Here is a 47,273-nt window from a genome sequence, read left to right on the forward strand (position 1 = left end):
AGCAAGAGTTTGGATCTCATCCAGTACATCATTATAAGTTCGGTAACCGTCAATACGGGTATCTCGCAATTGGAGATTATTCTTCAGACGATCTTCAGTCTGAGTTATGATTGGTTCATACCCCAAGTTCTGAAAATATTGTAACTGGTCTCCACTAACTACCAAATCAAGATACTCACCAGGTCGATATGAAGAAATATCATATTCTTCTTTTAAACAATAGTTGACTAACTCCTGGTCGGGTTCCAGAAAACGAATTACCATTCTTTCCGTGCTACTTATTTGGTTAATACTGAATAGAGATAACACAAACAATGTTATCAAAAAAATGTTCCAAAATTTCATTACATCCTCTCTATTTTTTTATCTAATCATTTACATAATTCAAGTCAAAATTCACCTCTATTTCTTAGAAAGAACGAGCAAATAAAGTTGAAGTTTCTTTTCAAACAAAAAGATTATCAATGTATAAGTCGAGTATTAGGGCTTAGTTGTACTTTTTATGCAAAAACAACAGAAATAATTAATCTTGTCTGTTATCCCTGAGTTAGAATCAATGTATAGCTCCGAGTTCTTTAACACCTTCCCAGCGCGGATCACCGGGTGCTTTTTGCAGCAATTCTTGTCTAATCGTCTCATACTCTTCTATTCTCTGGTTCTTTTCATAAAGCTCAAGCAGAAGAAATTTAACATCGAGAGAATCAAGCTCTACATCCGGATCTTCAATATCTTTACCGTAATATGAAAGTCCGATCTTTAACGTTTCCAGAGCATCGGTATATCTTTCCATCTTCTTTTGGACAAGAGCCAACCAGACATAAGCGTCATAGTGTTCTATTCGCGTTTCTATAGCATTTCTGAGGGCAATTTCCGCCTCTTTCAGATTATCAGCATAGAAATAAGCTTCACCTTTATGTCGCCATGGACAAGACCATTGAGGAGCATCATCGTTGATTATGCTATAGATCTCAATGCTCTGTTCGTATTGATTTAAACTGAGCAGGAGGTTGGCAAATTGGAATTTTGTACCTAATGCCAAAGAATCAATATTATCATGCAAAAACATAATGTATTTATTCAATTCCAGATAGTGTATGTAGGAAAGTAGCAGTGGAATTTGGTAATTCTCAGGATCTAATTCCAGCTGAGAATGATAATAGTTGATTGCATTGATCATGCTCTCTTCTGTTCTTTCCTGATTGAATTCCATAAACTTTTGCATCACATTTTCTTCGGCATTTAAACTCCATACTGCAATCATTACAACTACGATAAATAATAACTTCCGCATTTTAGTTACTCCTTTAGTATCTATATCAATTGTATAGTTCTCTAACTCGAAAAAGGTTTAGAGTAAAAAATTATGTTTTGAAATAAAAAAGACTACTTTTCTAACTCTTCAGTAATATCTTCTTCTTCCATTTGTTGGAGCATTCTTTGGTACTCCTGATTTATACGGGCATCGATTCTATCGTAAATATCGTCCCAATCTTCTCCTAACTCTTCTGCCTTTTTTAAATACGTATCAGCGTCATAACCGGATCTCTGTGCTACTTCATCAAGTAGTAAGTAAGCATAGTCCTCTTGCTCAAGATCCATTTCTGTTGTTTCTCGAGCCATCATTCTTTGAAAAAATTCTTCAGTATAATCCTCTGAGATTTTTTCATAATCTGCATCACTCATCTTGCGAGCACAACTCATCAGCGAGAAAGCAATCAAGATTGATAATGCAATAAGTAGTAAATAACTTCGTCTCTTCATATTAACCTCCCGGGTTTAATGTACAATAAATGCTGGGCGTTGTTGTTGCCCAGTAGCAGAAGGTTCAATTAATGATACTTTTTCCCCTTCTGCCAAGCCCTCTATTATTTCAACCTGTTGAAAATCGTTTATTCCTGTTTTTATCAAAGTACCAGTTGAAATGGAATCATTAACTACCTTATAAACTATATCCTGTCCCTCTTCATCACTAAAAATCGCTCTGATGGGAATAACAATTATATCTTCTTTGGTTTCTCCAAAAATTGTGACATTAGCAGTCATACCGGGCATTAGTGGGGTTTCCCTTTCAATGATTCGGATTTCTATAGGAAATACCTTAACATTATTTCGTGTAACAGCCATAGCTCCAATCTTCGATACTACCCCTGTAAAGGTTTCATACGGGAAGGCATCTACTTGTATTCTGGCCTGTTGGGTGAGATATACTTTGGCGATATCCACTTCATTGATGAAGGAGTTAACTACCATTTGATTGAGATCGGCAAGCTTAACGATAACTGTACCGTCAGAGAAAGAACTTGTACTAGATATGACCATCTCTCCCTCCTCTACCATCTTCTGGATAACGGTACCGGAAGCAGTAGAGAAAATGCGGGAGACGTTACCTTCAGTATCTATCTCTTGAATGAGTTCAAATTGCTGTAATGCACTTTGATAATTTATAGTGGCTGTTTCTAGATCATCAAGAGCATTATCAACTTCATCTTTGGCAATAAATTGTCTTTCAAAGAGAGTCTGTTTACGATCATAATCCTTTTGAGCATTATCTAATCTGATTCTGGATAGATGAAGATTGTTTCTAATATTGGCAATTTGGTTGGCCTGATTAAAATCGGGTTCAATCTCAGCTATGATGTCCCCATTATTAACAAAGTCACCTTCATCAACAAAAAACTTGATAACTTTCCCACTGATTCTCGACTTAATATCGATTTCGCGTATAGGTTGAATTTCACCTGTCTCTTCCAGAACTACACTAATAGACCCTTTTCTAACTTCTACAGAACGAACCGTTTGTTGATGTTCGCCGGTCTGTTTCCCTCTGAAAGCAAAGCTAATAATGACAATAATTATGATAATAATCCCAATAATGATCAAGAATTTTTTCATTTGAAATCCTCAAGATTTAATATATAACCATCAATAAATTCATCACCATCTGTCAAGGATTCTACGAGATAAAAAGAGATTTATCTCTTCCTGCTTGATCAATAATTGATAATAACGAGAACTCAAATCTATTTCTGCTTCCAGATAGTCACTAGTGACCTGATCAAGTTCTAAAAGACTCATTATTCCAAGATTGAACATCTCCTGCGCCATATCAAGATTATCTAAAGCGAGTTCATATCTTCGTTCAGATAAACCGTATATTTTGTTCTCATTTTCCCATTCTCTCATCAATTGTCCGAATTGGCGTTCTTTACTATTAGAGAGATAATCATACTGCATCTCCTGTATTCTGAGATTTCTTTGATTGCGATAATAGACCTGCCTATGTTGCAGTTGATTGAAGAGAGAATATGAAGCATTAAGAAAAAGGGTGTATGAATCCCGATACTTATCAAAAGCAAAAAGATCGTCTGAATATGGTAATCCTGGGTAACTATAATTATAACTGTATGAGATACTTAAAGATGGTAGAAAGTCTAATCGTGTCTGCCAGAGTGAAATAGAGCTTTTTCTTAGGTTATTCTCTGCCTGAATTAGAGCTACTGGAGACTCGTATTCATATTCCACTTCTGTTATGCTCAAGATCGGTTCACTCAGATCATAACCCAGATCTTCGATGTTAAGATAGAGAAAGAGATTTTCTCGAGCTTGTCGATACTGAATATCAGCGTTTTCTAATGATATTTGGGCATTGATTAAAGCTATTTCGCTCTGTTTCAGGTCTATCAGTGCTCGCTGTTGTTGGTTAAATAACAGCTCAACCTGCTCATAGATCTTTTCCTGAATTTCCAGATTAGTTCTCTGTATTTCTACTCGTTTGACTGCTTCCAGTACTCTGATATATCTGCTGAAGATCTCGAAAACGGTACTTTTACGATTCTCTTCAATATCTAAGCGGGCATTCTGCCAATCAATATTTGCTCGGCGCCAATTAAAATATGTTGGTTCATTAAGAGAGATGCTCTTGGAGAGATAAAAACCAGCACTTTTAGGTTGATCATCAATTAAACTTCGGCTCGCACTGACAGAAGCGTTTGGTAAAAAATCCAAATAAGTTGATAATAAGGAAGAATAGATGTTCTTATTTTGTAGCATTTCTGTTTGAAAAGGGATTGATTGCTGTAATCCTAGCTCAATCAATTCATATAGATCATATTGGATCTCTTTGGCAGATATCTGACTCGTCAGAAATATAGAGAAGAGAATAATGGAAGCAATCGATAAGTTTATCAATCTTGTTATAGTCATTGTTGTAGATCTCCTTGTGTTTATCTGATGATTAAATAGATGATCATATTAAAAATACCGGTGAAAAAGAAGAATATTAAAGAGAAGTAGAGCAAATATCTATAGATATATTTGTTATAATACGCTTTTAGTATTGAAATATCCCCCTTTCTCTCTAAAAGAACTATGTAACTTTCAATATTGTATCTTTCCATTAAATAGGGAATAAATGTTCTTATGAAGTAACGAGTGAGTTCAAAGACAATCTGAGCGACCAGGTTTTGGATATTACGCTTAACAAAATGAGGTAAAAAACGATATTCATCGAGAAATTTCATTCTGTCCCAAATTTTTGTATAGATATCATGTTCTATTTTTGATATCCTGCTATCTGTCTCGAGATTTTCACAGTCATTTAAGAAATCGTGGAGTAATTTGTAGAGCTTTTGTATGATAAGATTTTTTAGATAAAAGATAAGACCCGGAGTTAGTGGAATATGAATCCGGCCTATATAGATCTTTTTTTCCGGATAAAAAAGAAGAGATCTCATAGTAAAGACAAGGAGATAACCCATACCTAGGTTTAAAAGTACAAATAGTAAAGCTTTGAGAAATATCATGAACTAACCTTCATAAAGGTTACGGGGATGAGAAAAAAGCAAAAAGTTTCGAATGGTACTCATAAGATTAGAACCTACCAGCAGCTCCGCCTCCACCACTGGCTCCTCCTCCAAAACCGCCGAAACCACCAAAACCGCCGAAACCGCCTCCGCGCGAACTTCCTCTGAAACCTCCTCCTCCAAAACCACGACCAGACATTCCAAAGATAAACAACCAAGGAATGATCCGACCTTTAGTAACGATGATCAGGAAAATAAAGAAGGCTAGTACTACTAAACCCGATAGGGGGGAGACTTCCTCTTCACCTCTTAAATGTTCAAAAGCTGCCAACCCTGTCAATTCGACATTATACTCTCTGGCAACTAGAGAAGCAATAGCAGCAACCCCACTCAAAATCCCTTGATCATAATCATCACGAGAAAGACTAGGTACAATGTAAACATCTCTAATTTCACCAGCCATTCCGTCAGGGATAAACCCTTCAGCACCATAACCGGTTTCGATCCTTACCCACCGGTCTTCAACAGCTACTAAAATCAGAGCACCTTCATCTCTGTTAGAGCCAATACCCCATCTCTGATAAAGAATATTAGCATAATTATTGATATCTTCACCTTTTAGACTGGGAATGATCGCAACCGCTATCTCGAAGTTTGTCTTTTCTTTTACCTCTGTAATAAGATTGAGCAGTGTTCTTTGTGTTTGCGGAGTCAGTTTTCCCACATAATCATTTACCCATCCTCTTGGTTCAGGATACGTAACAGCATTTAACTCGCTGGGTAGCAAAAAACAAACCGCTATAAGAATTAATATAATTAACAAAAGAGGGTATTTGATTCTACTTAACATTGTTCAACAGGTGTCCTAATTTATTTTTCTTGGTCTTTAAATAATTTTCGTTTTCTTTATTCATATCAATTTCAATGGGTACTCTATCTTTGATCTGCAGATTGTATCCTTGTAAACCAATCAGTTTTTTAGGGTTATTTGTCAATAACCTTATGGAAGTTATACCTAACTCTTTCAATATTTGTGCTCCAATCCCATAATCCCGCAAATCTGCCTGAAAGCCAAGTTCAATATTTGCTTCAACCGTATCCTTGCCCTGATCCTGAAGATGATAGGCCTTGATCTTATTGATTAAACCAATACCACGCCCCTCTTGTTTCATATAAAGTATTACTCCTTTACCCTCTTCGGAGATCATTTTGAATGCTTTGGCTAATTGAGCCCCACAATCGCAACGTAAAGAGTAGAGGGCATCTCCGGTTAAACACTCAGAATGAACACGCACAAGGACATCATCCTGCGGTTTGATCTCACCTTTTACCAGAGCAATATGATATTCGTCAGAGATTGTACTCTTGAAAGTTAAGATTTGGAAATCACCATAGCAGGTCGGCAACTTTGCTTCAGCTACTTTTTCTACAAGAGATTCTGTCTTTCTCCGATAGCGGATAAGTTCTTCTATGGTAATTATCTTGAGATTATGTTGCTTAGCAAAAGGTATCAGGTCGTTGAGTCTAGCCATTTCTCCATCTTCTTTGATGATTTCGCAGATTGCTCCTACTGGTTGTAAACCGGCAAGTATCGCTAAATCTACTGCTGCTTCAGTATGTCCGGCACGTTTAAGGACACCACCTTTCTCAGCCATGAGAGGGAAAATATGACCAGGTTTTACGAAATCAGAAGTTTGGGAATTAGGATCTGAGAGCAAACGAATAGTATGAGCTCTTTCTGCTGCAGAGATCCCTGTAGTAGTCTTTTCTTTGGCATCAACAGATACGGTGAATTTAGTATGATGTCTGTCAGCAATTTTATCAGTCATTAAGGGAATATCAAGCTCATATAATCTCTCAGCCATCATTGGAACACAAAGAAGACCTTTCCCATAGGTGATCATAAAATTAACTTTTGCCGAGTCTATTAGCTCTGCTGCACCGATCAAGTCTCCTTCGTTTTCTCTTGCTTCATCATCCACAACGATGATCAGATTACCCTGTTTTATCTCTTTAACTGCTTCCGCTATAGTAGAGAAATGCTTATCCATTTAATATTCTCTCTTCTTAACTATCTGTTTTGTCTCATAAAAAAGCTAATAGATCTGTCATATGTCTTTTCATCTTTATCAGAAAAATAGCAAGCAGGTAGCTGGTTCATACTTCGATGATAACTCATACACTCACAGCAGATACCTTTTCTGGAACAGGGATAAGAGCAGTTGCATTTCTTGAGATTTTGTTCTTTGTTTTGACACTCCATAAAAAACTCCTTAAAGTTTGTTGTTCATGAATGTCCGGTTGCTAACTTAATACCATAATTATTTGTTAGTTAACAACTTATGGGATCATTCGTTCATTATTCTAATCATAAACTTTCTTCTAAACAACCTGTATTTGTCAAATGTTTATTGGTGAAGCAAATGAGTCGGAGGATACTTGATTATCTTGTATTATTACAGAGTATTATCCAAATTTGGAATATAGGTCTCAAATTGTGATGCCAGCCAATCTATCATGTTTTTCATGTCAGTAGGTAAATCAATTTCTAGATCTATAACTTGTTTGGTGATTGGGTGGATAAATGTTAATCTATAGGCATGTAGAGCTTGCCTAAGCAAATGTTTATCAAAATAGGATGATACTCTTTTTCGAAGATGAATTGGTAAATGGGACATCTTCTTATTCTTACCATAAACTTCATCACCGGCAATGGGACAATTAATGTAATCAAAATGTACTCTTATCTGATGTGTTCTGCCCGTAACAGGCATAATATCAGCCAAAGAGAAAAACTCAAATGTCTTAAGAATTCGGTAGTTGGTTATGGCTTCTCTTCCTTTTTGAGCAACCGACATTTTTATCCGTTCTTTTTTATTTCTATTTATGAGGGTTTTAATAGATCCTTCGAATGATTTAGGAATGCCAATCAATATTGCTTGGTAATGCTTCTTGATCTTTCTCTCCGAGAAAGCTCTACTGAGTTTCGAGAGGGTTTTATCATCTTTGGCAACAATCAACAGCCCGGAAGTATTTTTATCTAAGCGATGAACTATCCCGGGGCGAGCAGGATTATCCAGATAGGGCATATTTTGTCCGAAGTGGTTTATAATAGCATTGACAATAGTGCCAGAGGATTGATTTGGAGCAGGATGTACTGATATTCCCGGCGGTTTGTTGATTATAGCTAAAAAATCATCTTCCATGACAATATCTAATGGAATTGGCTCTGCTTTTATCTGCTTTTCTATCGGAGGAGGGATTTTGATATCAATAACATCGTTTTCATTCAGCAAATAGCTTTTCTTGATTTTTTGAGAATTGACAGTTATTTGGCCGCTATCAATGAGTTTGTTAATAAATGAACGGGAGTAGAGCTCTTCAATACCTAATTCAGCAAGGTATTTATCAATTCTTAGAACAGTCTTAGAATCATAAATATATTTCATATTTTATTTCTGTTTCTCTGTCTCTTCTCTCAACTTCTCCACCCCTTTTTTCTCAAGATTAAAAATACCTATGACGGCACCGATAAAATTACCATTAGCATCACGAACTAATTCGTCACGAACTGTGATATGTCTTTTCATTGAATCCATATAGAATTGCTTCTGTCTTGCCTTAGACTGTGTTTTAACAATGCTGGTAACGTAGTTCTTGATATTGTTGTCTATTTCTAAGCCGAAGTTTAATTCGATAATATTACTATCCTCGGTCATAGTTGGGAAGTGTTCTTTTATCAGATGGTTTGTATAGATAATATCACCTTTTTGATTCACTATCATAAAACCATTTTCAGTGAGATTTAGCAAGGCAACTATTCTGCTTCTCTGTTCTTGAATTTTCTCCTTCTTCATACCATCAAATTTAAGTATAATAATCAGCATCTTTTTTATCGAATCAACGACTTCAACTAACTCCTTATCGTATGATTTACGGTATTCTTCCAGATCTATACTCTGGTTATAGCTACCTCGAGAGATTTCATTGATAATACTTTCAACAGCATTGAGCATTTTCTTCAAGTAACTGGGGAGAAAAGAGATCAGGATGATCACTAGAAAAGTTTGTGCTAAAAGAAAGATCAACATTATTGTAGAAATTTCTCTGACTGTTAAACTAATCTCTCTCGATTGATTAATAGTGATGCTGACAAGAACATATTGTATTAGTGCTAAAAGTAGTATTATAAACAAGAAAACAGATATTCTTTTTTTTATTGATATCTTCATATTGATAACCCCATATCCGGTGTAACCTCTTTGATAAGCTCACTAACATTAGTTGTTGGTCCAAGTAGAATAAGAACATCCCCTTCTTTGATTACATCATTGGCACCTGGTAAATCATTTACTTTAGTTTCAATTATATTCTCGCCATCTTCTGCAACTCGCATATCTGTATATTTAATCGCTACAACATGGATATTTTTCTCATTCGGAAGATTGAGTTGTTGCAGTGTTTTACCGATATAGAAATCGGGAACTGCTAATTCGGTAATACAGTGTCCGGAACTGAGATTAACATAGTTCAACACATTAGGTGAGAGCAGGGTATGAGCTAATTGTTCTCCCACAAGTTTTTCCGGGAAATGAATATTTTTGACCCCGATTATTTCTAAAATTCTGGCATGTAATTGACTATCAACCTTAGCATGAATATTAACAACACCCAATTTCTTGAGAATAGCACTTGTTAAAACACTGGTCTCAACTTCTCCTACAGCCAATATGACTACGTCAACATCAGTAATACCGATATTTTTAAGTGCCTGCTCATCAGTACAGTCCATCTTCACAGTAGCAGAAACTCGTCCACGTAATTCTTCCAGTTTCTTCTCATCATTGTCGATGGCTATTGTCTCAGAACCGTTTTCAAATAAGGTTGTAGCTACTGTATATCCGAACTTACCTAAACCAATCACGGCAAATTTTCTCATCTTTAATATCTCCTGTTTATCGAAAATAGATTACTAAGTAATAACAGAGTTTTTGTCAATATATCAATTCATTAACCAACAGATACCTTTTCTTCCGAATACATGTAATCTGTTTGAACTTTAGCTCTGGAGAGGGCGAAGATGAAAGTTAACGGTCCTATTCGACCAAAATACATCAGGATAGTTATCAATATCCGTCCTGTCTGTGAAAGATAGGGAGTAATACCCATAGACAAACCAACGGTACCAAAAGCAGAAAAAGCTTCAAACATAATATGTTCAAAGGCAAAGGGCTCAATAAGCATTAAGAAAAAGATGATTATGAATAATAACAGGATAGAAATAGCAATCAACGCCATAACTCGTTTGATAAGATTGTCGGAGATCTTTCTTTTAAAGACGATAACATCTCTGTTACTGGAGAGAATTGCCATGACAGAGAGAATTATTACAGCAAAACTTGTTGTTTTAATACCGCCTCCGGTAGAACCGGGAGATGCACCAATAAACATCAGCACCACAGAGATAAAAACAGAAGACTTACTAAATTGAGTCACATCGACAGTGTTAAATCCTGCAGTACGAGTTGTAACAGATTGGAAAAGGGAACCAAAAAATCTCTCTTTCAAAGAAAAAGATTCCATAGAGTGATTATATTCCGAAACAAAGTACAAGAAAAAGCCCAATAAGATAAGAGCTATAGTAGTTATTAAAACTAATTTAGTGTGGAGAGAGAAACGAACTGGACGAACCTTATCGAGCAAATTTCTCTTTATATCAACTAATACACTAAATCCTAATCCTCCAAAAATAATGAGTAACATCATTGTGATGTTGATTCCAATATGGCTTTTATACAAGGCAAAACTATCGGGATTAAGACTAAAACCGGCATTACAAAAAGCAGAGATAGAATGAAAGATGGCTGAATATACAGCATTAGATGTTGAGTCGTATCTGCCTGAAAATGCCGAATATAAGAAAATAGCACCGATAAACTCAAAGATAATCGTTACTAGCACAATATTTCTAATTAATCTCAACATATCAAAACGACTTCTTTCTTCAAAGACGCTTTGCATGATCTTTTCACCGCGGAAAGTTAATCTCTGACCAGTTAGAATAGCAAAAGAAGTCGATATTGTCATGATACCCAGCCCACCAATCTGGATCAGTAACAGGATAATGACCTGACCAAAGAGAGTAAAATGAGTTCCGGTGTCATAGACAATCAGTCCGGTAACACAGGTAGCCGAAGTTGAAGTGAAAAGAGCTCCGACAAAATTAGTGCTATTACCTTCTGCAGTTGATATGGGCAGTAATAAAAGCAGGGTTCCGATCATGATGGCGATAAAAAAACTAATCAAAACGAAAATTGCTGCATTATCAGTGATATTCTTGAATCTCTTCCATTGATAGATATTCTTAGTGTATCTATGCCCTAAAATAACAATTTGTCTTCCAATAATAAGTAATTGAAAAATATAAGGTTGCTGGCTTAAACTCAATCCCAGTAATATTAAGATTATATCAGGGATACGAGTTCTCAAACTTAAGATCGAGAATCTATTAATCATTATATGGCTGATAAAATTAACTATCAGCAGATAAATGGTCAATTCTGTATAAACACTGTTAATATAAGGATAAGAAGGTAGTTGATTGAGGTAGTTATAGAGAATAAGCAGAACGACATTTATTATCGCATATATATTGAGCAAATTATCGGATAAGTAACCTATCCCTTTTAGGAAACGCCAATAACTATTCTTCATCTATCTTAGGGTAAAAAGACTTATCATTTTTCTAGATTGATACTTTCGGTCAAATTCCGGAATATTGTTTCGGGAGGATCCGAAGCATCTATATGAACGAGCTTACTTCTCTTTTTGAAGAAATCTATCAATGGTTTTGTCCTTTCATGAAATATATTTATTCGTCTAACTATTGCCTCTTCGTGATCATCATTTCTTTGGATCAGTTTTCCACCACAAACATCACATTTGTTTTCATTTTTAGGGGGTTTTATGAGCAAATTATAGTCTTTTCCACAGTTCGTACAAACACGTCGGGCAGTGAGTCGTTTGATTGCCGTATCATCGTCTAAATCAAAGAATATAGCATAATTGACCGGAATCCTCTCTTCCATGTATTCTGCCTGTCTTAATGTTCGCGGGAAACCATCAAATATTATTCCCTGAGCTTCAGGGTGTAAAATATCTTCAATAAGGGTAAAAATATACTCATCAGGCACCAATTCTCCCGCCAACATATATTTTGTGATTTTGTTGCCCAATTCTGTTTTTTGAGCCATATTCTCACGGAGTAAAGCTCCGATACTAATATGATCGAAATCATATCTCTTTTTTAGTAATCCCGCTTGCGTTCCTTTTCCACTTCCCTGAACACCAAAAAAAACTAAGTTCAGCACTATAGCTTCCTCCTTCTCCAGATACCTTATCCTAAAAAAAGATATGAAATAGAAATCATAGTAAAAAGTCAAGATATTTTACGGACACTTTACTGGTAGTTTTGCCCGATAATATTTAAAGTAACCTAACATTAGTCTCATTTTTTTTACTGGATACCAGTCATTCTAGTTAAAAACTTAAACTTAAGCGTTATGATTATTTTCTTTGACAAAAGGATTGAAATATATTACAGGATTTAACTATATCTTAGTTACAAAGAGAGGACGGAATGGATACTATAAAGCGGAAAGATATCTCTAAAAAGAATAAGAAAAAGGTTAAGAAGTATTCTTACTGGGTAATTGTCGTTTCTATCCTGATCTATACACTCTTTTTTACGAGATATAATCTCTTGAGTTATTGGCAGACAAGACGTGAGCACAAACTATATCAACAAGCAATAACTGAAGTCAGATTAGATAATGAAGAATTGAGAGAAAAGATCGAAAGACTCGAGAATGATCCGGAAGCGATAGAAGAAGAAGCACGGGAACTTGGAATGAAACGGATAGGCGAAACGGTAATAATCATTCGTGATAAAGAAGATTGATTGTATTTCTTCTCGAGATCATAGAAACTCTCAATGCAAAAAATACTCTTTGTTGCTATTAATGCTAGGTATGTACATACTAATCTTGCCTTGCTTTACTTAAATCAACTAACCACCACAAAAGCTGAATCCTCGATTGCTGAATTTAATATCTCTCAAAGCTCTTATGATATTTTAACAGCTATTGATGATTATCTACCTGATATAGTTGGCTTCTCTGTTTACATCTGGAATTCTAAACTCGTTAAAGAAATCCTAAACGACATAAAAAAAGTGCTTCCCCGGATCAAGGTCATCTTAGGAGGTCCGGAAGTCAGTTATAATCCTCAAGAGTGGTTGGATTCTTATAGTTCAATTGATTACATTATAACCGGTGGGGGAGAGCAGAGTTGGCAACATCTATTAGATCAACAATTTGACTTACCTGATAAAATTGTTCATCAAAACAATTATTCTATAAATGATATACCTTTTCCATATTCTGAGAAAAACATTGCTTCATTTAAAGATAGAATAATCTATTACGAAAGCAGCCGAGGTTGTCCTTATAGCTGCACGTATTGTCTCTCTTCAAGACAAGAGACCTCTTTAGAATTAAGGGATCTGCATCTCGTAAAGAAGGAACTGGCTTTCTTTATTAATCAAAAAGTATCTCTCGTTAAATTTGTTGACCGGACTTTTAATGCAAATGCCGAACATGCCCGTAGTATTTGGTCTTTTCTGATGGATAAGAAACCGTTTACCCGTTTTCATTTTGAGATTAACCCCTCTCTTATCACAGAGCAGGATATCGAAATACTCCAAAAAGTTCCGAGCAATCTTTTCCAATTTGAAATAGGTGTGCAATCAACCCATACCGAGACCTTAAAAGAGATTTGCAGAAGTGGTGAGTGGTATCTTATAAAAGAAAATATAGCTCGTTTAATCCGAGAAACTTCTATACCGATCCATCTCGATTTGATATTTGGTTTACCCTATGAGACTTATGATATAGCTCAGAAATCATTTAATGAGATCTATTCACTGCAACCCGATCACTTTCAACCGGGAATGTTAAAAGTACTCCCCGGCACGGTTATGGAAGAAAAAGCCCCAACCTATGATCTAGTTTATCAGCAAGATGCACCATATAGGATATTAGCTAACAGGTGGATTTCTTTTACTGAGTTAAACACTCTCCAGAAAATCGAACATCTGGTGAACAATCTTTATAATTCTCAACGTTTTACCAGGACCTTACAGAACTTGATCAAACTGGTAGATAGCCCTTTTGATCTCTATTTAAAGCTTGTGAAATTCTGGGCAGAGAAAAATGTTCCCCCTTGGCAGAAAGATTGGGTAAAGACTGCCACTCTAATAGGAGGATTCACTTCTTCATACTACAACTCCAATTACGAGTTCATCTTAGATTGCTTGAGATGGGATTTATGCTCAAGTTCAGGGTTGCAATATTACCCTGACTTCTTATTAACACCTGAATTAAGCAGAATTCAAGGTCTCTGGAAAAGATATTTAAAGCAATATTTAGATGATCTTTGTCTGGAATATGAAGTTGAAAAAAAACAAATTCACAGAGGTAATCTTTTTGTACCACAAACCGAAAAATTTCAGAAACAATATCTGATTCATAAAAATGATGTTATCTTATTCATTAAATACCCACACAATGTGGTTAGTGAAATCATTATTAACTTTTCAAAAATATCAGACATGTAAAAAGGAGGTCTATATGAAGAAGATGATTTTATGGGCGATATTAATATTGATCATTATCATTGCTATCGGAATATTGTTCTATCTGGGCAGGCAAACTCAATCACCTGACGTTGAACCTATAGAAGAACAAGAGTATTATTATGACCATCATAATGCACGTAACTCTCTCGATTATGCCGGAAGATACAGCGGAGTGTTACCTTGTGCTGACTGTGACGGTATTTTGATGAATCTTGAAATTACTTATGATAGTACTTTCGTGAAGAACTATATCTATCTGGGAAAAGGAGAAGGTGAAGTTTATGAAGCACGCGGTTCATTTGTTTGGAATGAAACAGGAAACACGATCACTCTACAAGGGGTAGAGGGAGCTAATCAATATTTTGTCTCCGAAAACTATCTGATCCAACTCGATCTGGAAGGTAAAAGAATTACCGGCGAATTAGCCGATATGTATATATTAAATAAACAAATCGACTTAGAGTAAGAAGAAATTCGAACTTAAACCCTGATTGGTTGTATAGTTCCCTGATTTAATTTGAGTGCTGGTTCTCCGCGAACCATCATTATAATGCCGAGCTCTTTCTGACATTGCGGGCAGAGGGGCTTACTCTGTGTTTCATAACCTTTAATCCCGACAAAATCCTCTTCTAATCTATTAACAAAACACTTGATGATCTTGCCTTTTCCAGCTTTATAATAGCGAAACAGCCTGAAACCACATTTACAGTATATAGTGAGTATCTTTCCGGTGTGCATCAGTAATAAACTTCCCCTTTATATATTACTCTATCCATAGATCATATATCGGATTCAAGGAAAGATTGTCAAGCTTTGAACAAGCAGAGATATACCATTAGGGAGTCCTATAGTCGGCTCCCGACCGACTATAGGATTCCCTAAGGGTAAAAAAAGAGATATACTCAGAATTAAAATATCGATGCGTAAAGATAAATCACCTGTGCAACAGATAAGATTAGTAGATACAAGTTCGCAGGAAGATTTCAATCATAAACAACTAAGAACTGATCATCTAACCTAAGTCAAGTGATCACATCTTAGATAAGCTTCGTTTTATAAACCCTAAGTTCTTTTTCAAAAAATCATCTACCGCTTCTCTACCCAAGTTATCAAGTGATATGTGTTTTGCTTGGGCAATTTTCTTGAAATCAGACACCGTATTCTCGTTAAGTCTGAATGTGATCCGACAATTTCTTTTTTTCTTAGCCAAATTCTGCGGCGTAGATTTTCGTCCATGCAACATAATAAACCTCCTGACAAATTGAAAAATAAAAAGGACTCTTTATAAAACTAATATAGTTTTTTTTAGATTTTTAGTCAACTAATATTTCAACTTGCCTTTTATTTTTAATTCACATGATCTTTTAGCTTATGGGATAGTTATAAGTGGATTGTAGTAGTTAGAGATGATATTAATAGATTTCGTTACCAATAATAAACCTTTACATTTAAACCTCAGAGAAAAGATTGTCTCAAATTCAAATTTAAAGGAACCCCATGTGATTAAATTCTCACAAATCGTTATGCCTGAGCCGATACAACGTGCTGCAGCAGATTTAAATTTTACCAATCCTACAATGATCCAGGAGCAGGTGATCCCTTGGTTACTGGAATCAGAACAGGATTTGATAGCTCTTGCCCAAACCGGCACCGGAAAAACCGCTGCCTTTGGATTTCCAACCCTTGCTTTGACCAATATCGAGGTCGATGCTGTTCAAACACTTATCTTATGCCCAACCAGAGAGTTGTGTCTTCAGATATACAATGATTTTATTGATTATGCTAAATATCTTCCCCGCATCAAATGTGCTGCCATCTACGGTGGCTCTTCAATCAATAGACAAAAAGATGTTCTTAAAGCTGGTGCTCATATCGTTATTGGAACTCCCGGCAGAGTTTATGACATGATCAGACAACAGGTTCTCAAGATAGATCAGATCAGTCTTTTAATACTTGATGAAGCTGACGAGATGCTGAATATTGGTTTTAAGGAGGATATTTTTAGTATCATGAGTCACAGTCCTGAAGAGAAGCAGATCCTGCTTTTTTCAGCCACTATGTCCCGCGAGGTCGAGAAGTTGGCAAAGACTTTCATGAAGAATCCTCATCGTATCAGTGCCGGCAGTGAAAACAAGGGAGCAGATAATATCCTGCACTATTATTATAAAGTTCAGGCTCGTGATAAATATCTCGCTCTCAAGCGGATAGCCGATATGAATCCCAAAATCTACGGTATTGTTTTTTGCCGAACCAGAAAAGAGACCCAAGAGATTGCTAACAAGCTACAACATGATGGATACAATGCTGATGCCCTGCATGGAGACCTGTCACAGGGGCAGCGGGAAATGGTTATGGACCGTTTTCGCAGAAAATATGTCCAATTGCTAATAGCAACCGATGTAGCAGCTCGTGGTTTGGATGTGGATGATCTAACCCATATTATCAATTATCATCTTCCCGGAGAACCGGGAGTCTATATCCATCGGACAGGAAGAACCGGTAGAGCCGGAAAGAGCGGTGTTGCCCTTAGTATTATCCACAGTAAAGAGATCGGACCAATGAAAACAATAGAAAAACGGCTCGGAAAAGAGATCGTTCTCACTCCTGTACCGAGTGGAAGGGACATCTGTGAAAAACAGCTATTTCACTTGATAGATAATGTTGAGCGGGTAGAGGTTAATAAAGAGCAGATTGAGTCCTTCTTACCAAAGGTGTATAAGAAACTGAGCTGGTTAGACAGAGAAGAGCTGATCCAGCGTTTTGTCTCGGTAGAGTTTAACAGGTTTCTCAGTTATTACCGGGATAATCGTGACCTGGAGACAGTCAGAGCTGAAAGAAAAGAGAGAAAACAAGAAAATGTGGTCCTAAAGAAATTCCGATTGAGTATCGGTTCAAACCATGGGCTCACCAAACGTGAACTGATGAGATTGATCAATCGTCTGAGGGTGGCGAAGAGTATCGAGATAGGTAGAATTGATATTACCGGTAATCAGAGTTTCGTCGAACTCGATGCTCGATACGAAAGTTCGTTAGTAAAAGCCCTCAAGCGCACTAAATATCACGGAATATCTATTAATGTTAATGTATAAAGAATATTAAACTAACTCTTTCATTTGATGATTATCTGGTTGATAAGATCAGAGGTTATTGGTTAGATACTTGCAAAGACGACACTTTACTTTTATGACTTTGTACTGCTCTTGAGCTTGAATAATGAGAAGTTAGTATTTTCTTGACCTACGATAAATCTGAAGAATTCTGTAGTCAGGAGTCATTATGCACAAAATCAAGTTGTTATTAATTATTTTAGTTATTGTAATCACTGGCTGTAAAAATGTAGAATCTCGGTCTTTTTCAGAAAATTCAACAACAGATTCTACTGGTTCAGTGGTTTATTTCACACGCGAAATCAGTTCTGAGGCAGTGCAAAGGATTTATAGCATGATAGAGGGGGAGTTAGAAGGGGAAATTGCCATTAAAGTTCATTTTGGAGAAGATAGAAACCCGAATTTCCTTCCGGCACATCTGATTAAAGATCTTTGCCTAAAGCTGGATGCTACTCTGGTAGAGACCAATGTCTTGTATGGAGGACCAAGGGGTAGCACTGAATCTCATATTGCCCTTGCCAGGCGGCACGGGTTTGATTTCGCTCCCATAGATATTCTGGACAGTGAAGCTAATATTGCTTATGATACTCAAACAAAACACTTTAGCAGGGTCTATACTGGCAGCCATTTTCCCAATTATGACGGATATTTGATCTTCTCGCACTTCAAGGGGCATGGTAGTGCTGGTTTCGGTGGAGCTATTAAAAATGTCTCCATGGGATTAGCTTCCAAAGAGGGGAAACGTTTCTTACATCGTGGTAATTATCCAATCTATGATGATTCTAAGTGCATCGAGTGCAATATCTGCGTAGAAGCCTGTCCGGTAAGCGCTATTACGATCAGACCGGTAAATATCAATCATCTCGATTGTATCGCCTGTGGAATGTGTATATCTGTCTGTCCGACCGGTGTTTTTTATCAACCCAAGAGCGAAAACAGGCAGGATGCTTTTCTGGAAAGATTGGTGGAATATGCTCAGGTACTATCTCAAGAACGAAAGATGGTTTATATCAATGTTTTGGCAAATATCAGCAGGAGTTGTGACTGTGTTCCTAATGCACCTGGTCCCTTCATGGATGATATTGGGATTCTCGCTTCGACCGATATAGTAGCTATCGAAGCAGCCAGTCATGATCTGATCGATCAGGAACATGACTGTGAAGATACTTTTCTGCAAGTTAATGCTGTCAGTGGTAAACATCAGATCCGATATGCCCATGAGCTGGGACTGGGTAATATGAATTACCGGCTGGTGGATATTGATGAAGAATAACAGGAGAGAGGATAAAAACAACGGAAAGTTTTACATGAACTCGACTAAGAACCGTGAAAAACTCTTCTCTATTACTGCTTCCGAACCCGGTTATGCTATCTGAAAAAAGTATTTAATTTCTAAGAAAAAACAGGGGCATGTAAAAAAAAAACGAAAAAAACTTGACATATTTTGGATATTAAAAAATACTTGCCACATACAAAAAAGTATAGATCTTTTATGTTAAGTTTAGGTGAGAGATTTTGCTCGATTTAAAAAAGGAAAAGATCGAGGAGTTAAAGGCAAGAGTAATTAGTTATTTTTTATTTTTTTTCATGACGAACTTAATATCGTTAAGCAAACTCGCGCTAGCGAAGATCAGAGAGTTAATGTCGCTATTAGGAACAACTAATTAATGAAACATGTTGATTCAAGTTTTGTATTTATTATGAATGATCAAGCAAGATATAATGCGAGATCAGAGTTTTTTTTGTTATAAATTGATCGAATTTCAAAGGAGGTAAATATGAAATCGATTTTTAAATTAATGTTTTTATTAAGTGTTATGTTGGTTGTCCTTGTTGGATGCCAAAATATGCCGAATCTTACAGAACCGCAATCTTATGAAACCGGCATTCTTTATTCCGCAAATGCAAGAGAGATTGTACCTGCTGAATATCCGATATGGGCAGGTCAAAACATCCTTGCAGGTACTTTATCGATTTATAATGATGATGAGTATCTTTGGGTAACATTTAGCCTGATAGACGGTTGGTTATTAACTGAAACTCATGTTCATGTTGCTGCAACATTATCAGGAATTCCACAGAATCATAATGGAACACCCATTCCCGGGCATTTTGATTACAAAGAGGTACACAATTATTTAACTGAATATACTGAAATAATTGATCTGTCTCTTTATGATTTTGAGTGCGAGCAGACCATAGTAATTGCTGCTCATGCAGTAGTTGTAAAATTAGGTGATGATGATGAAATCATTGAAAAAGAGACTGCTTGGGGTGGCGATGAACCTGGTCCAGGACCTCGTTGGTGGTTCTATGCTGAGTACACAATACAATGTAATGGTAATGGCAACGGTGAAGGAGAAACTGCATATGGTGGAGATTATCCTGGTGGAGGAGCAGCTTGGTGGTATTACTTTGATACGGAAGGACCAGCAACTCAAGCTATTTATGCCGGACAAAATCTTATCCCTGGTGCCAGTGTTACTTATGATGATGGTTATTTGATAATTAACTTAGGTCCCTACATGAGTTTACAAGCTGGTTCAGAACCGGTCAAAATTCAAGGTTATGCCGAAGGAGATTTACCGAGTGTAAGACCACCTTCTGGTTTATTTACGACATATAAAGGAACTGATCTAACAGTAATGGTACCTTACTATCGATACTATGTAATTCACTTAGATGTTTTAGTGAGTGGTTTACCGGGAGCTCAGGGAGCTAAATAATCCTGGTAGATTAGAACAATAGCTCAATTCTTAAAAGTTAGAAGTTGCCATACCTCGGTATGGCAACTTCTTTTTTTGAGCATATCTTAAATGCGTTTAATGATCTTTATAGGACTCCGTCCTATTTGTGGCAGGGATTGTAATATTTAGTCTATATCTACTGTGCGTAACCGACGATAATTATATTTCCATCAGTGTATGTCTTAATATTACCGACATCAAATCTGTAATTATCGCCATCCCAAGTATTTGATGGCAGATTAGTACCATATACATCAAACTCTGAAAAGCGGTCTAAACTGCGGGGATGATTATAGGGATTACCTGTACCAAAACTGATCGTAGCGATTTTAATGTTCCTGTTAAGAGTCGCATTAAGAAAATTGGCTGTAGATGAGGAATTACTACCATGATGTGCTACCTTCAGAACATCAGCAGATAAATTAAAATTGCTGTTAACCAGATAATTCTCTACCTGACTTTCTATGTCACCGGTCAGTAAATATGTAACATCACCGTATTCTATCCGTAAAACGATGGATTTGTTGTTTTCTCCGGAATAGTTACCCGGTGGATAACCAATATTCAATATCTGGAAACTAACCTCCGAGTCAATATTGAGATAATCACCAACTTGGTAACCTAATGTGTTATTGGGGCGTAATTGCTCATTAAAAGGGTAACCAAAATGATTTCTGATATTTGCTAATCCACCCCAATGGTCCATATGATTATGAGTTTCAATAAGATATGTAATCTGTTGGATATTTTCACTGATAACATAGTTCAACATAAAGGGATATCCGGCACCATGCCATTCCAGATAAGGATTGGCAAAACTCGGTATATAAGTACCATACCCACCGTCAACGACGATAACATGCCCTTTGGGTGTTTGGATCAATGTTCCGTCTCCCTGAGCGACATCAACAAAATCTACTCGTAATAGGGGATAGGTATGGTTTGTTGAGGTGAAGAAGAACAAAGTATCCAGCAAAGTATCTGCCCCAAAGATCTGCAGATCGAAAATATAATCGATACCACTTGCTTCAACTGGGAGAGGCATGACAATGAAATCTCTCAATTCACCGGTAGAATATGATTCAAAGAGGAACCCGTTACCGTTTTGAGGTTGATACGTGAATTTAACATCAACCGGTTCAGTAGTCGACAGATGAAATCTGTTCTCATGGATGAATAGCTCCGTGATGAGCATATCGGCATGAGCAATGATCCTGAAGCGGTATTGATCACCATCAAAACTCTCCTCTTCTGCGCCGGCATTCCAGATGATATGTTTGCCTGCTCCGGCATAAATATCTTGCCCTACATCTCCGGACAGAAGTTCGGGATCAGGAATAAATTCAAAAGTATCTCCACCGTTATCAGAGAGCAAGAGACTGATCTCTGCCTGCCCATTATTAGCTACATATAGATCATAATAGATATCAACAAGCTTACTCCCGTCGGTTCTTTGAGCCACACTGGTATTGGATATTATTGGTGCTGTTCTATTATTTGTCAGGTTTTCAAATAACTCTGCAAAAACGTAACCACAAAAGAGAAAGAATAGTAAAATGATTAAAAAATTTCTCAATTATCACCACCTTACTTAGAAAACATTTTCATGATCTCATCCCACGAAATTTTTTCTTCGTAGCTATGTTGAAAATAGTTTAGGACTTGCGTCAAAGGGTCTCCATCATCTAGATAGGCAAGAACTGAGTAAAACATTTTGTCGTGTTCAATCAGTATATCCGGGTGAGTAAAACTGGTTCCTTCCGTTATGTAAGCTAAAAAATTATACAAATTATGATCTTCGTAGGGAGTATCACTATAAAGAATGATGTATCCATCAGGAGTTATCGGAACACCGTTTATTGTTTCTGTTACCGGCTCCCATGATATTATGGCATCGATCCTATTGGAGATATCAACTTGAACATTTTCAGGTGGAGCAGGTGGGGGATGGATGATGGAAAAAGTATCTTCTGTTATCTTCACAGTTGAATTTCCAAAGCAATCTCGTCCAATAAACTTGATTACTGCGTCATAGCTCTCATCAAACGGTACTTCCCAGGCATAACTACCGCTATTCTCATAATCAGCAGCAATTAGAACGAAATCCTCATTCTCATTGTGCCGAAACCACAATGATATCGGATTGGCAGCCATATTAGTATCTTCTGCTATCCAGAGAAGATTCTGATTACCACCACTGTACCAGATCTCGCCACCAATCGGAGAAATCAAGCTTAATAACGGATCTATTGTATCGAGTACGAAAATCTCTGTATCTGTGTAAACCGATTGAGCGGTTATTTGAGCAATTAAGATCAGCAGTAAATAAACCCAACAGATTCTTTTCATTTTTTCTACTCCATCTACATTAAAGAATAACTTCAAACTCATTTGATTATTTCTTGTCAATTTTTATCATCGGATGAATCTAAACTATCATTCCTGTGCGATCAGTTCAGTGAGTTCGTCGTTTTATTAGGAGATCTCAATAAAAAGTCTCTCCACTGAGATCAATTATAGCTGTTTAAACTACTATTACTCTTATAATAAGTATTGACAACCATGTTACTTGTCGATAGGATACGTCCGGTATACAGAGGCATAAAATCAATCATGAAAAGAGAGCGTTATATTGCCATGATAACCAGTAAATTCAACAAAACAAATTAGGAGGAAGTATCTTGGGAGTATTCAAGAACCTTTTATTAACTGCTGTTTTAGCAACAGCAATATTTCATTTAATAGCACAGGAATTTGCCGGAGGTTCCGGTACACAAACAGATCCATGGCAGATAGAGACAGCAGGGCATCTGAACAATGTTAGGAATTACATCGGGTCAGCTCATCATAACAAATATTTCGTACAAATTGCAGATATTGACCTCTATACGGCTACCCGCGAAGGCGGAGTTTACTGGAATGATGGAGAAGGTTGGGAGCCGATAGGTTATTATATTAATATGGGTGAAGAAATGCCTTTCTCAGGTAATTATGATGGTTCAGGATATAGTATCTATGGTATTTATATTAATAGACCAGAAACAGATCGTCAGGGTCTATTTGGGATAATAAACGAGTCAAATATTTCAAATCTGGGAGTTGTTGATGTTGAGATAACAGGCAATTACTCTGTAGGTGGCCTTGCAGGATATATCGGGCAAAATTCTTCTGTCATCAATTGTTACTCTATAGGTATCGTGAATGGTTATTCACTATTGGGTGGTTTAGTTGGGATCAGTCAATACAGTGATATCTTGCAATGCTATAGTCATGCTAATGTGACTGGATACTCAACAGTCGGTGGATTAGTTGGTTCAAACAGTTTCTATAGTGCTGTAGACTTATCATACAGCACCGGAGATGTAATTGGTGAATATCAAACCGGTGGTCTTACAGGTGTTAATATCGAAGATTCAGTTATTAGTAATTCATTTAGTACTGGAAGTGTCACCGGAGTATATAATACTGGTGGTTTAGCAGGATATACTGAGTATCAAAGCACTATATATGGTTGTTACAGTGAAGGTAGTGTAGCAGGTGAACAATATGTCGGCGGTTTAGTGGGCAATATTGGATCAGTATTAATTAGAGATAGTCATAGCGCCAGCAATGTTACTGGGGTAAATCATGTTGGCGGTTTGGTGGGAATTATTTGGGGTGATGTATTACGTTGTTACAGTATTGGCAGTGTATCTGGCACAACAAATGTTGGCGGTTTAATTGGAACACGCGCAATTTCCGGTTATGTGGCACTATCATATTGGAATATAGAAACCTCCGGACAGAGTCAGAGTCAAGGTGGTTTTGGCAGGACTACAGAGAGCATGACCTTCCCCTATGCAGAAAACACCTTTGTTAATTGGGATTTTGAAGATGTCTGGGGAGCAGATGAGGAATATAACGTCAACTATGGATATCCATATGTAAGGGGATTGATATATCTGAGTTCAGACGAAATTTCTATCCCTATTTCTCAAAAAACACTTTCCAACTATCCTAATCCTTTCAATCCGGAAACAACTATTAAATTCTTTCTTGGTCAACAGAGTGTAGTTAAATTGGTTATCTATAACATCCGGGGACAGAGGGTTGCAACGATCTTAGATGAATTGAAAGAAGCTGGTGAACATTTTGTGATCTGGAATGGCAGGGATTTCAGAGGTGAACCACTTCCTTCCGGTACCTATTTCTATCAATTAACCACTAATGATAACATCTTTACTAACAAGATGCTGTTACTAAAATAATACAACAGTAAAGGATACAGTAATAAGGGTTCGTATTATTTCAATAAGATCATTTTCCTTGTTTGTCTGGTAGATGGCGATCTGAGCGAATAGAAATAAATCCCTGAAGGATATCCATCAGCATCCCAATTTATGGAATGTTTACCTGATTTAAACTCTTCGAGGAGTATTAACTGTCCTTTCAAATTAAAGATCTCAAAGAACCCACTATCTCCGTCCTTGATCCGGAAATCAATCGTAGTAGAGGGATTAAATGGATTGGGGTAGTTCTGTGAGAGATAATATATCGGGGAAATATCGACGATATCATCATTATTAGAAGATGGAAACCAGATCAAAGTAGCAAATTCGGGATGATCTATGAAGGGATTTCTGTTTTGTTGATAGTTGTGATATATAACATCGTTTCGGTATATCTCTCTATCGTCAGGGGGATCGGCAAGATGCCATTCATAAAGAGTTGAAAAGACACCATGAAACGGTTCATTATTCGGTGCTGAAGGAGCATAGTCGACCATTTCCAGATCAGGTCCTCCGACACCCTCATATCTAACGACCATATAAAAGATCATTCTCGCCACATCTCCTTTATCTTCGTCTCTCGGTTCCCAAGTATAAGTAGTAGTATAACATCCGGTAGGGCCGTCCGGGTCTATGTATTCAACCCCTCCATTATCAAAATCTTTATTACCACGTGCCGAATTGACCGAAATGTCGCAAGGGCGTATATGATGGACATCTGTACCTGCTCCCATACCTGTACCGAGGTTTCCATGTGAAACTGCCCAGACATGCTCTCTGTTCCAACCATTACCCTCATTGTATTCCTGTGCAGCATCTACCGACCAGCCGGTATAGATCAGTATCACATTATCCGGATTATCGGGATCTCTGTCGGTATCTTTGAGAATATCCCAAAGACTGGCATAAGAAAAGCAAACATGGTCCTTGATAATATTATGAAGCGCTTCTTTCAGCTCTTCTCCGGTCAAACCTTCCGTTCCGTCATAATAACCTTCAGGTATTTGAGCCGACAGCAATGAACAAAGAAATAGCAAAACTAATATATATCTCACATTAACCTCGAAATTTTTTTATGAAGAACTTAATAAAGTTTAGCATGTTTATGTCAATAAATACAAAGCGTCGGAAACATAATGAAGTAGGTGTCATAGAATTCATTAAGCAGATAATAAGTCAGCAAATTAAGTGAATAATGAGTTGAAAAAGATAAATTGTTGAGGAAAAATAGATTGACAATTAAAAGATTTTTTATGAAATAGAAGAGTAAAAAAGGTTGTCCCACTGTACCAAGATCAGACGAGTTACTAATTAGATTTTTTTGTACGAAATGATATATTTTGAATGAAAAAAGGAGGTTGAAATGAAAGCGATCCATACGAGTAATGTACCGGCGGCTATTGGTCCATATTCTCAGGCAATTTATCATAAGGGTTTACTTTGTGTGACGGGTCAAATTGGCATTGATCCGAGCACTAATAAATTAGCGAGTTCCTTTGAAAAGCAAGTAGAATTGATCTTTCATAGTTTAAGTAGCATACTATCTGCCAGTGATATGACCTTTGCCAATGTAATGAAGGTTACCGTCTATTTAGAAGATATCTGTCACTTTGAAACGCTTAATAAGATTTACGCTCGATTTTTTTCCGAACCTTATCCGGCACGTGAAACGGTACAGGTAGCGCGAATTCCTCTGAATGCGGCGGTAGAGATATCACTTATGGCTCATGAATAGGAAAAGTATCAGGTAGATAATATAGTCTGAACTTTCATGCATAGGCAAAGTATTCGGAAATTATTGTCTCTGCTATCAAGCCAGCTATTCTCGACGCTTCATAGCAAATTTATTCTTTTTTCTAATCTAACATAGCCCGATATTCTGCTGCTTTTACCTCATTGCCCATTTTTTCGTAAGCAGAAGCCATATTCTTACATATCTTTATCGTATCGGGATGCTTTAGACCAAACACTTCGTTATTTATTGAAAATGCTTGTTCATAGTGTTCTACTGCCTTGAGGTAATCTTTTTTATCAAAGTAATCATTCCCTATGGCATAAAAACAACAACCGGTAGTCGGGTGACGTTCTCCTAGTATTTTTTTAATAGGAGTTAATGCCTGTAGATGATATTCTAATGCTCTGTCGAAGTTACACATAGAGTAGTAAACATCACCAATATTGAAATGAGTCATAATAGTATCAGGATGGTTTTCTCCCATAATCTCTTTCTGGATTACATATTCCTGCTCATAGTATTTTAGAGCGGTTTTCAAATTACCTTGTGCTAAATGAGCTTCTCCTAAAGCAGCGAGACAAGCAGCAGTATGGGGATGCTTATCACCAACTACCAATCTCATTATCGCCAATGCTTTCTCGCCATTCATCACTGCTCGATCATAATCTTTTTTACGGTTTAAAGCCAAACTAAAAATAGCATGATCCGCAGCAGTATTTATATGCTGTTCTCCAAAAAGCTCTTTATCTATCTGGAGGGCTTTTTCTAAACTAACCAATGCTTCATCATAAAGACCTTTATCAATATAAGCTCTCCCGATGCTTCTCATACAACTTGCAGTCATAATGTGCTTATCGCCAAACACTTCTTCACTTATAGATAACGATAGTTTAAAACTATCGATAGCTTTTTCAATCTCTCCGAGTCCATAATATATGTGACCAATATTGTGATGTGTTCTGGCAGTTTCTCTATTCCGTTCACCCAGTGCCTCTCTCTGGATTGATAGAGCTTGCTCCATATATTTTATCGCTTCTTTGTCGTCACCCTTTTCAGCATAGTATATGCTGATGTTGTTGAGAGATTTAGCAATATCCGGATGCCTGTCTCCTAATATCTCTTTGTCTATGTTAAGCGATTGTTCAAAATATCTCAGTGCAGTATCAAAGTCACCTTTCTGAAGATATACTGCTCCAATGTTATGAATGGTTTTAGCATAATCTTCGTGTCTTTCGCCAAAAAGGTCTTTGAGAATAGACTCTGATTTTGCTAAGTAAGATAATGCCTGGTCATATTTTCCTGTATCAGAATAGACATTGCCAATACTACAATACGCTATAGAAGTATCCTTGCTTTTCTCACCTGATGTTTCTTTCCAGATAGATAAGGCTTTTTCGTAATGTGACAGAGCTTGCTCGAACTCCCCCTTAAATGCATAGATCAAGCCGATGTTTTGATAAACGGATGCAGTATCACTACTTTGCTCACCGTCAAACTCTTGGCGAATATCCAATGCATCTTCAAAACAGTTCATTGCCTGATCGTATTCGCTTTTATCTCTGTAAACGACTCCGATACCGTTCAAACTTTCTGCTACGTCCGGATGCCGATCACCCAAAATATCCTTCCTGATTGCTAAAGACTTTTCTAAAAAGTGTAATGCTTTTTCATATTCTGCTTTGCTGCTGTAAACGCTACCGATGCCGAACAAAATCCAGGCAGTATCCTCGTTCTGTTCTCCGTAATTCTCTAATTGGATAGACAAAGCTTGCTCATAATTAACTAATGATTGGTTATAGTTGGTTAGAGTGTAGTAAGCTAAGCCCAAATAATTGTAAATCCTGACGATCTCAGTGTATCGATCGCCTAAATGTTCTTGAGCAATCTTCAATGCAGATTGATAATAATCGATACTCGTAGCAAGGTGATTTTTCTCCATTTCATAGTTGCCAGTTTTTTCGTGATAATCAATCGCCTTAGCCCAAATATCAGCTTTAGAGTAATGTTCGGCGATCTCAGCATATTTAGTTCTGTCTTCCGGATAGAGTTTCTCCATTATCTCACCAGCGAGACGGTGTAATTTCTTGAGCTGTTTCTTGAGCTGCATGTTATAAACAGTTTCTCTTAAAAGAGCATGACTGAAAATATATTTTATCTCACTCAAGGCATACCAGATGTGCTCCTGTTCACCATAGTGCAGTTGGCTCTTGACGATCAGTTCATTCATATCATCGGGACGGTGTTCCATGGTCTCTATCATTTTACAGAGTACTGCTACGGCAAACTCCAGCCCTAAGACACTGGCTGTCTGCACGGTCTGTTTCAACTCAGCATCTAAACGGTCTAATCTCGCTACAATCACTGCCTGTACCTCTTTTGGGAGTTCTGCTGTCTGATCTTTCAGGTAGTAAATGTTATCACGTACTTCGAACTTCTCAGTTTCCTGCAGATATTGTGTAAGTTGCTCTACGATAAAGGGATTGCCTTGAGAAATAGAATAGACATAATCGACAATATCAGATGCCAGATCTTTTTTCAAAATCGATACCATTAAATCTTGAGCTTGTGTCTGATCAAGTCCGACAAGCTGAATGGTCTCTGTCAAGACATCAGGATCTAGTTTGATCTGCGGATTGGTGCCGTCATCAAGCACACGAGAGTTAAGAATTAACTTGAAAGGGATAGCTGCTGCTCTGCGGGTCAGTATCTGCAGAGTATTTGCTGATTCCTGATCCAGCCAATGCAAGTCTTCAATAACCAGTATGACCGGTTTGACTGAGCAAAAGATCTCTAAGAGAGATTTGAGAGCAAAACCTTTGACTGCCGGTCTGTATCTGGGGTCCAGATTGGCATAGATACTCCCTTCCCACTCCAGCCCTATAAGTCCGGCAAGTATAGACTCGATCCTGTCTATCTCCAGCAGCTTTGTGTTCGGTATCTTTAATTGCTTCATCCTCTTTTTGAACTCTGCCCAGTTATGGCGGAAGTCTTTTCTGCGTTCTGTAATACTACCGGTCATCTTTGTGGTAAGTAACTGTCTAATCCAGTGACTAAAAGGGTTTAGGGGTTGCCGGTGAATAGAATCGGTCTTTAATGTAAAACACTGAGCTTTGTCTCCCATCTTCTTTTGCAGTTCATAACTTAATCTTGATTTACCCTGTCCCGCTTCACCGTAAAGGTAAGTGACACCGGCAAACTTTCCCTGCCAGAGAACTTCGCAAGTTTCTGCCAATTTGTTCAGTTCTGTTATCCTGCCAATAAACTCAGTACGATAACCCGATGCAGATTGCCACTCTACTTTAGGGAGCAGGCGGAAGGTTTTGATCGGCTTAGGAAATCCTTTGAACTCTACCCATCCTAAGTTTTCATAGGTAATGCCATTACTCGTTTCAGTGCGGATATAATTGTCAGCCCAAACATCACCCCATCCGGCTCTCTGCATATAACGGTAAGCCAGATTAACAGCCATACCGATAGCGGTATAATCTCCCCGTCTGCGAGAGCCAATGAAGCCGGTAAAGGACTTTCCGTAAGATAATCCTACCCTAACATTCTTTTTACATAGCGACTGGAGTTCAATAGCGAAATCGACAGCTCTGGTAGCTCTCTTTTCATAAGCAACAGGTGCTCCAAACAAAACTAAGGCGATCCATCCCTTATCCGAGCACTCGATATTGTTAAAATAACCGCCATACTTCTCACAAAGGTTAATGATCCTGCCGATTTGCTTGTCATTGGGTACGGCTAAGTTGATGAAGCAGGAGAGTACATCCCGGAACTCACCATCAATTTTCAGATCAAGGATCTGCTTGGGGATAAATAATTTCTGAGACAAACAGCTGAGGGATTTATCGGCTAATGTTTCAGGTAATTCGGATTTTTCTAAGATATTGTATCGTTTATCTATTTTAGCAGTAGTGATATTCTTTTTATCAACTGCAGAGAGAATATTTTGTTCTATTACTACCTGATTCTCTGCTGATCGTTTTCTCGCTTCCACTGCTCTATTGAATCCATCCCCACAAAACCAGTAGGCAAATTTCTCTTTGGCAGGGATAATGTTCCATCTGACCTTGCCTTTAGCTAAACCTATACTGGCGGATACTTCAAAATCACCAAATTCAGTCTTTTGCAGCCCACTCTTCAAAAAGAAATCCCTAATGCTAAGTGCAGCATTTAAGGGTCTATCTGCTCCATTATTAAGAAAAACTGCTGTGAATGAGTCTCCGGCAAAGACAGCAATGAAACCGCCACGCTTCCGTATTGCCTCTATTGATGGCGTAAAGATGGCATTAATAACATTGATCAATACCTCTGTGCTCTCTTCAGATTGCTTCATCAGAGTATGGGTGAGTTGGGCAAAACCTTTCAGATCAACATTCAAAACATAAGCATCAAAACTCCCTTTAAAGTCTTTCTCTCTTGCCTTCCTTAGAATAAAATCGGGAACTAAACAACGCATATCGCCTCCCTATCATATCCTTCTAATCTCAAAATTCCCTCAAATTATTACTAATATTTTCTAATAAATCTGTAAAGCTATATTTTTTTAAGTTGAAATATTGCTGACTGATAGATGTTACGACAATACTAATGAAACTATAAATGTCCTTGTATCAATCAATGCAGTATTCTAACTTAGTTTTGCAGTAATCATATGTTTCCTGTTTTCTCTTTGCTTTACAGAGCAAATCACATTACCTTCTGTAACAAACTCGGTCTTGATCTCTGCTGCTAACATTATACTATTCAACTCCTCAGTTTTTTTGTTGGTTGTCATCATATATCACTTGACCAAAAAGCGGGAATAATGTCGTCCTGGGCATTCGTAAAGTATAAGAATAAAGAAATAGAGGTTTGGAATGAAAATTAACAGAGTTATCCTGATTCTACTTCTATGTAGTATGAGACGGCAGGAATGATAACGGAAGAACGATACTCTCCGGCGTTTATTTCTCTAATCTTGTAACAGAGAGTAATAAATATCTAAACAAGTAAGATGCTCTAGCTTAAGTGATTTTTAAAAGTTAAACCCCAAGCACACGCTATTGGGTTAGTTGTTGGGATGTGGTTACCAAAAAACATTTGACTATCTGATCCATTCATATTTTCGTCTCAGGAAAAGCATTATGAGAATCGGATCAGAAACATGATATGTCCCTTATGTGAAAGAGACACCGACAAGATCGTTTCATCAGAGATAGATAAGCGTCTCTACTACCTCTGTGAGAACTGCTTGCTCATCTTTGCCGATCTACAACACCATCTGACTCCGAAAGCTGAAGCAGCACGCTATAAAACACATAACAACAGCATCAACGAGTCGGGATATGTCAATTTTCTCAATCGTTTAGTTAAACCGCTCCTACCTCTCCTGAACGAAAGAATGCTCGGGCTCGATTATGGCTGCGGTCCGGTACCAACCCTCTCACTCCTTCTCAAAATGGAGGGGATAGAATGTGAGGATTACGACCCCTTTTTTGTCAGAAGGATACTTGATAAAAAGTACGATTTCATCCTCTCAACAGAATGTTTCGAGCATTTCCATAAACCCAAAAGTGAACTGCAAAAAATATCCAAACTACTGAAAAAGGGTGGTTATCTTGGTATAATGACTGAGCTATATTCATCGCTTTCGCAATTCAAAGAATGGTATTATGTTAAAGACCACACTCATGTAGTTTTCTATCACATCAAGACCATCAGTTTTATCTGCGAAAACTATCAGTACGAACTGGTCTGGCACGATAACCATAGGGTATTTATCCTCAGAAAGCTATGATCTTATAATGTAGTGAAGCGGTTATTTTTCAACCTATAGATATACAAACTTCCTGAAGCACTAAATTCTTACTTCATTATGCTATTCAATATCTCAAGTTCATTTTCAGTTATCTTCACATAACACTTGACCCAAAAGCGTGAATAATGTCGTCCTGGACACTAGTAAAGTATAAGAATAAAGAAATAGAGGTTTGGAATGAAAATTAACAGAGTTATCCTGAGTCTTCTAATATGTGGGATGTTGTTACTTTTTCCTGAGGTAAAAGTGCACTCTGAAACAAACAGTTCTCTTATTGAATCAATAAGGTTATTCAATTTTGAGGGTAATTTGCCGCCTCTGGTTAGTGATGAATATATCATCATTGTGGATGGCAGGCGGGCTAAAAATCATAATAACGCAGTACTTTTTTCTCAGGTTATTGATGATTCTGCTGAGATTGAGAGATACAGCTTTCATTTACATATAACACCCGGTGCGGAGGGGGCAGGTCTTGCTCTGATCGATCTCGAGCATACCGGCGATGATACACTCTCCTATAAAGCTCTATCCTGGGAACAGCCTAATTTTACCGGTTCGTTTGGGTTAGGGTTTGATGTTTATAATCCCCGAACTTCCCATTGGTTTGATGAAAACGGAAATTTCTATGGTCGGGAAGAGAGGGAGATCTCACTGCACTGGGATAACCGGGAGGTTTTCAAGATGCTTTCGCCCATAGAATTTAGATCAGATCCTCTCGAGTTTGATTTTGTCGAATGCGATCTGATGATCAGGTATGTCGTGGCAGGCGCAGAGATATCCCTCTACCTGAAAGAGGAATTGATCATTGATAGCTATTTTATTCCGGGGATGGTGCAATATCATAAATCTCCCGTTTTTGGCGCTTCAATTGGGGAGTTAACCACGACTGTCATAATCAAGGATTTTGAGATATCAACAGAGGGTCAGAAATCGGAGTTTGCTCATTTAGCCCGAATTGATCTCTTGCAGGATGAAGTTTTTCATGCCGGAAGGCGCAATATGTCCTCTACAGTTGACTTTCAGGAAATACCCGAAGGTAATCACAGAGTTATTATGACTCTTGATCTCGGTGCTCCCGAGGGTGGCTTTTCAGCTTGGGATGTCGGAGCTGCTATTTTCTTGATCGACTCTGACTCTATCCGTTATGAGGTCTGCAGATATATCACCCCCTACAACAGAGGTTATATCTGGGAGTTCGATGTCTCACATTTTTTGCCGCTGTTTCAGGATGAGAAAGGGCTCTATGCTGAAGTTAATACCTGGGAAGCAGTAGCAGAAGATCCCGGAGAGCAAAAAGGATGGAAGGTTACGACGTTTCTCGATTTCTATACAGAGAATCAGGGCTTGGAACCGTTCTATGTGGAAAATCTCTGGAGTGGCTATCTGGAATATGGAAATCCCGAAGATCCGATAGAGAATAAGTTACCGGAGATAAGGGTAGCAGTACCTTCAGAAGCACGGTCAGGCAGATTACGGATCGTTGTTACAGGTCACGGTATGGGTCCGAATACAGGTGGGGCAGGGGAGTTTATGCCGGCAGAAAGGACGGTTATAATCAATGGAGTCGAGTTTACCGATCTTCTCTGGAACAGAGACTGCTATCTCAATCCCGTTAGACCACAGGATGGAACCTGGAAGTTTGACAGAGCCGGTTGGGCACCGGGAAGCATAGTAAATGCCTGGGAAATTGATCTTACAGAATTTGTTCAGAGTTCTGATGAATTGAGTTTACAATACATTCCAATGGAATACCTAAATGAGAACAGGGGAGATCATCACCCTGCACATCATCTCTTTGAGTCTCAGATAATATTCTTCAAATGATAGAAGAATAAAAGTTTCTTCCTATTTATGAAACTTCCTGATGAACTCTTCCACTTCGGGGATGCCCCCCTGATATATCAGGTACCCGTTATACGGCTCTCCGGCTGTAATATCTCGTGCTACAGGGGTTAGCATCATTCTCCTCACCTCTTCAGGATCGTCTGTCTGCCCCAATACCCAGCCAAGTTTAATGTATGCTGTTTCCGGGAGCATATTTTCTGCCGGAACGATCCCATAACTCATCAAGTCACGACCTGTATCATAGACAAACATATGCACAAAACCCCAGAGTGTCTGGACGGTCATATAGATGTGGATACCTTTGGCAATTGCTCTTTTTATTGCAGGATAGAGCGGTTTGTTGATATGTCCCAGTCCGGTTCCGATGATAATGATACCCTTATACCTGTTATCTGTCAGGGAATCGATCATATCGGGGTGCATATTGGGATAATAGTAAACCATGGCAACCCGTTCTTCAAAGTAGGGCAAAACTTTTACTTTCCGGTCTTTACGACGCAGATTGTAATCACTCTTTATCGGTTTGATCTCACCGAGTTTTACTGTCGCCAGAGGTGTATCACCAATAGTTCTGAAAGTCGAGCGGTAAGAGGAGTGCATCTTTCTTACCCTTGTGCCCTGATGGAGTAATCCATATTCATCACTGGTAGGTCCGAACATGCAAACCAACACCTCAGCTATATCGGAATTTCCTGCTGTATAGGCTGCGTGCATCAGGTTTAATGCCGCATCGGAGGAGGGGCGGTCAGAAGATCTTTGAGAACCGACCATCACAACAGGGATAGGTAGATCCTGCAACATATATGACAGGGCAGCAGATGTGTAGTGCATGGTATCTGTTCCGTGACCGATTATAATACCGTCAACACCCTTTTCTATCTCTTCACCGATAGAGATTGCCAGTTTTTTATACTGCTCAGGCCCCATATTCTCAGAAAAAACCGCAAAGAGTTTTTCAGTCTCCAGGTTACAGATATCTGCCAATTCAGGGACAGCACCGTATAACTCTCCCGGTGAGAAAGCAGGTATAACCGCACCAGTTCTATAATCCAATCTCGATGCTATCGTACCACCAGTACCGAGGAGTTTTACTTTCGGCAGTCCCGGTGTATAGGGGAATTCCTTCTCGGGGATCTTATAATGTGCCTCTTTGAAACTATCCTCTCTCATACTGGTTATTGTCTCGATGTCTATGCCAACATTATAACCGGTCGGGAGTTTGATAACTATATGCCGGTCATCATCAGTCTCCGATCTCGGCAGGATTATCCCCTGAAACTTTCCCCGGGTGGTTTCAATCGTACAATTTCCCCAGACTCTCATCTTGAAGGATTTCAGTAATTCTAACGCTCTGCCCTGGTAACCTTTGAAATAATCAAGCATTGCCGTTACCCCCTCTGATTTCTTTCCTAACCAGCTTCTCTAATTCTGTTAGTGGGATGTTACCGAGAGCATCCTTTCTTAGTCTTCCCATAATCCAGTCCCTCTCAGCCAGAGGTTGGTACTTTGATTTATGCTTAAATGCCTGATACATCTGGTGCAGGATCGGAATTTCCTTTATGATCTCATCTCTGCTTATTTTATTGTATCCTACGAGTGTGAGTAGTGACGAGAAGAGCATTTTTGGGTTTTCATACAGTATCGGTAAAATCTCATAGATAATGTCGAAAGCGATATCTTTTGTGGTAATGAAGTTAATTAATTCCGAGATCCTTTCCGGTTTGAAAGGCAAGGGTCTGTCACCTTGCAGGGATCTCAGATTATGAGCAAACAACAGGGCAACCTTTTTGGGCGGTAGATTATTATCTTCCGAAATCTTAGATATTACCGGCATCAGGTTATTCCTTAAAATATAGGTATAAGCATCCTGAGGAACAGTCCATTCGGCAAGCTGTTCAAATCTTTGATGAACCTCTATCGGCAGATTCTTTCTCGCTTCTTCTATCATGTCCGAGGAGATGGAGATTGGTTTAGAATCTGTATCGGGATACATTCTGTCAGCACCGGGAAGAACCCTTTCAAAGATATTAGTGCCGTTCGCTAAAGACTTTCGTGTCTCATTCGGGACACCACGAAAAGCGAGTAAACATCTCTCCTCTATGGTCTCAATAGCTGTCTTAAGATCATCTTCGTGTGTCCAGAAGAGAATCTGGGCATCATCTTCGGATGCTTTAAGAATCCGGGCTATTTCCTGCCATTCATCAGGGCTGATGGTAGGAGTTAATTCCTCGGAATGGAACATATTCGGTTTCTCGAGACAGGGTATGACCTTCAACCTGTCGGATATCTCGTCGGCAAAAGTACGCCCCTGCTGGGTGAAGAATGATAAGATGTTTCTAAAACGGGGAAGATTAACAGAGATAAGCAGCCAGTTTTCTTTGGCTGCCTGCTTGATAACGGGGATGTGTTTCCACTTCTGGATCTGGAGCTTCTCATAGCCCACAGACCATTTCTTTTCCTCAACACCTTTATCCTTGAGGGCTTTAACGATCCTGAGCAGGGCGTATTGACGGAAAGCTTCATTATGAGTAAGGATGGGGATCCAAGAGATGTGTGCCACCCCTTTGATCTCTACTCTTGTTCCTCCGGTTACACTTACATTTACATCCTGACGTGCTGCTCCGATACCTGTCCTTACTCGCCCTGAACTTCTGGCCAGGAAACGTATATACTGACACGCTTCTGCTGCCTCAAACGGGGTTAGCATATCGGGGTAGGTCACCGTTTCGATTAGAGGCATACCCAGTCGATCGGTATAATATGTCCGTGTATGCCGGTGATCTGATACCTCACGGCAACTATCCTCTTCGATACTGAATTGGATGATGCGGATCTTCCTGCTGGAAATAGGGATCTCACCCTCGATGCCAACTATCGTAGTCCGTTGGAACCCTGTTGGGATACTGCCGTCGAGATATTGCTTGCGGGTGATATGAAGTTCACCGACGATATTCATCTTGAGCAAGAGTGCGATCTCCATCCCGTAAGCTAATGCTTCTCTGTTCAGGGGGAAGGGTGGAGTATCGTCTATCTCGTAAGTACAGGCAGTTTCGTTCTTGATCCTGTAAACGATTTGCTTTCTTGTTTTAAACTCCATCAGTGCCGTGCCGTCATATTCCCCCAATTCACTGAGAGTCGGTCTCATATGCCGTACGATCTCGGCATCATAGATATCAAGGTCGGAATAGATCCCGGCAGGGCAGCGACAGAAGAGTTTCCGGGAAGTCAGTAATTGCTGATGTACCTCTAAACCGCATTTGAATCCCAATCTCTTATAGGTGTCCGGCGTTGCCGCTTTCAGATCTACCCATCCGACCTCTTGTCTGGTCTCTAACCAGTTCTTTTCCCATTGGTTTTGCATAGTCTTCCTTTGATATGAACCTGAGTAATTTATATACTGGACGAACGGTTTTCATTTTCCCAAATCTCGTCAAGAAAAAGCAAGCGACAGAGATGCTCTATATTGATTTTCCTTCAAGTTTCCCAGCAAACCCAAAAGGTTTTGAAATTTGTTGGCTATATAACATAAAAATAGTGGGACTAACGGGATTGAAACTACAGAATATTGATACTGTTTATTAACCGATTTAATTAGATTCAGCCCTCAAATTTTGGAGAGAGAATAATATTATCAACAACATAAAAATGTTAAATTTTTACTCCTCTTATTTCTCATTATTGCTTCTGATGAACCTGATCACCCGACCTCCAAATTGTTCTGCGTATTGACCATTAATAAAGGCACTAAAACCGATGAGAGCTACCCCCAGAGCGGCACGAGGTCCAATCTCTTTTAATAGAATATTGGAACCTACTAGAAAAAAGCGCAACAATTACCAGATTGAAGATAAATCTTTTCCAGGAGAACTTATATATTTTATATCCCCTTTTGAAACATAATGATTTGTTTCAATTCAGCTAATTATGGCTAATCAGTCAAGATTAAATTGTTGATTAAGAGCGAAGTTAATTAACTTCATAAATAATGGTGGAACATAGCGTGATCGAACCGCCTACAGCACTCCTGCTCTATAAGAGACTGATCGTATAGTTGATTAGATAACCGCACAACACTCCGAGATAGTTTCTTCCCTCTGCTGCAGTCTTCCCGTTCCATTTATTGATTGTGAGTATTTTAGCCAGTTTGCCGATCATTCCTCTATTCAAGATAAGATAGATCTATGAATAGTGGTCTTCTAATTCGGCTCTGTATTTAGTTGTTTTTTCCTGATCACCTAATTCTTCGGCAGTTTTAATTAAATTCTTGATAATTTCAATTGTTTGTTGATTTCTTTTGCCCAGAGTTTTATCAAATATGGGGAGCGCATCTTCATAATATTGCAGTGTTCTTTTAAGATCCCCTTTCCGGGCATGGATCTTGCCGATACTTTGTAGAGTATAAGCAGTGTGTATGTGATTCTTGCCGAGTGTTTCATTATAAATTGACAACGCATTTTCCTGATAATTTAAGGCTTTGTCAAGATCCCCTTTACCGAGATAGATATCACCTATGTTGTGATAGCTGTCTGCTATGCTCGAATGTCTCTCTTCTAATGATTCTCTCTTGATGGTGAGAACCTGTTCATGAAGGCTCAAAGCCTTATCATATTCACCCTTACCAGAGTAAGCATCACCCAGATAGTATAATGTACCAGCAGTCCGTAAATGCCCCTTTCCAAAAATCTCTTCATCGATGGATAATGCCTGTTCGTGATAGATCAGGGCATTGTTATTATCATCCTTTTTATGGTAGGATAGACCGATTAAATTAAGAGTAATAGCAATTTGGGGATGCCGTTCACCCAGGATCTCCTTCTGGACAGAGAGCCCTTTCTCCAGATAAGATAGTGCTGTATTGAATTTTCCAAGGTGAATACAGACATCAGCCATAGTACATAGGATTGTTGCAGTACGCGAATGCCCTTCACCAGCAATCTCTTTATAGATTTCATAGCCCTTTTTCAGACAATGCAGAGCTCGATCATACTTACCCATAAAGGAGTAGTTAAGACCGATATTTACATAACTGTCGGCTGTGGAATAATACTTCTCGCCCAGAAATTCACGCCTGATCGAGAGCGCCTCTTCCATATATTGCAAGCCTCTGTTCAGATCACCTTTAGATGAGTAAATAGAGCCAATGTTGCACAGGCAATCAGCAACGCTGGGATGTCTCTCTCCGAAGACCTCTTTGAAACAGGAGAGACTCTTTTCATAACAGGGTAAAGCGCTGTTATAATCTCCTTTATAGTAGTACACATTACCCATATTCATAACACCTGTAGCAGTTTGTGAATGCCTCTCACCCAAAAAGTTCATCCATATTGCCACCGCCTGCTCAATATGAATCATGGCTTTATCGTAGTCACCTTTGGAACAATAGACATTACAGATGTTATTCAGGGCTATAGCGCTCTTTAACTGCCCCTCCTCAGAGTGCTCACTGTAGATTGATAATGCCTTCTGATAACAGTCCAGAGCCTCATCGTATCTCTGCTTGTAGCTGCAAACGACACCAATATTGCTCAGGCTGGCAGCGGTTAATAGATGTTTTTCACCGAGCGTGACTTTTCTAATAGACCAAGCCTTGCGGAAATAGATCAAAGCATCTTCATAATCACCCCTGTCTCTCTGAAGAACACCTATATCGTTAAAGGTTGAAGCAGTATCCGGGTGCAGCTCACCAAGTACTTCTACCCTGATTGCCAGAGCCATCTCATAATAGTATAGCGCTCTGTCATATACCCCCTTATCATGATAAACCGAGCCGACATCATTCAAGCAGTCGGCTGTATCGGGGTGTTCATTACCCAACGATTCCCTACGAATAGCCAACGCCTCCTCGAAGTACAGCAAAGCCTGATCATACTCACTTCTTGCAAAATATACAGAACCGATTTTGCTAAGGATGGCAGCCGTTTCAGCACCTCTTTTGTCATATTGAGCTCGGGTTATACTCAAGGCTGCATCGTAATAATGCATACTCGGAGCGAAGTGATAACGATCTATTTCAAAATCACCCGCTTTAGTGAAATACAGGAACGCTTTCTCCCGATCTTCCGCTTTATCGTAATGTTGGGCAATCTCGCCAAACATAGTTTTATCTTCCGTGTACATTCTCTCCATTACCTCTGCTGCCATCAAATGGAGTCTTTTAAGCTGTTTTTTCAACTGCATATTGTAAACAGCCTCTCTCAAGATGGCATGGCTGAAGATATATTTAATCTCGCTCAAGGCGTGCCAGATATTCTGCTTTTCCCCAAAATAGAGATGGCTTTTGACTATCAGATCGTTCAAACTTGCAGAACGGTACTGCATCTTTTCGATCATCTTGCAAAGTACTTCCACGACAAATTCCACACCGAGAACGCTGGCTGCCTGGATCGTTTGTTTTAACTCTGAATCGAGTCGGTCCAGGTGTGCCACGATAACACCCTGTAATTCATTAGGTAGTTCTGATGCCTGATCTTTCAGTTCATAACAATTCTCTTGCACGTCGAGTCTGTTCGTTTCCAACAGATATTTTGTGAGTTGTTCGATTATAAAGGGATTACCCTGAGACAAAGAATATACATATTTACGGAAATCGGGGGTCAACTCTTTCTGCAGGATAGTTTTCATCAAATTTGCAGTCTGGGTCTGATTTAGCCCTTCAAGTTTGATAGTTTCGGTAACCACATCGGGGTCAAGCCTTACTTGTGGATAACTACCATCATCGATAATCCGTGAAGTCAGGATTATTTTAAAAGGGATATTAGTCGCCCTGCGGGTCAGGATTTGTAGGGTTTCTGCTGACTCCTTATCTAACCAGTGTAAATCCTCGATAACCAGAATGACCGGTTTGAAGAGGCACAAAACCTCTATTAACGATTTGAGGGCGAATCCCTTGATTGCAGGTTTGTATTTCGGCTCAAGATTTGCGTAGATACTACCTTCCCATTCCAGGCCGATCAGCCCTGCCAGAATTGATTCGATTCTATTCAACTCGCTGATTATCACCTTACTTTTTGTTAATCTTTTGACCTTTTTCTGGAAGTCAGCCCAATTTTGACGGAAATCTTTACGACGTTCAGAGATAGTACCGACCGAACTTGTAGTGAAGAGTTTTCTTACCCAGTACGCATATGGATTCAAGGATTGCCGCTGAATGGAATCGGTTTCTAAAATATAAAAGTCGGTTTTCTTTCCCATTTTCTTTCGCAATTCGTTGATCAGGCGCGTTTTACCCTGTCCCGCCTCGCCATATAGATAAGTCACACCGGCAAAATTGCCCTGCCGGAGAGGTTCACAACTATCTACCAGCCTCTTCAACTGGGATCTTCTGCCGATAAGTTTTTTACTATAATGAGGTTTCCTGAGCCAATACTGACCCGGAATCAATTTAAAGACCGTTATCGGTTTACGAGAGCCCTCAAGTTTAATCCTGTCCAAAACCTCGAAGTTTATCGAGTCACCCGCCTCATCACGAATAGATCTGTCAAGCCAGACCTCACCCCATTCTGCTCGCTTCATACAGCTATGAGCAAGGTTAACAGATATCCCGACCGCAGTATATTCCGCACGCTTACTGGAACCGATAAAACCGATATATGATCTCCCGTGAGAGAGTCCGACTCTGATCTTCTTGCCATACATTAACTGCACCTCTGAAACAAAATCTAAGGCGAAGGTGCAGAATTTCTCATAAGCAACAGGTGCGCCAAATAAAACTAAGCCGACCCAACCCTGCTCTGAGCAATCTATATTGTTGAAATAACCACCATACTTTTTGCAGAGATCCAATATCTCGCGAATATGCTCCTCCTGCGGTTCAGCAAGATTTATGAAGCAGGATAGAACGTCCCGAAATTCACCCTCCGTTTGCAGGTCTGATATCTGCTCAGGTATGAAGAGTTTCTGAGAGAGGCATCTGTAAGAGACATCGGTCGGGGTATCCGGGAGTTTGGATCCTTTTATGATGTGATAACGTTGATCGATTTGAGTTGAAGTAATGAGTTTTTTATCATAATTAGTTAGAACATCTTTCTCGATAACTATCCTGTTTGGTTTCGAGCGTCTCCTCGCTTCAACTGATCCTATCAAAGCCTCACCTGAGAACCAGTAAACGAATCTCTCTCTGGCAGGTATGATCCTCCATTTTATTACCCCTTTTGAGAGACCTATGCTTGCCGTAATTTCAAAGTCTCCATATTCTGTTTTATGCTTTCCTCCGCTCAAAAAGAAATCCCTGATTTCGAGAGCAGCATTGATCGAACCATCACCCTTCGCCAGAGGAAAAACTGCCGTAAATGAATCTACGGCGAATCCCGAGATGAAACCACCACGTCTCTTTACAGAATCAAAAGATGAACTGAAAAACTTATTTATAGCATTGGTTAAGACCTCTATACTCTCTTCGGATTGCTTTGACAAAGTAGCAGAAAATTTCGAAAACCCTTGCATATAAACATTCAGGACATAAGCATCAAAGCACCCTGCATATTCTTTTTCTCTCGCTTTCCTTAGTATCAAATTGGGAACTAAACAACGCATATTACCTCCCAGAATATCGAAAAGCTCTAAACCATTCTATTTTTGGATAAATATTTATGCAATCTCATTTCTGTAAAGATATTTTATTATACTCTCATCCCTATTATATATCTCCTCGAGCATAAGCTGTTCGGTCTCTTTCTCAGGTCATTTTGAACTTGATTACTTTATATCGTGTTCTGTGGGCAAGAGATATTTCTAATACAAGAGCCAGGCGATAGTAGATAAAGTTATATATTTGCTACCATTGACTACATCGAGCTCGGAAGCAGCCACGAGGAAGTCCTTTCCTCGGTTGTCGGTCAGAGGTTTCAAAATATTAGGGAAGACTTTGCAGAACTTGATTACCATCTGTTGCAGTGAATGAAGGAAACACATCGAGAGCAATAATAAAAGGTTCAAATTCTTGAGCCCTGTATAGGACATTAATTGTATCTGCTTAACCGTATCAGGGAACGGTCGTCTCATCATATCGTGAATCAAACTTGAGATTATACCGCTGCGGGGAGGGATACCGTAATGGAGCAGACTCTTGCTGATAGGGGGCATGGGGTATTTCAGAATATCAATAAGAACGGAAACGGTTAGATAAGCATAAAATCTCTGCAGATGAAAGATTGTGGCACCCGAAGGGTTTATTTGCATTTGGTTAATGTGTTGTCAGGTAAGGCATCAGGTACATTTAGGCAATGCTTATTATAAAAAAAACTGGTGTTAGGCAAAAAAAAAATCGAAAAAGCTTGACAGTATTGACGGAAAATATTCTTGTATCTTTGTAAGCGTCTGCTCAAACAAAACTGTTGTATTAGTTGAGTGTTGAGTAGAACTATTAAACATCAATATCGCAACTGAAACGAGACCATTGTTAACATTTAGCATATCGAGGTCAAGATGAAGTGCATTTTCTGCGAAAATATCTAAATTGTGTGTCGATATCAAGGATAAGTACGACTATATCGTTAAGTCCGGGAATACTCGTCAAACATCGCTTACAAATAACCTCTTAGTCGGTAAAGCCAATCGACAATGATCATATCGGGACCTCTCTCTCATTTCTTGTGAGATAAACAGTTCCCAGTATTCAAGCTTTAATCCTTTTTGGAGGTTTATCATGAAAAGGTTTTTTACATACATTACAATACTAATGTTTTTAATCGGTTTTATTTCCGTTACACCCCTTTATGCAGGGGTGATGGAAGTGGTTAGAGGAGAGCGCCCCTTCATAGATATCTACCGGGTACCGGATGATGCTATGGAAGAGGGACGGATAAGAATAAAATTTCAAAGAGAATATTCCGAGCACCTCGATAATATAGAGTTTACCAGGAACAGGGATGGTATAGTTCTCTCGGGGATCCCGGAAGTAGATGCCCTAAACCGGACTTATAACGTTCATACAGCCGTAAAACTCTTCGACAGCCCAGCTTTGAGAAACGGTTATGAATGGCGTCACCGGGAGTGGGGTTTTCATCTCTGGTATGAACTACGGTTTGATACCCGCGAAGACATCAGGAATATTGTTATAGCATATCGTAATCTGAACAGGGTCATCGAATGGGCAGAACCGGAATATAGGATAGAATTGACGAGTTATGCTGACGATCTTAATTCCGCAGGCAGGGAAGGGAATCGCAGATCTTCTTCCTCCAATGAAGTCTTTTCAACCGATTTTCTGTCCGGACAGACAGAGGGATACCGCTATTCAGATCATATTACAAATCCCGGATCTCCAGGAGAGACAAGATATCGTAATGACGAAGACAGGGATCTCTGGAACCCTGATGATCCATATTTACTTGGCCAGTGGCATTATCATAACATCGGTCAGTTTGGCGGTACACACGGTGCCGATATTGATCTGCTTGCAGCCTGGGATATCGAGAAGGGTAATGATGCCGTAGTAGTTGCTGTTGTAGATGGAGGAATTCAATACGATCATCCCGATCTGGCAGCCAATCTCTGGACGCATCCCGCTTACCCTTATCACGGTTATAATTTCGTTGATAACAGCATCGTAGTTACTCCCCACTATCATGGAGTCCATGTAGCTGGTACGGTAGCTGCTGTAAATAATAATGATACCGGAGTTGCTGGTGTTGCCGGCGGCTCGGGAACAGGAGACGGTGTCAGGCTTATGTCCTGTCAGGTTTATGCTGAAAACGGGAGTGGAGGTCACGCTCAGGCCTTGATTTTTGGTGCCGATAATGGAGCTGCAATATCACAGAACAGTTGGGGTTGGACAAGTCCTGGGGTTTACAGTCAAGCGGTGCTGGATGCCATCGACTATTTTAATATCAACGGTGGCGGTGATGTTCTGGATGGTGGGATAACAATAGTAGCTGCAGGTAATCAAAACAGTTCCGGTAGTTATTATCCCGGCTGTTATGCGGGTGCATTTTCCGTGGCGGCGACCAACTACAAAGATCAGAAAACCTACTATTCAACCTATGACACCTGGGTTGATATCTCTGCTCCGGGTGGAGAGTCAGGCATTACCCAGCTTACCCAGGTGCTTAGTACATATATCGATAGTGATTACGGCTATATGCAGGGAACCTCCATGTCCTGTCCTCACGTCTCGGGAGTGGCTGCACTGGTTATTTCTTACGCTTACCGTAATGGTATCATCCTGACTAACAGCGAACTTGCCGATCTTTTACGTGATACTGCCGATGATCATTATGATGTCAATCCTGATTATATAGGAATGCTGGGTACGGGAAGGGTCAATGCCTACAGGGCATTAATGGAATTAGTAGCTGTGAAGAACCCGCTGAATTTTGCCGCAAGCACGATCAGTGAAGTTCAGATAGATCTCTTATGGGAAAGAACTGATAACAACAATGTTATGCTTCTATGGTCGTCTGACGACATCTTTGGAGTTCCCAGTAACGGAGCTTCCTATTCTCCAGGAGAGTTGTTACCGGGTGGTGGAACTGTTCTCTATCGGGGTAGCGGTACAACATACAACCATACCGGCTTGAATGAAGCGACGAGATATTACTACAGGGCATTTTCCTATAATAGTTCAAACGACTATTCAAGGGGAAGAACTATCCATGCTGCAACAGATTATGACTACTTTACCCTACCCTTTACAGAGAACTTCGATCAGTTCACGAACCTGCCTGACTATTGGCAGATAGTTGATCATCAAGGGACCGGAGAGGTTTGGCTCATCGGGAAAATCGAATGGACACACCTCTCCGGATTGGAAGCTACAACAGGCAACTATGCCTATATGAACAGTGATATGTATGGAAGAGTTGGTTCTCAAAATACGGACCTGATAACTCCGAGGCTCAATCTATCCGAATACACGGCAGTAAATGTAGACTTTACCCATTACTTCATGCAATGGTTAGACGTTTCAACGGCTACTTTCTCCTACAGCATTGATGACGGCAACACCTGGACGGTAGTAAATTCCTGGAGCACAGATACTCCCAATCCCGCTTTCTTTAACCGGAATATTTATGGCGTAGCGGGGGAGGAAACTGTCAGGTTCAAGTGGCATTATGAAGGTGTCTGGGGATTTTTCTGGTGCATTGATGATATTGTCATTACAGGTGAGTATATTGTAGGTTCAAATATGCTGCTGGAATCATATACCTTGAACGGTGATGGGGAGAATACACCTCAATTTGATGAGCTCATTGGCATTGATATCTTGCTGGCTAATACGGGCAATGAAGGGGCAACGAATGTCCTGGCTACATTATCTACAGATTCTCCGGAAGTTATGATCATTGATGGTCAACAGCATTTCGGGGATATTGCTGCCACAAGCACCCTCTCCATAGAAAATGCCTTCACTTTTCAAATAGCAGCCGATATAACCGATCAGACCGGAATAGATTTTCTTCTATTGATCACTTCCGATTCTCAAGATGATCTGACATATGAGATAAGCATTATAGTAAATGCTCCTGATCTGCAGGTTACAGATTTTGAGGTGATATTAATGAATGAAATGATATTCACAATAGAAAACAGTGGTCTTGCCACTTCGCCTGACGGAACTGCAACACTATCGATAGATCATCCCGGGATTTCAGTTAACAATCCTGTTCTGGAATTATACTCTTTTGCTCCTAACTCTTGCAATCAATTGTTTTATTCACTGTCTCTGGGAAACATAGAGAATAACACAGTAGTACCGGTGACCCTAATCATGGATTACGGGGCATATCAGACCGTCTATTCAGACTACTTCACCGTGAATTTCGATATCGTGGAAGATTTCGAGACCGGGGATTTCGTTCTACTACCCTGGCAACATTCCGGTGCTCAAGATTGGTATATTGTATCTGATGAGGTATATGAAGGAAACTATGCTGCCCGGTCGGGTAATCTGGCGAACAATGAATCTTCTGTTCTGGAAGTAACACTCGATATAACTGATGAGGGGATCATCAGTTTTTACCGTAAAGTATCTTCAGGAAGAAGAGCCGGTCTGAAGTTCTATATTGATGGAGTAGAGAAAGGTTCCTGGTCAGGTAATGTTAATTGGTCTGAAGTCACCTATAATGTAGAGGCCGGGACAAGAACTTTCCGCTGGGAGTACATTAACCTTACACCGACAGAGGGTTCTCAATGTGCCTGGATTGATTATATACTATTTCCGAATGTCCAGCTTGCACCAGAGCCGAACATGTATTCTCTTACAATTGTAATAACAGGTGACGGAACAACTTTACCGACGGAAGGTCAGCATCTCTATGTCGAGAATACGCT

The 47,273-nt window shown here is 39.1% G+C and carries 35 protein-coding genes; 11 read left to right on the forward strand and 24 right to left on the reverse strand.

What is annotated here, in order from left to right; genetic code table 11:
* From K0B81_06540 to K0B81_06600, 13 genes are all read right to left on the reverse strand, one after another.
* Positions 1 to 345, reverse strand: a 345-nt coding sequence (locus K0B81_06540; protein MBW6516255.1) for a hypothetical protein, incomplete at its 3' end; no start/stop codon positions are given.
* 208 nt (positions 346 to 553) lie between these two features.
* Positions 554 to 1,291 carry a hypothetical protein gene (locus K0B81_06545; protein MBW6516256.1) on the reverse strand — a complete coding sequence of 246 codons (738 nt, stop codon included), beginning with the start codon at positions 1,289 to 1,291 and terminating at the stop codon, positions 554 to 556.
* Between the two features lie 92 nt (positions 1,292 to 1,383).
* Positions 1,384 to 1,761 carry a hypothetical protein gene (locus K0B81_06550; GenBank protein ID MBW6516257.1) on the reverse strand — a complete coding sequence of 126 codons (378 nt, stop codon included), beginning with the start codon at positions 1,759 to 1,761 and terminating at the stop codon, positions 1,384 to 1,386.
* Positions 1,762 to 1,776: 15 nt separating this feature from the next.
* On the reverse strand, positions 1,777 to 2,892 hold the full coding sequence (locus K0B81_06555) for an efflux RND transporter periplasmic adaptor subunit (GenBank protein MBW6516258.1): 1,116 nt from the start codon (positions 2,890 to 2,892) through the stop codon (positions 1,777 to 1,779).
* Between the two features lie 42 nt (positions 2,893 to 2,934).
* The gene (locus tag K0B81_06560; protein MBW6516259.1) at positions 2,935 to 4,203 is read right to left on the reverse strand and encodes a TolC family protein; all 1,269 of its coding nucleotides are present in this window, start codon (positions 4,201 to 4,203) and stop codon (positions 2,935 to 2,937) included.
* Positions 4,204 to 4,223: 20 nt separating this feature from the next.
* On the reverse strand, positions 4,224 to 4,520 hold the full coding sequence (locus K0B81_06565) for a hypothetical protein (GenBank protein ID MBW6516260.1): 297 nt from the start codon (positions 4,518 to 4,520) through the stop codon (positions 4,224 to 4,226).
* 349 nt (positions 4,521 to 4,869) lie between these two features.
* Positions 4,870 to 5,640, reverse strand: coding sequence for a TPM domain-containing protein (locus K0B81_06570; GenBank protein ID MBW6516261.1), 771 nt, complete (start codon positions 5,638 to 5,640; stop codon positions 4,870 to 4,872).
* A 1-nt stretch (position 5,641) separates the two neighbouring features.
* On the reverse strand, positions 5,642 to 6,853 hold the full coding sequence (locus K0B81_06575) for a bifunctional 3,4-dihydroxy-2-butanone-4-phosphate synthase/GTP cyclohydrolase II (GenBank protein MBW6516262.1): 1,212 nt from the start codon (positions 6,851 to 6,853) through the stop codon (positions 5,642 to 5,644).
* A 405-nt stretch (positions 6,854 to 7,258) separates the two neighbouring features.
* The gene (locus K0B81_06580) at positions 7,259 to 8,251 is read right to left on the reverse strand and encodes an RluA family pseudouridine synthase (protein MBW6516263.1); all 993 of its coding nucleotides are present in this window, start codon (positions 8,249 to 8,251) and stop codon (positions 7,259 to 7,261) included.
* 3 nt (positions 8,252 to 8,254) lie between these two features.
* Positions 8,255 to 9,034, reverse strand: coding sequence for a hypothetical protein (locus K0B81_06585; GenBank protein MBW6516264.1), 780 nt, complete (start codon positions 9,032 to 9,034; stop codon positions 8,255 to 8,257).
* Positions 9,031 to 9,741: a TrkA family potassium uptake protein gene (locus K0B81_06590; protein ID MBW6516265.1), complete on the reverse strand. Its 711-nt coding sequence runs from the start codon at positions 9,739 to 9,741 to the stop codon at positions 9,031 to 9,033. Before K0B81_06590 ends, K0B81_06585 begins: the two co-directional genes overlap by 4 nt.
* A gap of 71 nt (positions 9,742 to 9,812) precedes the next feature.
* Entirely contained in the window at positions 9,813 to 11,516 is a 1,704-nt protein-coding gene (locus tag K0B81_06595; GenBank protein MBW6516266.1) for a TrkH family potassium uptake protein, read from the reverse strand.
* 23 nt (positions 11,517 to 11,539) lie between these two features.
* A complete protein-coding gene (locus K0B81_06600) occupies positions 11,540 to 12,172 on the reverse strand; it encodes a nucleoside monophosphate kinase (GenBank protein MBW6516267.1) in 633 nt (210 codons plus the stop codon).
* 269 nt (positions 12,173 to 12,441) lie between these two features.
* On the opposite strand from K0B81_06600, the gene K0B81_06605 reads away from it, so the two are divergent.
* The 3 genes from K0B81_06605 to K0B81_06615 are packed head-to-tail and all read left to right on the forward strand — an operon-like array spanning position 12,442 to position 14,965.
* The gene (locus K0B81_06605) at positions 12,442 to 12,762 is read left to right on the forward strand and encodes a septum formation initiator family protein (GenBank protein MBW6516268.1); all 321 of its coding nucleotides are present in this window, start codon (positions 12,442 to 12,444) and stop codon (positions 12,760 to 12,762) included.
* 33 nt (positions 12,763 to 12,795) lie between these two features.
* Complete coding sequence (locus K0B81_06610) at positions 12,796 to 14,478, forward strand: B12-binding domain-containing radical SAM protein (protein MBW6516269.1); 1,683 nt, start codon at positions 12,796 to 12,798, stop codon at positions 14,476 to 14,478.
* 13 nt (positions 14,479 to 14,491) lie between these two features.
* The gene (locus tag K0B81_06615) at positions 14,492 to 14,965 is read left to right on the forward strand and encodes a copper resistance protein NlpE (GenBank protein MBW6516270.1); all 474 of its coding nucleotides are present in this window, start codon (positions 14,492 to 14,494) and stop codon (positions 14,963 to 14,965) included.
* Between the two features lie 14 nt (positions 14,966 to 14,979).
* On the opposite strand, the gene K0B81_06620 is transcribed toward K0B81_06615, so the two are convergent.
* The gene (locus tag K0B81_06620) at positions 14,980 to 15,237 is read right to left on the reverse strand and encodes a hypothetical protein (GenBank protein MBW6516271.1); all 258 of its coding nucleotides are present in this window, start codon (positions 15,235 to 15,237) and stop codon (positions 14,980 to 14,982) included.
* A gap of 292 nt (positions 15,238 to 15,529) precedes the next feature.
* The gene (locus tag K0B81_06625) at positions 15,530 to 15,742 is read right to left on the reverse strand and encodes a hypothetical protein (protein ID MBW6516272.1); all 213 of its coding nucleotides are present in this window, start codon (positions 15,740 to 15,742) and stop codon (positions 15,530 to 15,532) included.
* A 280-nt stretch (positions 15,743 to 16,022) separates the two neighbouring features.
* Here K0B81_06625 and K0B81_06630 point away from each other — a divergent pair, with 280 nt between their 5' ends.
* The 3 genes from K0B81_06630 to K0B81_06640 all read left to right on the forward strand — a co-directional run bounded on the left by K0B81_06630 (position 16,023) and on the right by K0B81_06640 (position 20,332).
* Complete coding sequence (locus tag K0B81_06630) at positions 16,023 to 17,588, forward strand: DEAD/DEAH box helicase (GenBank protein ID MBW6516273.1); 1,566 nt, start codon at positions 16,023 to 16,025, stop codon at positions 17,586 to 17,588.
* Positions 17,589 to 17,775: 187 nt separating this feature from the next.
* Positions 17,776 to 18,879: a DUF362 domain-containing protein gene (locus K0B81_06635; GenBank protein ID MBW6516274.1), complete on the forward strand. Its 1,104-nt coding sequence runs from the start codon at positions 17,776 to 17,778 to the stop codon at positions 18,877 to 18,879.
* Positions 18,880 to 19,384: 505 nt separating this feature from the next.
* Positions 19,385 to 20,332, forward strand: coding sequence for a hypothetical protein (locus K0B81_06640; GenBank protein ID MBW6516275.1), 948 nt, complete (start codon positions 19,385 to 19,387; stop codon positions 20,330 to 20,332).
* Between the two features lie 157 nt (positions 20,333 to 20,489).
* On the opposite strand, the gene K0B81_06645 is transcribed toward K0B81_06640, so the two are convergent.
* Positions 20,490 to 21,929 (reverse strand): MBL fold metallo-hydrolase, encoded by a 1,440-nt coding sequence (locus tag K0B81_06645; GenBank protein ID MBW6516276.1) that lies wholly within the window; start codon positions 21,927 to 21,929, stop codon positions 20,490 to 20,492.
* Positions 21,930 to 21,940: 11 nt separating this feature from the next.
* Positions 21,941 to 22,702, reverse strand: coding sequence for a hypothetical protein (locus K0B81_06650; protein ID MBW6516277.1), 762 nt, complete (start codon positions 22,700 to 22,702; stop codon positions 21,941 to 21,943).
* Positions 22,703 to 23,034: 332 nt separating this feature from the next.
* On the opposite strand from K0B81_06650, the gene K0B81_06655 reads away from it, so the two are divergent.
* Positions 23,035 to 24,600 carry a T9SS type A sorting domain-containing protein gene (locus K0B81_06655; GenBank protein ID MBW6516278.1) on the forward strand — a complete coding sequence of 522 codons (1,566 nt, stop codon included), beginning with the start codon at positions 23,035 to 23,037 and terminating at the stop codon, positions 24,598 to 24,600.
* A 35-nt stretch (positions 24,601 to 24,635) separates the two neighbouring features.
* Here K0B81_06655 and K0B81_06660 read toward each other — a convergent pair whose 3' ends face one another.
* Complete coding sequence (locus K0B81_06660) at positions 24,636 to 25,676, reverse strand: endonuclease (protein MBW6516279.1); 1,041 nt, start codon at positions 25,674 to 25,676, stop codon at positions 24,636 to 24,638.
* A gap of 308 nt (positions 25,677 to 25,984) precedes the next feature.
* Between K0B81_06660 and K0B81_06665 the strand changes: the two genes are divergently transcribed.
* Positions 25,985 to 26,356, forward strand: coding sequence for a Rid family detoxifying hydrolase (locus K0B81_06665; GenBank protein MBW6516280.1), 372 nt, complete (start codon positions 25,985 to 25,987; stop codon positions 26,354 to 26,356).
* Between the two features lie 121 nt (positions 26,357 to 26,477).
* Here the strand turns inward: K0B81_06665 and K0B81_06670 are convergent, their stop codons facing one another.
* Positions 26,478 to 30,818, reverse strand: coding sequence for a tetratricopeptide repeat protein (locus K0B81_06670; GenBank protein MBW6516281.1), 4,341 nt, complete (start codon positions 30,816 to 30,818; stop codon positions 26,478 to 26,480).
* A gap of 687 nt (positions 30,819 to 31,505) precedes the next feature.
* Between K0B81_06670 and K0B81_06675 the strand changes: the two genes are divergently transcribed.
* Together K0B81_06675 and K0B81_06680 are read left to right on the forward strand one after the other, a co-directional pair.
* On the forward strand, positions 31,506 to 32,138 hold the full coding sequence (locus K0B81_06675) for a class I SAM-dependent methyltransferase (protein MBW6516282.1): 633 nt from the start codon (positions 31,506 to 31,508) through the stop codon (positions 32,136 to 32,138).
* 198 nt (positions 32,139 to 32,336) lie between these two features.
* Positions 32,337 to 33,983, forward strand: coding sequence for a hypothetical protein (locus K0B81_06680; GenBank protein MBW6516283.1), 1,647 nt, complete (start codon positions 32,337 to 32,339; stop codon positions 33,981 to 33,983).
* A 21-nt stretch (positions 33,984 to 34,004) separates the two neighbouring features.
* Here the strand turns inward: K0B81_06680 and gatD are convergent, their stop codons facing one another.
* The 5 genes from gatD to K0B81_06705 all read right to left on the reverse strand — a co-directional run bounded on the left by gatD (position 34,005) and on the right by K0B81_06705 (position 43,181).
* Positions 34,005 to 35,387: a Glu-tRNA(Gln) amidotransferase subunit GatD gene (gatD, locus tag K0B81_06685; protein ID MBW6516284.1), complete on the reverse strand. Its 1,383-nt coding sequence runs from the start codon at positions 35,385 to 35,387 to the stop codon at positions 34,005 to 34,007.
* A complete protein-coding gene (gene gatE, locus K0B81_06690; GenBank protein MBW6516285.1) occupies positions 35,380 to 37,365 on the reverse strand; it encodes a Glu-tRNA(Gln) amidotransferase subunit GatE in 1,986 nt (661 codons plus the stop codon). Before gatE ends, gatD begins: the two co-directional genes overlap by 8 nt.
* Before the next feature lie 304 nt (positions 37,366 to 37,669).
* Positions 37,670 to 37,834, reverse strand: a complete 165-nt coding sequence (locus K0B81_06695) for a hypothetical protein (protein MBW6516286.1) — start codon at positions 37,832 to 37,834, stop codon at positions 37,670 to 37,672.
* 349 nt (positions 37,835 to 38,183) lie between these two features.
* Positions 38,184 to 42,536, reverse strand: a complete 4,353-nt coding sequence (locus tag K0B81_06700; protein ID MBW6516287.1) for a DUF2225 domain-containing protein — start codon at positions 42,534 to 42,536, stop codon at positions 38,184 to 38,186.
* Positions 42,537 to 42,734: 198 nt separating this feature from the next.
* Positions 42,735 to 43,181 carry a hypothetical protein gene (locus tag K0B81_06705; protein MBW6516288.1) on the reverse strand — a complete coding sequence of 149 codons (447 nt, stop codon included), beginning with the start codon at positions 43,179 to 43,181 and terminating at the stop codon, positions 42,735 to 42,737.
* A gap of 466 nt (positions 43,182 to 43,647) precedes the next feature.
* Between K0B81_06705 and K0B81_06710 the strand changes: the two genes are divergently transcribed.
* A partial coding sequence (locus K0B81_06710; GenBank protein MBW6516289.1) for a S8 family serine peptidase occupies positions 43,648 to 47,273 on the forward strand: 3,626 nt, incomplete at its 3' end.

It is taken from the genome of Candidatus Cloacimonadota bacterium (assembly GCA_019429305.1).
In the GTDB taxonomy this organism is placed as follows: Bacteria; Cloacimonadota; Cloacimonadia; order Cloacimonadales; family JAJBBL01; genus JAHYIR01.

Coding starts and splice junctions, on each gene's coding strand:
- K0B81_06545 (MBW6516256.1), bottom strand. CDS start 1,291: ATGCGGAAGTTATTATTTATCGTAGTTGTAATGATTGCAGTATGGAGT.
- K0B81_06665 (MBW6516280.1), top strand. CDS start 25,985: ATGAAAGCGATCCATACGAGTAATGTACCGGCGGCTATTGGTCCATAT.
- K0B81_06605 (MBW6516268.1), top strand. CDS start 12,442: ATGGATACTATAAAGCGGAAAGATATCTCTAAAAAGAATAAGAAAAAG.
- K0B81_06590 (MBW6516265.1), bottom strand. CDS start 9,741: ATGAGAAAATTTGCCGTGATTGGTTTAGGTAAGTTCGGATATACAGTA.
- K0B81_06575 (MBW6516262.1), bottom strand. CDS start 6,853: ATGGATAAGCATTTCTCTACTATAGCGGAAGCAGTTAAAGAGATAAAA.
- K0B81_06625 (MBW6516272.1), bottom strand. CDS start 15,742: ATGTTGCATGGACGAAAATCTACGCCGCAGAATTTGGCTAAGAAAAAA.
- K0B81_06640 (MBW6516275.1), top strand. CDS start 19,385: ATGAAATCGATTTTTAAATTAATGTTTTTATTAAGTGTTATGTTGGTT.
- K0B81_06595 (MBW6516266.1), bottom strand. CDS start 11,516: ATGAAGAATAGTTATTGGCGTTTCCTAAAAGGGATAGGTTACTTATCC.
- K0B81_06585 (MBW6516264.1), bottom strand. CDS start 9,034: ATGAAGATATCAATAAAAAAAAGAATATCTGTTTTCTTGTTTATAATA.
- K0B81_06610 (MBW6516269.1), top strand. CDS start 12,796: ATGCAAAAAATACTCTTTGTTGCTATTAATGCTAGGTATGTACATACT.
- K0B81_06650 (MBW6516277.1), bottom strand. CDS start 22,702: ATGAAAAGAATCTGTTGGGTTTATTTACTGCTGATCTTAATTGCTCAA.
- K0B81_06560 (MBW6516259.1), bottom strand. CDS start 4,203: ATGACTATAACAAGATTGATAAACTTATCGATTGCTTCCATTATTCTC.
- gatE (MBW6516285.1), bottom strand. CDS start 37,365: ATGCAAAACCAATGGGAAAAGAACTGGTTAGAGACCAGACAAGAGGTC.
- K0B81_06615 (MBW6516270.1), top strand. CDS start 14,492: ATGAAGAAGATGATTTTATGGGCGATATTAATATTGATCATTATCATT.
- K0B81_06565 (MBW6516260.1), bottom strand. CDS start 4,520: ATGAAATTTCTCGATGAATATCGTTTTTTACCTCATTTTGTTAAGCGT.
- K0B81_06635 (MBW6516274.1), top strand. CDS start 17,776: ATGCACAAAATCAAGTTGTTATTAATTATTTTAGTTATTGTAATCACT.
- K0B81_06675 (MBW6516282.1), top strand. CDS start 31,506: ATGATATGTCCCTTATGTGAAAGAGACACCGACAAGATCGTTTCATCA.
- K0B81_06680 (MBW6516283.1), top strand. CDS start 32,337: ATGAAAATTAACAGAGTTATCCTGAGTCTTCTAATATGTGGGATGTTG.
- K0B81_06705 (MBW6516288.1), bottom strand. CDS start 43,181: ATGCAAATAAACCCTTCGGGTGCCACAATCTTTCATCTGCAGAGATTT.
- K0B81_06630 (MBW6516273.1), top strand. CDS start 16,023: ATGCCTGAGCCGATACAACGTGCTGCAGCAGATTTAAATTTTACCAAT.
- K0B81_06700 (MBW6516287.1), bottom strand. CDS start 42,536: ATGCGTTGTTTAGTTCCCAATTTGATACTAAGGAAAGCGAGAGAAAAA.
- K0B81_06620 (MBW6516271.1), bottom strand. CDS start 15,237: ATGCACACCGGAAAGATACTCACTATATACTGTAAATGTGGTTTCAGG.
- K0B81_06580 (MBW6516263.1), bottom strand. CDS start 8,251: ATGAAATATATTTATGATTCTAAGACTGTTCTAAGAATTGATAAATAC.
- K0B81_06670 (MBW6516281.1), bottom strand. CDS start 30,818: ATGCGTTGTTTAGTTCCCGATTTTATTCTAAGGAAGGCAAGAGAGAAA.
- gatD (MBW6516284.1), bottom strand. CDS start 35,387: ATGCTTGATTATTTCAAAGGTTACCAGGGCAGAGCGTTAGAATTACTG.
- K0B81_06550 (MBW6516257.1), bottom strand. CDS start 1,761: ATGAAGAGACGAAGTTATTTACTACTTATTGCATTATCAATCTTGATT.
- K0B81_06555 (MBW6516258.1), bottom strand. CDS start 2,892: ATGAAAAAATTCTTGATCATTATTGGGATTATTATCATAATTATTGTC.